At 74.4% G+C, this 42,552-nt stretch carries 34 protein-coding genes; 26 read left to right on the top strand and 8 right to left on the bottom strand.

What is annotated here, in order from left to right; genetic code table 11:
* Window positions 1-140: 140 nt before the first annotated feature.
* Window positions 141-1,304 carry a polyamine ABC transporter substrate-binding protein gene (locus IE305_RS31610; RefSeq protein ID WP_190133282.1) on the top strand — a complete coding sequence of 388 codons (1,164 nt, stop codon included), beginning with the start codon at window positions 141-143 and terminating at the stop codon, window positions 1,302-1,304.
* 31 nt (window positions 1,305-1,335) lie between these two features.
* Here the strand turns inward: IE305_RS31610 and IE305_RS31605 are convergent, their stop codons facing one another.
* Together IE305_RS31605 and IE305_RS31600 are read right to left on the bottom strand one after the other, a co-directional pair.
* Window positions 1,336-2,079, bottom strand: coding sequence for a glycerophosphodiester phosphodiesterase (locus IE305_RS31605; protein ID WP_190133279.1), 744 nt, complete (start codon window positions 2,077-2,079; stop codon window positions 1,336-1,338).
* Between the two features lie 37 nt (window positions 2,080-2,116).
* Entirely contained in the window at window positions 2,117-3,139 is a 1,023-nt protein-coding gene (locus tag IE305_RS31600) for an adenosine deaminase (RefSeq protein ID WP_190133278.1), read from the bottom strand.
* Window positions 3,140-3,269: 130 nt separating this feature from the next.
* Between IE305_RS31600 and IE305_RS31595 the strand changes: the two genes are divergently transcribed.
* Window positions 3,270-3,953, top strand: coding sequence for a DUF4190 domain-containing protein (locus IE305_RS31595; RefSeq protein ID WP_190133277.1), 684 nt, complete (start codon window positions 3,270-3,272; stop codon window positions 3,951-3,953).
* Here IE305_RS31595 and ybiA read toward each other — a convergent pair.
* A complete protein-coding gene (gene ybiA / locus IE305_RS31590; protein ID WP_190133276.1) occupies window positions 3,943-4,533 on the bottom strand; it encodes a riboflavin biosynthesis intermediates N-glycosidase in 591 nt (196 codons plus the stop codon). The two genes, IE305_RS31595 and ybiA, sit on opposite strands and share 11 nt — an antisense overlap.
* A gap of 246 nt (window positions 4,534-4,779) precedes the next feature.
* Here ybiA and IE305_RS31585 point away from each other — a divergent pair, with 246 nt between their 5' ends.
* The 4 genes from IE305_RS31585 to IE305_RS31570 are packed head-to-tail and all read left to right on the top strand — an operon-like array spanning window position 4,780 to window position 9,111.
* Window positions 4,780-5,967 (top strand): ABC transporter ATP-binding protein, encoded by a 1,188-nt coding sequence (locus IE305_RS31585; protein WP_190133275.1) that lies wholly within the window; start codon window positions 4,780-4,782, stop codon window positions 5,965-5,967.
* Complete coding sequence (locus IE305_RS31580; protein ID WP_190133274.1) at window positions 5,964-6,896, top strand: ABC transporter permease; 933 nt, start codon at window positions 5,964-5,966, stop codon at window positions 6,894-6,896. Before IE305_RS31585 ends, IE305_RS31580 begins: the two co-directional genes overlap by 4 nt.
* On the top strand, window positions 6,893-7,693 hold the full coding sequence (locus IE305_RS31575; protein ID WP_190133273.1) for an ABC transporter permease: 801 nt from the start codon (window positions 6,893-6,895) through the stop codon (window positions 7,691-7,693). Before IE305_RS31580 ends, IE305_RS31575 begins: the two co-directional genes overlap by 4 nt.
* A gap of 5 nt (window positions 7,694-7,698) precedes the next feature.
* Window positions 7,699-9,111, top strand: coding sequence for an NAD(P)/FAD-dependent oxidoreductase (locus IE305_RS31570; RefSeq protein ID WP_229891796.1), 1,413 nt, complete (start codon window positions 7,699-7,701; stop codon window positions 9,109-9,111).
* A gap of 4 nt (window positions 9,112-9,115) precedes the next feature.
* Here the strand turns inward: IE305_RS31570 and IE305_RS31565 are convergent, their stop codons facing one another.
* Window positions 9,116-9,928, bottom strand: coding sequence for a phosphatase PAP2 family protein (locus IE305_RS31565; protein ID WP_190133272.1), 813 nt, complete (start codon window positions 9,926-9,928; stop codon window positions 9,116-9,118).
* Between the two features lie 145 nt (window positions 9,929-10,073).
* Entirely contained in the window at window positions 10,074-11,426 is a 1,353-nt protein-coding gene (gabT, locus tag IE305_RS31560) for a 4-aminobutyrate--2-oxoglutarate transaminase (RefSeq protein ID WP_190133271.1), read from the bottom strand.
* Between the two features lie 270 nt (window positions 11,427-11,696).
* Here gabT and IE305_RS31555 point away from each other — a divergent pair, with 270 nt between their 5' ends.
* From IE305_RS31555 to IE305_RS31505, 11 genes are all read left to right on the top strand, one after another.
* Window positions 11,697-14,192 carry an ATP/GTP-binding protein gene (locus tag IE305_RS31555; RefSeq protein ID WP_190133270.1) on the top strand — a complete coding sequence of 832 codons (2,496 nt, stop codon included), beginning with the start codon at window positions 11,697-11,699 and terminating at the stop codon, window positions 14,190-14,192.
* A 98-nt stretch (window positions 14,193-14,290) separates the two neighbouring features.
* On the top strand, window positions 14,291-15,886 hold the full coding sequence (locus IE305_RS31550) for a PucR family transcriptional regulator (protein ID WP_190133269.1): 1,596 nt from the start codon (window positions 14,291-14,293) through the stop codon (window positions 15,884-15,886).
* A 129-nt stretch (window positions 15,887-16,015) separates the two neighbouring features.
* Window positions 16,016-17,461, top strand: a complete 1,446-nt coding sequence (locus tag IE305_RS31545; protein ID WP_190133268.1) for an aldehyde dehydrogenase family protein — start codon at window positions 16,016-16,018, stop codon at window positions 17,459-17,461.
* 255 nt (window positions 17,462-17,716) lie between these two features.
* A complete protein-coding gene (locus tag IE305_RS31540; protein WP_229891794.1) occupies window positions 17,717-18,988 on the top strand; it encodes a sensor histidine kinase in 1,272 nt (423 codons plus the stop codon).
* Window positions 18,954-19,670, top strand: a complete 717-nt coding sequence (locus IE305_RS31535) for a response regulator (protein ID WP_190133267.1) — start codon at window positions 18,954-18,956, stop codon at window positions 19,668-19,670. The genes IE305_RS31540 and IE305_RS31535 overlap by 35 nt, the downstream gene beginning before the upstream one ends.
* Window positions 19,671-19,808: 138 nt before the next feature.
* Window positions 19,809-21,743 carry an acyl-CoA dehydrogenase family protein gene (locus tag IE305_RS31530; protein ID WP_190133266.1) on the top strand — a complete coding sequence of 645 codons (1,935 nt, stop codon included), beginning with the start codon at window positions 19,809-19,811 and terminating at the stop codon, window positions 21,741-21,743.
* A 97-nt stretch (window positions 21,744-21,840) separates the two neighbouring features.
* Window positions 21,841-23,115: a 1-deoxy-D-xylulose-5-phosphate reductoisomerase gene (gene dxr, locus IE305_RS31525; RefSeq protein ID WP_190133265.1), complete on the top strand. Its 1,275-nt coding sequence runs from the start codon at window positions 21,841-21,843 to the stop codon at window positions 23,113-23,115.
* Entirely contained in the window at window positions 23,112-24,413 is a 1,302-nt protein-coding gene (locus IE305_RS31520) for a M50 family metallopeptidase (protein ID WP_190133264.1), read from the top strand. Before dxr ends, IE305_RS31520 begins: the two co-directional genes overlap by 4 nt.
* 148 nt (window positions 24,414-24,561) lie before the next feature.
* Window positions 24,562-25,719, top strand: a complete 1,158-nt coding sequence (gene ispG / locus IE305_RS31515) for a flavodoxin-dependent (E)-4-hydroxy-3-methylbut-2-enyl-diphosphate synthase (RefSeq protein ID WP_190133263.1) — start codon at window positions 24,562-24,564, stop codon at window positions 25,717-25,719.
* A 177-nt stretch (window positions 25,720-25,896) separates the two neighbouring features.
* On the top strand, window positions 25,897-26,742 hold the full coding sequence (locus IE305_RS31510) for a GNAT family N-acetyltransferase (protein WP_190133262.1): 846 nt from the start codon (window positions 25,897-25,899) through the stop codon (window positions 26,740-26,742).
* A gap of 37 nt (window positions 26,743-26,779) precedes the next feature.
* Window positions 26,780-27,313 (top strand): GNAT family N-acetyltransferase, encoded by a 534-nt coding sequence (locus IE305_RS31505; protein WP_190133261.1) that lies wholly within the window; start codon window positions 26,780-26,782, stop codon window positions 27,311-27,313.
* 28 nt (window positions 27,314-27,341) lie between these two features.
* Here the strand turns inward: IE305_RS31505 and IE305_RS31500 are convergent, their stop codons facing one another.
* From IE305_RS31500 to IE305_RS31490, 3 genes are all read right to left on the bottom strand, one after another.
* The gene (locus IE305_RS31500; RefSeq protein WP_190133260.1) at window positions 27,342-28,274 is read right to left on the bottom strand and encodes an aminoglycoside phosphotransferase family protein; all 933 of its coding nucleotides are present in this window, start codon (window positions 28,272-28,274) and stop codon (window positions 27,342-27,344) included.
* A gap of 78 nt (window positions 28,275-28,352) precedes the next feature.
* On the bottom strand, window positions 28,353-28,805 hold the full coding sequence (locus IE305_RS31495; protein WP_190133259.1) for a ferritin-like domain-containing protein: 453 nt from the start codon (window positions 28,803-28,805) through the stop codon (window positions 28,353-28,355).
* A complete protein-coding gene (locus IE305_RS31490; RefSeq protein ID WP_190133258.1) occupies window positions 28,802-29,347 on the bottom strand; it encodes a hypothetical protein in 546 nt (181 codons plus the stop codon). Before IE305_RS31490 ends, IE305_RS31495 begins: the two co-directional genes overlap by 4 nt.
* A gap of 192 nt (window positions 29,348-29,539) precedes the next feature.
* On the opposite strand from IE305_RS31490, the gene rimP reads away from it, so the two are divergent.
* The 9 genes from rimP (at window position 29,540) to IE305_RS31445 (ending at window position 42,440) form a co-directional block, all read left to right on the top strand.
* Window positions 29,540-30,103: a ribosome maturation factor RimP gene (gene rimP / locus IE305_RS31485; protein WP_190133257.1), complete on the top strand. Its 564-nt coding sequence runs from the start codon at window positions 29,540-29,542 to the stop codon at window positions 30,101-30,103.
* Window positions 30,104-30,105: 2 nt separating this feature from the next.
* Window positions 30,106-31,104, top strand: a complete 999-nt coding sequence (nusA, locus tag IE305_RS31480) for a transcription termination factor NusA (RefSeq protein WP_190133256.1) — start codon at window positions 30,106-30,108, stop codon at window positions 31,102-31,104.
* A 314-nt stretch (window positions 31,105-31,418) separates the two neighbouring features.
* The gene (locus tag IE305_RS31475; RefSeq protein WP_190133255.1) at window positions 31,419-31,724 is read left to right on the top strand and encodes a YlxR family protein; all 306 of its coding nucleotides are present in this window, start codon (window positions 31,419-31,421) and stop codon (window positions 31,722-31,724) included.
* Between the two features lie 149 nt (window positions 31,725-31,873).
* Window positions 31,874-34,891: a translation initiation factor IF-2 gene (infB, locus tag IE305_RS31470; protein ID WP_190133254.1), complete on the top strand. Its 3,018-nt coding sequence runs from the start codon at window positions 31,874-31,876 to the stop codon at window positions 34,889-34,891.
* Window positions 34,892-35,096: 205 nt separating this feature from the next.
* A complete protein-coding gene (locus IE305_RS31465; protein WP_190133253.1) occupies window positions 35,097-35,393 on the top strand; it encodes a DUF503 domain-containing protein in 297 nt (98 codons plus the stop codon).
* 52 nt (window positions 35,394-35,445) lie between these two features.
* A complete protein-coding gene (rbfA, locus tag IE305_RS31460) occupies window positions 35,446-35,937 on the top strand; it encodes a 30S ribosome-binding factor RbfA (RefSeq protein ID WP_190133252.1) in 492 nt (163 codons plus the stop codon).
* Entirely contained in the window at window positions 35,937-36,839 is a 903-nt protein-coding gene (gene truB, locus IE305_RS31455; RefSeq protein WP_190133251.1) for a tRNA pseudouridine(55) synthase TruB, read from the top strand. Before rbfA ends, truB begins: the two co-directional genes overlap by 1 nt.
* 240 nt (window positions 36,840-37,079) lie before the next feature.
* The gene (locus IE305_RS31450) at window positions 37,080-41,420 is read left to right on the top strand and encodes a hypothetical protein (RefSeq protein ID WP_190133250.1); all 4,341 of its coding nucleotides are present in this window, start codon (window positions 37,080-37,082) and stop codon (window positions 41,418-41,420) included.
* A gap of 51 nt (window positions 41,421-41,471) precedes the next feature.
* Window positions 41,472-42,440, top strand: coding sequence for a bifunctional riboflavin kinase/FAD synthetase (locus IE305_RS31445; RefSeq protein WP_190133249.1), 969 nt, complete (start codon window positions 41,472-41,474; stop codon window positions 42,438-42,440).
* Window positions 42,441-42,552 lie beyond the last annotated feature (112 nt).

Below are 42,552 nucleotides of genomic sequence, written 5' to 3'. Positions count from 1 at the left end.
ACGTGATGACCTCGCTGGGCTGATCTCCCCCAGCTACCGCTGGGAGGTGCCCCCCGCGCCCCGGTATCATCGGCCGCCGTTCCCCGAACACCCCTCCGAGCGAGGCCGAGAGAAACCGAGAGAACCCGCCCGTGAAGCCCCTGTCCCGCCGTGCCCTGCTGCACGTCCTGGGCGCCGGCGCGGGGGCCGCGGCCCTCGCCGGCTGCGGAGTGCCGCCCGCGTACGTCGCGCCGGCGGACCGTGCCGCCACCGACCGCTCCGGCCGCGACAGGAGCCTGGTCTTCGCCAACTGGCCGCTCTACATCGACACGGACGACAAGGACCCGCAGAAACGTCCCACCCTGGACGGCTTCCAGCGGGAAACAGGCATCTCGGTGACCTACACCGAGGAGATCAACGACAACGACGAGTTCTTCGGCAAGATCAGCCCCGCCCTGATGAACCACCAGGACACCGGGCGCGACCTCATCGTCGTCAGCGACTGGATGGCCTCCCGCTACGTCCGCCTCGGCTGGGTCCAGCCGATGGACCGCGACCGGCAGCCCCACGTCGCCAAGGAACTCGACCCGCTGCTGCGCCGCCCGGCGTTCGACCCCGGCCGCCTGCACACCGTGCCCTGGCAGTCCGGCATCACCGGCATCGCCTACAACCGGCGCAAGCTCGGCCGCGAGATCCGCCGCACCGCCGACCTGTGGCACGACGACCTGCGCGGCCGCGTCACCCTGCTCTCCGGCATGGACGAAGCCTTCTGCATGCTCATGCAGGGGAACGGCGCCGACGTCACCCGCTGGACCGCCGACGACTTCCACACCATGACCGAGCAGCTGCGCGGCCTCGTCCGCCGGCGCCACATCCGCCGCTTCACCGGCAACGACTACATCAAGGACCTCTCCTCGGGCGACGTGCTCGCCTGCCAGGCGTACTCCGGCGACATCATCCAGCTCCAGGCCGACAACCCCGACATCGCGTTCGTCGTCCCCGAGGAGGGCGCCGAGCTGTGGGCCGAGAGCCTGATGATCCCCGACCTCGCCCGGCACAAGGCCAACGCCGAGCAGCTGATCGACCACTACTACCGGCCCGAGACCGCCGCCCGGCTCGCCGCCTCCGTCAACTACGTCTGCCCGGTCCCGGCCGCCCGGCACGTGCTGGCCGACTCCAAGGACAAGGAGGAGGCCGAGCTCGCGGAGAACCCGCTGATCTTCCCCAGCGACGACATGCGCCGCCGGCTCGCCACCGCCCGCGACATCTCCGCCAAGGAACGGCCGGCCTTCGCCAAGGAGTGGAACGAGATCGTCGGCCTGTAGGGCCCGGGGGCGCGGGTCCTGCCCCGTCCGGTCAGGCCGGCAGCAGGGCCCGCAGTGCGCCGATGCGGTTGGTGGTGATGGCGTCCACGCCCGCCGTCAGCAGCCGGCGCATCGTCCGGCGCGTGTCCGCCGTCCACGCCGACACCTTCAGCCCCGCCGCGTGGTCCCGCGCCACCAGTTCCGGCGTCACCAGCCCGAAGCGGTAGTTCAGCCAGTGCGGCCGCACCGCCGCCAGCAGCGCCGGCCGGGGCGGCGCCAGCGTCGTCCACGTCAGCGCGATCTCCGCGTCCGGGTCCGCCCGGCGCACCGCGAGCATCGCCGCCGGCCCGCCGCAGTAGTACACGTGGCCGCGCGCCCCGCCCGCCGCCACCTCCTCGACCGCGGCCGGCACCACCGCCGGATCGGGCAGGTCGACGAAGAGCCGCGCCCCGCCGGCCGGGCCCGCCGCCGTCACCTCGGCCAGTGCCTCCCGCAGCGTGGGCACCCCGCCGCCGGTCGCCTCCCGCACCTCGTCCGCCGTCAGCGACGTCAGCGCCCGGTCCACGCCCCACAGCCGGCGCAGCGTCGCGTCGTGCAGCAGCACGGGCACCCCGTCCCGCGCCGGCCGCACGTCCACCTCCACCGCGCCCGCCCCGGCGCGCAGCGCCGAACGGACCGAGGGCAGCGTGTTCTCCCGGTGGACGTACGGGTCGCCGCGGTGGGCGACGGGCGTGCAGCGGACGGGGACGGGCACGGGGATCGGGCGTCCGGCGGGCCCGGCGATCCGGTCGGTCATGGCCCTCATGGTGGCAGCGGCCCCGGCCCGGGCGGCCTCAGCCGCGCCAGTTCGCGGTGTACGCGTCGATCTCCGCCCGCAGCGCGTTCTTGCCCGCGTCGTCGAGGAACGAGGCGTCGACCGCGTTGCGGGCGAGCGCCGCCACGCCCTGCGCGTCGAGGTCCAGCAGCCGCGCCGCGACCGCGTACTCGGTGTTGAGGTCGGTGCCGAACATGGGCGGGTCGTCGCTGTTGACCGTCACCAGGACGCCCGCCGCGACCATCTCCCGCACCGGGTGCTGCTCCAGGTCGGTCACCGCGCGGGTGGCCAGGTTGGAGGTGGGGCAGACCTCCAGCGGGATGCGGTGCTCGGCCAGGTGCTCCAGCAGCCGCGGGTCCTGCGTGCAGCTGGTGCCGTGGCCGATGCGCTCGGCGCGCAGCTCGGTCAGCGCGTCCCAGATCGTCTGCGGGCCGGTGGTCTCGCCGGCGTGCGGCACGCTGTGCAGGCCCGCGGCGATCGCCCGGTCGAAGTACGGCTTGAACTGCGGCCGCGGCACCCCGATCTCCGGCCCGCCCAGGCCGAAGGAGACCAGGCCGTCCGGCTTGAGCTCGCACGCGATGCGCGCGGTCTCCTCGGCGGCCGCCAGGCCCGCCTCGCCGGGGATGTCGAAGCACCAGCGCAGCACCACGCCCAGCTCCGACTCGGCCGCCTTGCGGGCGTCCTCGATCGCCTCGACGAACGCGACGTCGGGGATGCCGCGCTTCGTCGAGCTGTAGGGCGTGACGGTCAGCTCGGCGTAGCGGATGTTCTGCCGGGCCATGTCGCGCGCGACCTCGTACGTCAGCAGGCGCACGTCCTCGGCGTCGCGGATCAGGTCGACCACCGACAGGTAGACCTCGATGAAGTGCGCGAAGTCCCGGAAGGTGAAGAAGTCCGCGAGCGCCTCGGGGTCGGTGGGGACGGGGGAGTCGGGGTGCCGCGCGGCCAGTTCGGCGACGATGCGCGGGGAGGCTGAGCCCACGTGGTGGACGTGCAGCTCCGCCTTGGGGAGCCCAGCGATGAACGAGTCGAGGACGGACATGCGTCGCCTCCACGGCCGGGGAAACAGGTCGCCGGTCATCGTATGACGGCCTGTCGCACCTGCCGACGGGCGGGATCCACCCCGGTGGGGCAGGGCTTAGCATGACGAAGCCACCGACCGGGGAGGGCCAGTGTCCGACGAGGACCCCGACCAGCACGTCGCGCCGCCGGAGCCGCCCGCCGCGCCCGCCGCCGGCCCCGCGCCGCCGGAGCCGCCCCCCGTCGCGCAGCAGCCCCCCGCGGCCCCGCAGCCCCAGCCGTACCCCTGGGCCCCGCCCCCGCCCCCGTCCTCGAAGGGGGTGCCGCCCGTTCCGCCCGTACCGCTCGCGCCCACGGGCCCCGGCACGCCCAGCGCGTACGTGGACCCGTACCCGGTGGGCCCGTACGGGCAGGCGGGGCCGGGCCCCTACGGGCCGACCGGGTACGGCACCGGGGTTCCCGGCTGGGCGGTGGCCGGCCCGCAGGCCGGGGCGGGCAACGGCCTGGGCGTGGCCGCGCTCGTGCTCGGCATCGTCGGCGTGGTCGCCTCGGTGACGGTGGTGCTCGGGGTCGTCCTGGGCGTCCTGGCGATCGTCTTCGGCGCCACCGGGCGCGCCAAGGCGCGCGGCGGCGAGGCCACCAATGGCGGCCAGGCGCTGGCCGGCCTGGTCCTGGGGGTCGTCGCCGTGGTCCTCTCGGCGCTGATGTTCGTGCTGGTGATGACCATGGACGACCGGCGGGGCGCCGTGCCCGACGACGACCCGGAGCCGACCTACGCCGCGGTGGCGGCCGGCCCGCCGGTGCCGCTCCCCGGCGCCGGGGGCCTCAGCCGCTGACGTTCCGCAGCCGCTGACGGGCCTCCATCAGCGCGAATCCCAGCAGGTTGAGGCCCTGCCAGCGGGCCGGGTCCTGGGCCCGCTCGTCGTCGGCCGCCAGGCCGATGCCCCAGACGCGGTCCAGCGGGCTCGCCTCGACCAGCACCCGGTCGCCCGTGCCCAGCAGGTAGTCGCGGAGCTCGGGGTGGTGGCCGAACTTGTGCACGCTGCCCTCGACGACGAGCGCGAAGCGGTGCCGGCGCCAGACCTCGTCGTCGAAGCCGCGCACCGTCCGGCCGATGTCCTTGGCCTGCTTGGGGTGGCCGGCGGCCAGCACCCGTTCCTCCGCCTCCGCGTCGCCGAACAGGCGGGCCTTGCCCGCCATCATCCAGTGCTCCGCCGTCGCGTAGACCTTGCCGTCGGCCGGGAACGGCGCGGGCCACCACTGGCTGAAGCAGCCCGGCCCCACGCTGCCGTCCCGGCGGGGCCGGTGGCCCCAGAAGAAGACGTACTTGCGGCGCGTTCCCGCGGCGAGGTCCGCCGTGAGCTCCGCCACCGTCCGCGGCCCGTCCGCGGCATGTCCCGGCACCTCGGTGACCATGGGTTCCCTCCCCCGTGCAGTGCTGTGTCGAAAGGATCAGTCTGCACGCACCGATTCCGTCGCCCAAACCATTAATGGCTACGGAATCCCTTGTTGCGGCACGGGGAGTCTGCGAGGATCGGCAACCATTCCGGTTCCAGCCGTGGCGGGGCCGGGGACGTCGTGGCACGCCCGTGTCCGATCGACCCGCCGCCGTATGTCACTGTTACGTGCTCTGTCCTCACGAACACCCCCCTGGACCGAACCATGACGGATACCGCCACGACCGGCACCGCCGTGCGCCTCACCGGCCTCAGCAAGAGCTACGGCGCCTTCACCGCCGTGCACCCGCTGGACCTCGCCGTGCCCGCCGGCTCCTTCTTCGCCCTGCTGGGCGCCTCCGGCTGCGGCAAGACCACCACGCTGCGCATGATCGCCGGCCTGGAGGAGCCCACCAGCGGCACCGTCGAGCTCGCCGGACGCGACGTCACCGCCCTGCCGGCGTACAAGCGGCCCGTCAACACCGTGTTCCAGAGCTATGCCCTCTTCCCCCACCTCGACGTCCACGAGAACGTCGCCTTCGGGCTGCGCCGCCGCGGCGTGAAGTCGGTCCGCAAGCAGGTCGACGAGATGCTCGACCTCGTGCAGCTGGGCGACCTCGCCCGCCGCCACCCGCAGCAGCTCTCCGGCGGCCAGCAGCAGCGCGTGGCCGTCGCCCGCGCCCTCATCAACCACCCCGACGTCCTCCTCCTCGACGAGCCGCTCGGCGCCCTCGACCTCAAGCTGCGCCGCCAGATGCAGCTGGAGCTCAAGCGCATCCAGACCGAGGTCGGCATCACCTTCGTGCACGTCACCCACGACCAGGAGGAGGCCATGACCATGGCCGACACGGTGGCCGTCATGAACGCCGGGCGCGTGGAGCAGCTGGGCGCCCCCGCGGACCTCTACGAGACCCCCCGCACCACCTTCGTCGCCAACTTCCTGGGCACCTCCAACATCCTGCGCACCGACGTCCTCGACGCCTCCGGCACCGACCTCGTGCTGCAGGCCGCGGACACCAAACTCGGCCTGCCCGCGACACGATGTACCGCCCCCGCCCGGGCGGGCGAGAAACTCCTGCTCGGAATACGGCCCGAGAAGGTCGCGCTCACCCACGCCGACGACGCCGCCACCGTCGCCGACGGCCGCAACCGCGTCCGCGGCCGCATCGTGCAGGCCGGCTTCACCGGCGTGTCCACCCAGTACGTCGTCGACAGCCCCGTGGCCCCGGGCACCGGTCTGTCCGTCTACGTCCAGAACGTCGAGCGCGACGCGCGCCTCGTCCCCGGCGCCGAGGTCGTCCTGCACTGGAACCCCGGCCACGGCTTCGGCCTGGACGCCGCCCAGGACATCGAGGCCGGCACCGAGGCGACCGGCGACACCGCCGGCACGACGGTGGGGGAGGGCGCCGGATGACGACCGCACCCGTCACCGACGAGCCTCCCGCGGCCCGCACCGCCACCCGGCTCACCCGCTCCGGCCGCTCCCGGCGCGTACCCCTCTGGCTCCTGCTCCCCGGCATGCTGTGGCTGCTGGTGTTCTTCGCGGCGCCGCTCGTCTACCAGGCGTCGACCTCCCTGCAGACCGGCTCGCTGGAGGAAGGTTTCCGCGTCACCTGGCACTTCGCCACCTACGCCGACGCGCTGGAGCAGTACTACCCGCAGTTCCTGCGCTCCGTCGGCTACGCCACCGCCGCCACCGTGCTCTGCCTGGTTCTCGGCTACCCGCTGGCCTACCTCATCGCCCTCCGCGCCGGCCGCTGGCGCAACCTGCTGATGGTGCTGGTCATCGCCCCGTTCTTCACCAGCTTCCTGATCCGCACCCTGGCCTGGAAGACGATCCTGTCCGACGGCGGCTACGTCGTCTCCGCCCTGCGCTCCCTGCACGTCCTCGGCCTCACCGACGCGCTCGGCATCACCGAGGGCCACCGGGTGCTGGCCACCCCGCTCGCCGTCGTCTGCGGCCTGACCTACAACTTCCTGCCGTTCATGATCCTGCCGCTGTACACCTCGCTCGAACGCATCGACGGCCGGGTCCTGGAGGCCGCCGGCGACCTGTACGCCCGCCCGCTGACCACCTTCCGCAAGGTGACGCTGCCGCTGTCCATGCCGGGCGTGGTGGCCGGGACGCTGCTCACCTTCATCCCCGCCGCCGGCGACTACATCAACGCCGAGCTGCTGGGCTCCGCCGACCAGAAGATGATCGGCAACGTCATCCAGTCGGAGTTCCTGCGCGTCCTCGACTACCCGACCGCGGCGGCCCTGTCCTTCATCCTCATGGCCGCGATCCTCGCGCTCGTCACCGTCTACCTCCGCAAGGCCGGCACCGAGGAGGTCACCGGATGACCCGCGCGACCCGCTGGCTGCGCCGCAACCTCGTCGTGCTCGCGGGGCTGGGCACGCTCGCCTACCTGCTGCTGCCCAACCTCGTCGTCACCGTCTTCTCCTTCAACAAGCCCAACGGCCGCTTCAACTACGCCTGGCAGCGGTTCTCCACCGACGCCTGGACCGACCCCTGCGGCGTCGCCGGCCTGTGCGGCTCGCTCTCCCTCAGCCTGGAGATCGCCGCCTGGTCCACGCTGGGCGCCACCGTCCTGGGCACCGCCGTCGCGTTCGCCCTGGCCCGCCACCGCTTCCGCGGCCGCGCCTCCGCCTCCACGCTGGTGTTCCTGCCGATGGCGATGCCCGAGGTCGTCATGGCGGCCTCGCTGGCCACCCTCTTCCTCAACATGGGCGTCAGCTTCGGCTTCTGGACCATCCTCATCGCCCACATCACCTTCTGCCTCAGCTTCGTGATCACCGCGGTGAAGGCGCGCGTGGCGAGCATGGACCCCCGCCTGGAACAGGCCGCCCAGGACCTCTACGCCACCCCGCTGCAGACCTTCCGCAGGGTCACGCTGCCCATCGCCGCCCCCGGCATCGCCGCCGGCGCGCTGCTGTCCTTCGCCCTGTCCTTCGACGACTTCGTGATCACCAACTTCAACGCGGGCTCGACCGTGACCTTCCCCATGTACGTCTGGGGAGCGGCGCAGCGGGGCACGCCCGTCCAGATCAATGTCATCGGAACGGCGATGTTCGCCGTCGCCGTGCTGTGCGTCCTCGTCGGTCGCCTGACGACCGGGAGACGCCGAAGAAGGAGCTGAGACCCATGGCCACCCGTGCCATGAACCCTGCCCGAGCACTCTCCGACGCATCCCCCCGCCCCTACTGGCTCGACGACCCCGCCCGGCCCCCGGCGTGCCCCGCGCTCGTCGGCGACGACCACTGCGACCTGCTCGTCGTCGGCGGCGGCTACTCCGGTCTGTGGACCGCGCTGCTCGCCAAGGAGCGCGACCCCGGCCGGGACGTCGTCCTGATCGAGGCGCAGGAGGCCGGCTGGGCCGCCTCCGGCCGCAACGGCGGCTTCTGCGCCGCCTCGCTCACCCACGGCTGGGCCAACGGCGCCGCCCGCTGGCCCGCCGAGCTCACCGCCCTGGAGGACCTCGGCCGGCGCAACCTGGACGCCATCGGCGCCACGGTCGCCCGGTACGGCATCGACTGCGACTTCGAGCGCACCGGCGAGATCGACGTGGCCACCGCGCCGCACCAGGTCCACGAACTGAGGGAGGCCGCCGACAAGGCGGCCTCCCTCGGCGTTTCCGGCCACGAGTTCCTCGACCGCGACGCCGTACGCGCCGAGGTCGCCTCGCCGACGTTCCTGGCCGGCCTGTGGAACCGCACCGGCGTGGCCATGGTGCACCCCGCCCGGCTCGCCTGGGGCCTCAAACGCGCCTGCCTCCGCCTGGGCGTCCGCATCCACGAGCACACCCCCGGCAGCGACCTGACCGCGCGCCGCGGCGGCGTCGCCGTCCGCACCCCGTACGGCCGCGTCCTGGCCCGCCGCGCGGCGCTGGCCACCAACGCCTTCCCGCCGCTCGTGCGGCGCCTGCGCTCGTACGTCGCACCCGTCTACGACTACGCGCTGATGACCGAGCCGCTCACCGCCGGGCAGCTGGCCTCGGTCGGCTGGCGCCGCCGGCAGGGCCTCAGCGACAGCGCCAACCACTTCCACTACTTCCGGCTGACCGCCGACAACCGGGTCCTGTGGGGCGGCTACGACATCGTCTACCGCTACGGCGGCGGCGTGCGCGCCGAGTACGACCACCACCCCGCCACGTACCGGCGCCTGGCCGGGCACTTCTTCCGCTGCTTCCCCCAGCTGGAGGGCGTCCGCTTCACCCACACGTGGGGCGGTGCCATCGACACCTGCTCCCGCTTCTCGGCGTTCTTCGGCACGGCCCAGCGCGGCCGCGTCGCCTACGCGCTGGGCTACACCGGCCTGGGGGTGGGCGCCTCCCGGTTCGGCGCGGAGGTGATGCTGGACCTGCTGGCCGGCCGGTCCACGGAGCGCACCCGGCTGGAGATGGTGCGCAGCAAGCCGCTGCCGTTCCCGCCCGAGCCGGTGCGGTCGCTGGGCATCGGCATCACGCAGTGGGCGATGACGCGGGCCGACGAGAACGGCGGCCGGCGCAACCTGTGGCTCCGGGCGCTGGACCGGGTGGGGCTCGGCTTCGACAGCTGACGGCCTATCGGCCGGCGGGGCGGGTGAGGCGCGCCAGGCACCCCAGCAGCGCGCCGCACAGCAGCCACGACCCCAGCACGTCCAGCGGCCAGTGGTAGCCGCACCGTACGAGTCCCAGCGCCACCGCGCCGTTCAGCACGCCGTACGCGGCGAGCGCGGGCCACCGGCGGCGCCACCGGGACAGCAGCAGCACCGCCCCGTAGGCCACCGCGGCCGTCGCCGCGTGGCCCGAGGGGAAGAAGCCGTCGTGCGGGCCGCCCGCCATCGCGGGCGGCCCCGGGCGGGCGACGAGGAGCTTGAGGGGCACCACCAGCGCGGGCACCACCGCCATCGCCAGGGCGGCGGCCAGCGCAGGGCGCCAGGGCCGGGGTGTGCCGCGCCGCCGGGCGCGCCACCACGACCAGGCGGCGGCCGCCGCCAGCACCGGCAGCGCCACCGTCGTGCTGCCCAGGTCGGCCAGGGCGCCGGCGACGCCGCGCGGCAGCGCGGACCAGGCGGCGACCGCGTGGCCGAGGCGCTCGTCGAGGGCGCGCAGGGGGCCGTGGGTGACGACCTGCCAGGCGAGGAACGCGAAACAGAGCAGGGGGAGAAGGAGAAACGCCGGCGGCCCCGGAACAGGGGGGAGGGTTCCGGGGCCGCCGTTCCGGCCGGTGTGCCGCGCTTCCCGGGGGGTGTGGGACGGGCGGCCGCCCGATCGGTGAAGACGCCCGGAGCCAGGGGCTCCGGGGATGTGCGCGAAGGCACGGCCGGACCGGCACTGGGGAGGCACCGGCACGGCGTCGTCCGCAGTCCCCTGCGGACGGGGTGTTTCACTCATCTGAAGAAACCGTACGGCAGGTACGCGGGCCACGACAGCCGTGCACCGGTTTCCCCACCCGCCCCGCACAGGTTCTTCACCGGGACGGGCGGGCGGGGACTGCGGACGGGCGGACCCGTTCGGATCCGCACGGACCCGGACCGCCTCAGATCTGCGCGAACGCGGCCTCGATGATGTCCAGGCCCTCGTTCAGCAGGTCCTCGCCGATGACCAGCGGCGGCAGGAAGCGCAGCACGTTGCCGTAGGTGCCGCAGGTGAGGACGACCAGGCCCTCGGCGTGGCAGGCCTTGGCCAGCGCGCCGGCGGCCTCCGGGTTCGGCTCCTTGGTGGCCGGGTCCTTGACCAGCTCGATCGCGATCATCGCGCCGCGGCCCCGGATGTCGCCGATGATGCCGAACTTCTCCTGCATGGCGGCGAGGCGGCCCTTCATGACCTCCTCGATGCGCTTGGCCTTGGCGTTGAGGTCCAGCTCGCGCATGGTCTCGATGGCGCCGAGCGCACCGGCGCAGGCCACCGGGTTGCCGCCGTAGGTGCCGCCCAGGCCGCCGGCGTGCGCGGCGTCCATGATCTCGGCGCGGCCGGTGACGGCGGCCAGCGGCAGACCGCCGGCGATGCCCTTGGCGGTGGTGATGAGGTCCGGGACGACGCCCTCGTCCTCGCAGGCGAACCACTGGCCGGTGCGGCAGAAGCCGGACTGGATCTCGTCGGCGACGAAGACGATGCCGTTGTCCTTGGCGAACTGCGCGATCGCCGGCAGGAAGCCCTTGGCCGGCTCGATGAAGCCGCCCTCGCCGAGCACCGGCTCGATGATGACCGCCGCGACGTTCTCCGCACCGACCTGCTTGGTGATCATGTCGATGGCCGCGGCGGCCGCCTCGGCGCCGCAGTTCTCCGGGCCGGTGGGCCAGCGGTAGCCGTAGGCCACGGGGGCGCGGTAGACCTCGGGGGCGAACGGGCCGAAGCCGTGCTTGTACGGCATGTTCTTCGCCGTCAGCGCCATCGTGAGGTTGGTGCGGCCGTGGTAGCCGTGGTCGAAGACGACGACGGCCTGGCGCTTGGTGTACGCACGGGCGATCTTGACGGCGTTCTCGACGGCCTCGGCGCCCGAGTTGAACAGCGCGGACTTCTTGGCGTGGTCGCCCGGCGTCAGCTCGGCGAGCTGCTCGCAGACCTCCACGTAGCCCTCGTAGGGCGTGACCATGAAGCAGGTGTGGGTGAAGTCCGCCAGCTGGGCGGTGGCGCGCCGCACCACGGCCTCGGCGCTCGCGCCGACCGACGTCACGGCGATGCCGGAGCCGAAGTCGATCAGGCGGTTGCCGTCGACGTCCTCGATGATGCCGCCGCCCACGCGGGTGGTGAACACCGGCAGCACCGAGCCCACGCCGCCGGCGACCGCGGCGGTCCGGCGGGCCTGGAGCTCCAGCGACTTGGGGCCGGGGATCGCGGTGACGACGCGGCGCTCCTGCGGCAGGGACGCGCCTCCGGTCTGTACGGTCATCGATAGCTCCAGGTGGGGAAGTCGGGCCGTCCGGTGCGGGAGCCCCGGAAACACTGCGGCAATGCTGCGACGTGTCGCAGGCTAGGGCGGCCGGGCCGCGCCGGGCATGTTCCGTTCGGGAGTAGTGCGCCGGGCCCCTTGTCCGTACCGGACATGGCGTCCCTACCGGACACGGCGTCCTGCCCGGGGGCGGTGCGGCCACTAGATTGAGCGCGGCGCAGTTCGTCAGGCATACGGGCCGGCACCGGCCGGTGGGGGCAGAGGGCAGCGATGGCAACCGAGGACACCTACGGGGACGCGTACGGCGGCGGGCAGGGCGACCGGTTCCGGCAGGGCACGGTCCCCAGGGACGCACCGCCGCCGCCCCGGCGGCCGCCCGGCCCGCCCCCGGCCGCGCCCGGCGGCGCGGCCCCCACGGAGTCCCCCTTCGTCGCGTGGCTCCGCGCCCCCCGGCTCTCCCCGCAGCCCGGCGTGTGGGCCTACGAGCACCGGCCCCGGCCCGCGCAGGAGCCCGGCCGCGTGCCCGGCCGGCAGCTGGTCGGCGGCGCGCTCATCGCCTTCCTCTGCGGCTGGCTGCTGTGGTCGCTGCTGTGGAACGGCTACCTGGGCCCCTACTGGCGGTGGCCGCTCAAAGCCGTCATCCCCGACGACTGGGACGTCAACACGCCCGAGTGGTACGAGGCGTCGTGGGTCTACTACGCGCTCGTCGTCGCCATCCTGGCCACCGTCTTCGGCCGCATCGGGCGCTGGCCCGAGCTGTGGCGCCGCTACGGCACCCCCGTGCTGCGCCGGCTCACCGCGCCCCCGCGGCGCCTCGTCGCCCGGTTCGCGCCGGGCCTGCTGCCGCCCGCGCAACCCGAGCAGATCCCCACCGACAAGCTGATGCTGCGGGCCGGCTCCGCCCTGGCCGGGGCCGTCGTGCTGTGGCTGCTGTGCTGGAACGGTGTCCTGAGCACGGCCTGGCTGTGGCCGCTGTACCAGTTCATGCCCGACTCCTGGCGCGGATCGATCGCCTCCCTCTCGTACGCCGCCTACACCTACTACCTGCTGTTCACCGTCGTCCTGCTGCGCGTCGCCTCCCGCATCGGGCTGTGGAAGGAGGCCCGCCGCCGGTGGAGCGGCGAGCCCGCCGGCCGGCCCGAGGACGGCGCCGGGCCGCGCGCCCGCCTGGCGCCCGCCGCACCCCCCGCCGACCCCGCCGACTGGCCCGGGCTGCGTGCCGCCGGCGCCCACGACGCCGCCGACCGGCTCGCCGCCGAGGCCCGCGCCGGCCTCATGAACGACGTCGACTACGCGCGCCTCGACCGCGCCTGGCAGACCGTGCAGGCCCGGCCCTCCCGTCTCGCCGCGTTCACCGACACCGTGCTGCGGCACGGCGCCGCCGCCTGCGCCCACCCCTCCGGCGCCCGCGACCTGCCCGAGCGCCTCGCCCGGCACGACCTCGTCACCCGCCAGGTCCGGCTCGGCCGGGCCGCCGACGACGAGCGCAACCCGTACGCGCTGCGCGGCGCCGGCTGCGCCCTGGACCCCGCGGTGCTGGGCACCTCCCTGCTGGCCGTCGGCCCGCCCGGCTGCGGCAAGACCGGCCGCCTGGTGCGGCCCGTGCTGGAGTCGCTGTGCCTCCAGGCGCTGGCCGGGCGCGCCGCCGTCGTCGCGGTGGGCGCCGCAGGGGCCGGGCTCGCGCCGGACGAGGCGTTCGACGTCGTCGTCGGCATCGGCCGCCCCGACTCCGCGTACGACCTCGACCTCTACGGCGGCACCGACGACCCCGACGAGGCCGCCGCGATCCTCGCCGAGGGGCTCGTCGGCGACCTCGCCGCCGCCCTGCCCGGCGGCGACAGCCGGCGCGCCGCCACCGCCCTCGCCCAGCTGCTCGGCCCCTACCGCGCCGTCCACGGCCGCTTCCCGCCCGTACCGGAGCTGCGCGAGCTCCTCGACGGCGCGCCGGAGGCCGTGGACCGGCTGCGCTCGGCGCTGGCCGCCTCGGGGCAGGACGCGCTCGTCCGCGAGCTCGACGCGCGGCAGCGGCAGGCCCAGCGCCCCGGTGACGCCGGGCCCGTGCTCGCCGACCGGCTCGCGCTGCTGGACCGGCCCGCGTTCGCGCGCTTCTTCGGCACCGACGACCCCGACCGCACGTTCTCGCTGCGCGCTCTGGAGCACCCGCTGCGGGTCCGCGTCGACCTGCCCGAACGCGGCCACGCCGAGGCGTCCCGGCTGCTGGCCCGGCTGGTCCTCGCCCAGTTCACCGAGTGCGCCACCGCCCGCGCCGACCGGTCGCTGTTCGCCTGCCTCGTCCTGGACGACGCCACCCACACCGTCACCCCGGAGACCGTGCGCGGCCTGGCCCGGCTGCGGTCGGCCAACGCCGGCGCCGTCCTCACCCTGCGCACCCTCGACGACGTGCCCGAGGCGCTGCGCAGCGCCCTGCTGGGCGCCGTCGGCTGCCGGATGGCGTTCTCCGGCGTCACCACCTGGGACGGCGCGCGCTTCGCCGAAGTGTGGGGCAAGGAATGGGTGGAGACCCGCGACGTCACCGACCGGCAGGTCATCGCCCACGAACCCCTCACCCGGGCGCTGCACGTGCTGCGGCAGGTGGTGACGGGGCGCGCGGTCACCACGCAGTCGGTGACCGTCCGCACCGTCGAGCGGGAGCGCTGGTCCGCGTCGGAGCTGGCGCACGCCGTGCCCGCGGGTCACGCGGTGCTGTCGGTGACGTCGGTGGCGGGGGAGACGGCGCCACCGGTGCTGGTCGACCTGACCGGGTGAGCGCGCTGCGTGCTGCTCCACGTGCTGCTCCACTGAGGCAGAATCGGACACAGCCGTTCCTACGGAACGGCACTGTTCCGCAGACCGCCGAAGGTGCCATGCCGCTCACCCTCTCCTCCCTCGTCCACCACTCCTCGCTCAAGCTGTCCGTGCTCGTGGGCGAGGACCGGCTGGACACGCCCGTCCGCTGGGCGCACGTGAGCGAGCTGGCCGACCCGGTGCCGTGGATGGACGGCGGCGAACTGCTGCTCATCACGGCCATGAAGATCGACGCCGAGGACCCCGACGAGATGCGCCGCTACGTGCGGCGGCTGGTCGGGGCGGGCGTCGTGGGCCTGGGCTTCGCCGTCGGCGTCACCTACGACCAGGTGCCGCCGGCGCTCGTCGACGCGGCGCGCGAGGCCGGGCTGCCGCTGCTGGAGGTGCCGCGCCGCACACCGTTCCTCGCCATCACCAAGGCCGTGTCGGCGGCCGTCGCCGCCGACCAGTACCGGGCCGTCACCGCCGGCTTCGAGGCCCAGCGCGAGCTGACACGGGCCGCGCTCGCGCCCGAGGGCCCCGCCGCGCTGGTCGCCCGGCTCGCCGCCCACCTCGGCGGCTGGGCCGCGCTGTACGACGCCTCCGGTGCCGTCGTCGCCGCCGCGCCCGACTGGGCCGCCCGCCGCGCCGCCCGGCTGAGCGCCGACGCGGCCCGGCTGCGTGAGCGGCCGGGCCTGGCCAGCGTCGTCCTCGGCCCCGGCGACGCCGACGAGGAGGGCGACCGCGTCGAGCTCCAGCCCCTGGGGCCCGCCCGGCGTGCCCGCGGTGTCCTCGCCGTCGGCACGGCCGCCCCGCTGGGCACGGCCGAGCGGTACGCCGTGAACTCCGCGGTCGCCCTGCTCACCCTCACCACCGAGCGCTCCCGCGCGCTCCAGGACGCCGAACAGCGCCTGGCCGCGGCGGTGCTGCGGATGCTGCTGGCCGGCGAGCCCGACCATGCGCGCGCGGTGGCCGGCGAGCTGTACGGGGGGCTGCTGGACGCGCCGTTCCGCGTCCTGGTCGCCGAGCCCGGGGGCGACGACGCGGACGTCCTGGGGGCGCTCGCCGACGCCGTGGAGAACGCGGCGAGCCGCGCCGCCGAACCCGTACTGCTGGTCCCCGCCGAGGACGGCCGGCGCCTCACCGTCCTCGCCCCGGACGGCGGCGCGGCGGTGGCGGCGTGCGGCGAGTACGCGCGCGCCGCCGAGGAGCGCCGCACGGCGCCCGGCCCCGGCGGCTGCGCCGTCGCCGTGGGCCTGTCCGGCCCCACCGGCCCCGGTGCCGCGGCGGCCGCCTGCCGCCAGGCCGAACAGGCCCTGTCCGTCGCCCGGCGCCGCGGCCGCGCCCTGGTCGAGCACGAGGAGATGGCGGCCGGCTCGGTGCTGCCGCTGCTGGCCGACGACGCCGTGCGGGCCTTCGCCGACGGCACCCTGCGCGCGCTGTACGAGCACGACGCCACGGGCCGCGGCGACCTGGTGGCGTCCCTGCACGCCTGGCTCTCCCGCCACGGCCAGTGGGACGCCGCCGCCGCCGACCTGGGCGTCCACCGCCACACCCTGCGCTACCGCATGCGCCGCGTGGAGGAGATCCTCGGCCGCTCCCTGGACGACCCGGACGCCCGTATGGAGCTGTGGCTGGCCCTCAAGGCGACGTCGGGCCCGCCCGCCCGCGACTGAGGGCCTGTCCACGGCGGAGCGGCCGGCCGGCCCCCTACTCCATCCTGGCCAAAGGAGACCGGGCCGGCCGGCCCCTACGGTGGGGAACCGTTCGACCATCCGCACCCCCAATCCCCCGGAAGGGACACCGTGACTGCTCCCCACGCGTTCTGGCTGGCCGGCCGCGAGGCCACCGGCGAGGAGACCTTCGACGTCACGAACTCCTGGGACGGCCGTCTCGTCGGCACCGTGAGCGTGCCCACCGAGGCGCAGGTCGAGGAGGCCGTGGCCGCCGCGCACGCCGTGCGGGACACCTTCGCGGCCACCCCCGCGCACGTCCGGGCCGCGGCCCTCGACCACGTGTCGCGCCGCCTCGCCGAGCGCACCGAGGAGATCGCCCAGCTGATCTCCGCCGAGAACGGCAAGCCCATCAAGTGGGCACGCGGCGAGGTCGGCCGTGCCGTCTCCGTGTTCCGCTTCGCCGCCGAGGAGGCCCGCCGCTTCAACGCCGGCGAGGCCCAGCGCCTGGACACCGACGCCGGCGGCACCGGCCGCCTCGCGCTGACCCGCCGCTTCCCGCGCGGCACCGTCCTCGGCATCGCGCCCTTCAACTTCCCGCTGAACCTCAGCGCCCACAAGGTGGCCCCGGCCATCGCCGTCGGCACCCCGATCATCCTCAAGCCCGCCCCGGCCACCCCGATCTCCTCGCTGATCCTCGGCGAGCTGCTCGCGGAGACCGACCTGCCGGCCGGCTCGTGGAGCGTCCTGCCGGTGCCCAACGACCGCATGCCCGCCCTCGTCCAGGACGAGCGGCTGCCGGTCATCTCCTTCACCGGCTCCGGCCCCGTCGGCTGGTCGATCCTCGACTCCGTGCCGCGCAAGCACGTCACCCTGGAGCTCGGCGGCAACGGCGCCGCCGTCGTCCTCGCCGACTGGTCCTCCGAGGCCGACCTGGACTGGGCGGCGCAGCGCATCGCCACCTTCTCCAACTACCAGGGCGGCCAGTCCTGCATCTCCGTGCAGCGCGTCATCGCCGACGCCTCGGTGTACGACCGCCTGCTGCCGAAGGTCGTCGCCGCCGTCGAGGCGCAGGTGACCGGCGACCCGTCCGACGCCACCACCGACGTCGGCCCGCTGGTCAGCGAGGACGCCGCGAAGCGCGTCGAGTCCTGGGTCGACGAGGCCGTCGCGGCCGGCGCGAAGCTGCTGACCGGCGGCAAGCGCGAGGGCGCCACCTACGCCCCGACCGTGCTCGCCGACGTCCCCGCCGGCGTCACCATCGCCTGCGAGGAGGTCTTCGGCCCCGTCCTGACGATCACCAAGGCGGATGGCGAGGAGGCGGCGTTCGCCGCCGTCAACGACTCCCCGTACGGCCTCCAGGCCGGCGTCTTCACGCACGACCTGCAGACCGCCTTCCGTGCCCACCGCGCCCTGGAGGTCGGCGGCGTCGTCATCGGCGACGTGCCCTCGTACCGCGCCGACCAGATGCCGTACGGCGGCGCCAAGCAGTCCGGCGTCGGCCGCGAGGGCGTCCGCTGGGCCATGGACGACTACACGTACGAGCGCGTCCTCGTCATGACGGGCCTCGACCTGTAAGAGAGGCCCTACGGGCAAACAGTGGGCTCCGGCACCCTGGTTCCGGAGCCCACTGCCATTCCCCCGTGTTCCCCCGTGCCCACGACGCTACGCCCCGCCGCCGCACCCGGGCGTCCCGTACGGGGTGGAACTCCGCCGTCAACTCCTGCAGCAGGCCCGCGCCCCCGTCTCCACCCGGCGCGGTAGGGGAACGGCTTCCGCATCGCCTCCCCGAGAACGATGACCGGCCCCGCTGCGCGCGGTTACGCTGCGGCGATGTGGTCGGTCCGGGTGCTGGAACGGCGCATGGCGACGTGGCCCAAGGCCGCGCTCGACGTGCCGTTGGCGGTGGCTTTCACGATCGTCGCGCTGCTGCTGGCCCGCGAACGCCCGCCCGAGGGCTGGTGGTGGGCCCGCCCCGACGCCCTCGGCTACGCGCTGATCTGCGCCGTCAACCTCACCGTGGCCGCCCGCCGGCTCGCCCCCCGCCTGGTCTTCGCCGCCGCCACCGCCCTGTGGCTGGTGTACATCGCCGCCGGCTTCTGGCCGGTCGTCAACAGCGGCGCCCTCATGCTGGCCTTCTACACCGTGGCCGCGACCTGCCGCACCGCCGACGCCGCCGTCTGCGGCGCCACGTTCGCCGCCGTATGGATCACCGGCGCCCTCCTCTCCCGCAGCAACGGCCTCGCCACCGCCACCGGCCAGGCCCTCGTCGTCCCGTTCCTCCTGTGGAAGTTCGGCGACACCGCCCGCCAGCTGGCCGCCCGCAACCGCACCCTGTCCGAGCTGACCGTCCAGCTGCGCCGCGAACGCGAGGAGAACGCGCGCCGCGCCGTCGCCGAGGAACGCGTCCGCATCGCCCGCGAACTCCACGACGTCGTCGCCCACCACATGTCCGTCATCTCCGTGCAGGCCGGCCTCGCCCAGTACGTCTTCACCACCGACCGGGACACCGCGCACGACGCGCTGGGCACCATCTCCGCCGCCAGCGGCGAGGCCCTGGAGGAGCTGCGCCGCCTCCTGGCCGTCCTGCGCGTGGGCCCCGAGGGCGTCGGCGAGAGCCCCGGCGACCAGCCGTACCGGCCCACCCCCGGCCTCGACCGGCTGGCGGAGACCGCCGACCGCGTGCGCGCCGCCGGTGTCGCCGTGGAGCTCCGCGTCGTGGGGGAGCGGCGGCCCCTGCCGCAAGGGCCCGACCTGTGCGCGTACCGCGTCGTGCAGGAGGCCCTGACCAACGTCATCAAGCACGCCCGGAGCGCCCGCGCCACCGTCCGCGTGGAATACCTGCCACGGCAGCTGCGGGTGAGCGTCACCGACGACGGCGTGGGCAACGTTCCGGCCAACCCCGGGCCACCGGGCGGCCACGGGTTGATCGGCATGCGGGAACGCGCCAGGATCTACGGGGGGACCCTGGCCGCCGGGCCGCGCGCCGGGGGCGGTTTCGAGGTACGGCTCACCCTCCCCCTCCAGCCGGTGCCACAGGGCCGAAGAACGGGCGGGGACGGACGCGGCGATGACCGACAGCGCGGAGAAGACCACGAGCCCTGACATCAGGGTGCTCGTCGTCGACGACCAGATCCTCATCCGCGCCGGCGTCGCCGCCCTGCTGCGCGCCGCGCCCGGCATGACGGTCGTCGCCGAGGCCGCCGACGGCGAGGAGGCCGTCGCGCTGGCCGCCGCACACCGGCCCGACGTGGTCCTCATGGACATCCGCATGCCCGGCCTGAGCGGCATCGCCGCCACCGAGCGCATCCTCCGGGAGGCCGCCGACCCGCCGCCCCGGGTGCTGGTGCTGACCACCTTCGACCTCGACGAGTACGTCTACGCCGCCCTGCGCGCCGGTGCCGCCGGCTTCCTCCTCAAGGACGCCGGGCCGCAGCGCCTGCTCGCCGCCGTCACCGCCGTCGCCGGCGGCGACACCCTCTTCGCCCCCTCCGTCACCCGCCGCCTCATCGAGGCGTTCACCCGGCAGCCCCCCGGGCCCGCCGGGCCCACCACCGACGGGCCCGGCGCGCTGGAGGGCCTCACCGGGCGCGAGACGGAGGTGCTGCGCCTCACCGGGCGCGGCCTGTCGAACGGGGAGATCGCCGGGGAACTCGTCATCAGCGAGGCCACGGTCAAGACCCACCTCAACCGCGCCATGGCCAAGCTGGGCCTGTGCAGCCGCGCCCAGGCCGTCGTCGTCGCCTACGAGAGCGGCCTGGTCACCCCCGGCTCGGCGGCCGGCTGACCCCCGCCGGCGGGGTGCCGGCGGATCCGTGCACGGGGGCTGGTAGAGGCCGTGGGGATCGGGTAGGTACATACGGATGAGTAGCACCGGTCGGTAGTCGACCGGGACATCCCCCGACTTACAGCGGTGAGGTGCCACATGACCGCACCATCCGTACGACCGGTCTCCGAGCGCGAGGCGCGCCAGGTGGCGGAGGCGGCCCGCGAGCAGGACTGGAAGAAGCCCAGCTTCGCCAAGGAGCTCTTCCTCGGCCGCTTCCGGCTCGACCTGATCCACCCCCACCCGGTGCCCGCGCCCGAGGACGTGCGGCGCGGCGAGGAGTTCCTCGCCAAGCTGCGCGACTTCTGCGAGACCCGCATCGACAGCGCCCGCATCGAGCGCGAGGCCCGCATCCCGGACGAGACGGTGAACGGGCTCAAGGAGCTCGGCGCCCTCGGCATGAAGATCGACACCAAGTACGGGGGCCTGGGCCTGACCCAGGTCTACTACAACAAGGCCCTCACCCTCGTCGGCTCCGTCAGCCCCGTCGTCGGCGCGCTGCTCTCGGCACACCAGTCGATCGGCGTGCCCCAGCCGCTGAAACTGTTCGGCACCGAGGAGCAGAAGGAGACGTTCCTGCCGCGCTGCGCGCGCACCGACATCTCCGCGTTCCTCCTCACCGAGCCGGACGTGGGCTCCGACCCGGCCCGGCTGGCCACCACCGCCGTGCCCGACGGCGACGACTACGTCCTCGACGGCGTCAAGCTGTGGACCACCAACGGCGTCGTCGCCGACCTGCTCGTCGTCATGGCCCGGGTGCCGAAGTCCGAGGGCCACCGCGGCGGCATCACCGCCTTCGTCGTCGAGGCGGCCGCCGAGGGCGTCACCGTCGAGCGGCGCAACGCCTTCATGGGGCTGCGCGGCATCGAGAACGGCGTCACCCGCTTCCACCAGGTGCGTGTGCCCGCCACCCACCGCATCGGGCCCGAGGGCGCCGGCCTGAAGATCGCCCTGACCACCCTCAACACCGGCCGCCTGTCCATCCCCGCCATGTGCGTCTCGCTGGGCAAGTGGTCGCTGAAGACCGCCCGCGAATGGTCGGCCGCGCGCGAGCAGTGGGGCAAACCCATCGCCAAGCACGAGGCGGTCGGCTCCAAGATCTCCTACATCGCGGCCACCACCTTCGCCCTGGAGGCCATCCTCGACCTGTCGAGCCAGATGGCCGACGAGAACCGCAACGACATCCGCATCGAGGCCGCCCTCGCCAAGCTCTACGCCAGCGAGACGGCCTGGCTGATGGCCGACGAGCTGGTGCAGATCCGCGGCGGCCGGGGCTACGAGACCGCCGACTCGCTCGCCGCCCGCGGCGAGAAGCCCGTCCCCGCCGAGCAGATGCTGCGCGACGCGCGCATCAACCGCATCTTCGAGGGCTCCACCGAGATCATGCACCTGCTCATCGCCCGCGAGGCCGTCGACGCCCACCTCTCCGTGGCCGGCGACCTCATCGACCCCGACAAGTCGCTCGGCGACAAGGCCCGCGCCGGCGTCCGGGCCGGCGGCTTCTACGCCCGCTGGCTGCCCAAACTCGTGGCCGGCCCCGGACAGCTGCCGCGCACCTACGCCGAGTTCCACCCGCCCGGCCACCGCGACCTGTCCGGCCACCTGCGCTACGTCGAGCGGTCCGCGCGCCGCCTGGCCCGCTCCACCTTCTACGCCATGTCGCGCTGGCAGGGCCGGATGGAGACCAAGCAGGGCTTCCTCGGCCGGATCGTGGACATCGGCGCCGAGCTGTTCGCCATGAGCGCCGCCTGTGTGCGCGCCGAGCACCTGCGGCTCCGCGACGACCACGGCACCCAGGCGTACCAGCTCGCCGACGCCTTCTGCCGGCAGTCCCGGATCCGCGTCGAGGAGCTCTTCCGGCGGCTGTGGAGCAACACCGACGATCTGGACCGCAAGGTCGTCGGCGGCGTCCTGTCCGGCGCCTACGAGTGGCTGGAGAGCGGCATTCTCGACCCCAGCGGCGACGGCCCCTGGATCGCCGACGCCACGCCCGGCCCGTCCAAGGCCGACAACGTCCACCGGCCCGTCCGCTGACCCACCGGGCCGCCGCACTGCCGCCGCGCGGGGTACGCCGTCCGTACCGCCGGGACGCCCTGTCGGGCGCGACCGGCGGTACGGCCACAATAGGAGGATGACGGACTGCCTCGCTGACCCGCACCTGCGCTACTCCGCCGCCACGCACCCCGGCGGCGGGCCGCGCGAGATCGTGATCCTCGGCTCGACCGGCTCGATCGGCACCCAGGCCATCGACCTCGTGCTGGCCAACCCCGACCGGTTCACGGTCACGGCCCTGTCGGCCGCGGGCGGCCGGGTGGACCTCCTGGCCGAGCAGGCACACCGGCTGGACGTGCGCACGGTCGCGGTCGCGCGGGCCGACAAGGAGGCGGAGCTGCGCGAGGCGCTGGCCGCGCGCTACGGCACGCGGCCGCTGCCCGAGGTCCTCGCCGGGCCGGAGGCGGCCACCGAGCTGGCCCGCAGCCGGTGCCACACCGTCCTCAACGGCATCACCGGCTCCATCGGCCTGGCCCCGACGCTCGCCGCCCTGGAGGCCGGCCGCACCCTGGCCCTGGCCAACAAGGAGTCGCTGATCGTCGGCGGCCCGCTGGTGAAGGCGGTCGCCAAGCCCGGCCAGATCATCCCCGTCGACTCCGAGCACGCCGCGATCTTCCAGGCCCTGCTGGGCGGCACCCGCGCCGAGATCCGCAAGCTCGTCGTCACCGCCTCCGGCGGCCCCTTCCGCGGCCGCACCAAGGCCGAGCTGGCCTCCGTCACCCCGCAGGACGCGCTGGCGCACCCCACCTGGTCCATGGGCCCGGTGATCACGGTCAACTCCGCCACCCTGGTCAACAAGGGCCTGGAGGTCATCGAGGCGCACCTGCTCTACGACATCCCCTTCGAGCGCATCGAGGTCGTCGTCCACCCGCAGTCGTACGTCCACTCGATGGTGGAGTTCACCGACGGCTCCACGCTCGCCCAGGCCACCCCGCCGGACATGCGCGGCCCCATCGCCATCGGCCTGGGCTGGCCCGACCGGGTGCCGGACGCGGCCCCCGCCTTCGACTGGTCGAAGGCGTCAACCTGGGAGTTCTTCCCGCTGGACGACGAGGCGTTCCCGTCCGTGGGGCTCGCCCGGCACGTGGGCGCGCTCGGCGGGACGGCACCGGCGGTGTTCAACGCGGCCAACGAGGAGTGCGTCGACGCGTTCCTCAGCGGGCAGCTGCCGTTCAATGGGATCGTGGACACCGTCGCCGAGGTGGTGGCGGAACACGGAACCCCCGCCTCGGGAACCCGCCTGAGTGTCCCGGACGTCCTGCAGGCGGAGACCTGGGCACGCGCCCGGGCCCGCGAACTGGCGGCCCGGGCGGCCGCCCGCAGCACGCACGCGACCTCGGAGGCCCGCGCATGACGACACTGATGACCGTCCTCGGGATAGTCGTCTTCGTGGTGGGCCTGCTCTTCTCCATCGCCTGGCACGAGCTCGGCCACCTCTCCACCGCCAAGCTCTTCGGCATCCGCGTGCCCCAGTACATGGTCGGCTTCGGCCCCACCCTGTGGTCCCGGCGCAAGGGCGAGACCGAGTACGGCGTCAAGGCCGTCCCGCTCGGTGGTTACATCCGCATGATCGGCATGTTCCCGCCGGGCGAGGACGGCCGGATCAGCGCCCGCTCCACGTCCCCGTGGCGCGGCATGATCGAGGACGCCCGCTCCGCGGCGTACGAGGAGCTCCGGCCCGGCGACGAGACGCGCATGTTCTACACGCGCAAGCCGTGGAAGCGCGTGATCGTCATGTTCGCCGGCCCGTTCATGAACCTGGTGCTGGCCGTCGTGATCTTCCTCGGCGTGATGATGTCGTTCGGCGTCAACACGCAGACGACCACCGTCTCGGCCGTCTCCGACTGCGTCGTCTCCGCCAGCTCGCCCACCGACAAGTGCCCCAAGGGCGCCAAGGACTCCCCGGCCAAGGCCGCGGGCCTCCAGCCCAAGGACCGCATCGTCGCCTTCAACGGCCACCGCGTGAGCGACTGGGGCACCCTCCAGAAGGACATCCGCGCCACCACCGGGCACGCCACGCTGACCGTCGTCCGCGACGGCCACGAGAAGACCCTCGACGCGCAGCTCATCACCAACCAGGTGCAGAAGTACGACAGCAAGGGCGCCCCCATCAAGGGCCAGTACGTCACCGCGGGCTTCCTGGGCTTCACGCCCGCCAGCGGCGTCGTACGGCAGTCCTTCGGCCAGTCCGTCGACCGGATGGGCGACATGGTCGAGTCCGGCGTCGAGTCCCTGATCGCCCTTCCGGGCAAGATCCCCGACCTGTGGAACGCGGCCTTCGACGGCGCCGAGCGGAAGGCCGACTCGCCCATGGGCGTCGTCGGCGCGGCCCGCGTCGGCGGCGAGGTCTTCAACCTCGACATCCCGCCGTCCCAGCAGATCGCCACCATGCTGTTCCTGGTCGCAGGCTTCAACCTGTCCCTGTTCCTGTTCAACATGCTCCCGCTGCTGCCGCTGGACGGCGGCCACATCGCGGGCGCGCTGTGGGAGTCGGTGCGCCGGGGCCTCGCCCGGGTGTTCCGCCGCCCCGACCCGGGCCCGTTCGACGTCGCCAAGCTCATGCCGGTGGCCTACGTGGTGGCGGGCATCTTCATCTGCTTCACGCTGCTGGTCCTCATCGCGGACGTGGTGAACCCCGTACGCCTCACCTAGCATCCGGCCGCCGCCGCGGCCCCGGCGCCCCACGGCGCGGGGCCACGGCGGCGGAGCGATGTGCTCCGCCACGACCCGGTGCCGTAACCTCGGAACCGGAGCCCGCCGATCTCGGGACCACGATTCAGACCTTGGGGTTACTCGCCAGATGACTGCGATTTCGCTGGGAATGCCGTCCGTTCCGACCAAGCTCGCCGAGCGCCGGGTGAGCCGGAAGATCCAGGTCGGCTCGGTTGCCGTGGGTGGCGACGCGCCGGTGTCGGTGCAGTCGATGACGACGACGCGTACCTCGGACATCGGTGCGACGCTCCAGCAGATCGCGGAGCTGACGGCGTCGGGCTGCCAGATCGTGCGCGTGGCGTGCCCGACGCAGGACGACGCCGACGCGCTGCCCATCATCGCGAAGAAGTCGCAGATCCCGGTGATCGCGGACATCCACTTCCAGCCGAAGTACGTGTTCGCGGCGATCGACGCGGGCTGTGCGGCGGTGCGGGTGAACCCGGGCAACATCAAGCAGTTCGACGACAAGGTCAAGGAGATCGCCAAGGCGGCCTCCGACGCCGGCACCCCCATCCGGATCGGCGTGAACGCCGGCTCGCTGGACCGGCGGCTGCTGCAGAAGTACGGCAAGGCCACCCCGGAGGCGCTGGTGGAGTCGGCGCTGTGGGAGGCGTCGCTGTTCGAGGAGCACGGTTTCCGTGACATCAAGATCTCGGTCAAGCACAACGACCCGGTCGTGATGATCAATGCCTACCGTCAGCTGGCGGCGCAGTGCGATTACCCGCTGCATCTGGGTGTGACGGAGGCGGGGCCGGCGTTCCAGGGCACGGTGAAGTCGGCGGTGGCGTTCGGTGCGCTGCTGAGCGAGGGCATCGGTGACACGATCCGGGTGTCGCTGTCGGCGCCGCCGGCGGAGGAGATCAAGGTCGGTATCCAGATCCTGGAGTCGCTGGGCCTGCGCCAGCGCCGGCTGGAGATCGTCTCGTGCCCGTCCTGTGGTCGTGCGCAGGTGGATGTGTACAAGCTGGCGGACGAGGTGACCGCGGGTCTGGAGGGCATGGAGGTGCCCCTGCGCGTCGCCGTCATGGGCTGTGTCGTCAACGGTCCCGGCGAGGCCCGTGAGGCCGACCTGGGTGTGGCGTCCGGCAATGGCAAGGGCCAGATCTTCGTCAAGGGCGAGGTCATCAAGACCGTGCCCGAATCCAAGATCGTCGAGACCCTCATCGAAGAGGCCATGAAGCTCGCCGAGCAGATGGAGAAGGACGGCGTCGCCTCCGGCACGCCCACCGTCGTCGCCGCCGAGTAACCACCCGGAACGCGCCCCGGAACACCCCGGGGACGCCCCCGGAACACGCCCGCCCGCGCCCCGCCCGGCCACCGGAACCGATCCGGCCACCGGGCGGTGCCCGGCGGCCCCGGGAGGTACAGTGCCAGGACCCGATCCCCTGGCCTGCGGCCCCGCCACGGTGAGGCAAACCGACACGTGCTGACGACGACCACCACCAAGGTCCTGGACCCCGGCGACCTCGAGGCCGCCCTCGCCGTCCTGGACCGCGACCCGGTCGCCAACGCCTTCGTCGCCGCCCGCGTCCAGGTGGCCGGCCTCGACCCCTGGCGCCTCGGCGGCGAGATGTGGGGCTGGTACGCCGGCGGCCGCCTGGAGTCCCTCTGCTACGCCGGCGCCAACCTCGTCCCCATCTGCGCCGGCCCCGAGGCCGTCCGCGCCTTCGCCGACCGCGCCCGCCGCTCCGGCCGCCGCTGCTCCTCCATCGTCGGCCCCGCCGAACCCACCGCCGCCCTCTGGTCCCTGCTCGCCCCGCACTGGGGCCCCGCCCGCGAGGTCCGCGCCCACCAGCCCCTCATGGTCACCCGCAGCATGCCCTCCGGCGTCGAGCCCGACCCCCTCGTGCGCCGCGTCCGCCGCGACGAGATGGACCTGATCCTGCCGGCCTGCGTCGCCATGTTCACCGAGGAGGTCGGCGTCTCCCCGCTCGCCGGCGACGGCGGCCTGCTCTACCAGGCCCGCGTCGCCGAGCTCGTCGGCTCCGGCCGCTCCTTCGCCCGCGTCGAGGACGGCCGCGTCGTCTTCAAGGCCGAGATCGGCGCCGCCACCCACCGCGCCTGCCAGATCCAGGGCGTCTGGGTCGCCCCCGAGCACCGCGGCCGCGGCCTGTCCGTCACCGGCATGGCCGCCGTCCTGCGCTACGCCCTCACCGAGGTCGCGCCCGTCGTCAGCCTCTACGTCAACGACTACAACGCGCCCGCCCGCGCCGCCTACCGGCGGGTGGGCTTCCAGGAGGTCGGCGCGTTCATGAGCGTCCTGTTCTGACACCGTCCCCGGCCGGCCAGCGGGTAGCCTCGCCCGCATGGATGACATCTCGGTCGGCCCGCTCGACCTCGCCGCCCGGGTCGACGAGGCCCTGGCCGTGCAGGCGGTCGCGTTCGGGCTGACGCCCGAGGAGGTCGGCGTCCGCCGCCACATCGTGCTGCGCCACCTGACCTGCCCCGGCGCCCGCGCCCTCGGCGCGACGACCCCCACCGGCCGGCTGGTCGGCTTCGTCTACGGGATGCCCAACGACCGCGGCCACTGGTGGTCCACCGTCGTCGAGCCGCACCTGCGCGCCAACGGCTTCGAGCACTGGCTGGACGACTCCTTCGTCATCACCGAGCTCCACGTCCACCCCGGCTTCCAGAACCGGCGCATCGGCCGCACCCTCATCACGGCCCTCACCGCCACGGCCACCGAGCCCCGCTCGATCCTCTCCGCCGTCGACCGCGAGTCCCCCGCCCGCGCCCTCTACCGCAAGCTCGGCTACCGCGACCTCGCCCGCAACGTCATGTTCCCGAGCGCGCCGTACCCGTACGCCGTGATGGGCGCGCCGCTGCCACTGGCGCAATAAGGCGCGGAGCTCCTACGGCGAGCAGCCCCTACAGCAGCCCCGCGAACTCCAGCAGCAGCTCGCCCCGCCGGGGCAGGCCCGCCGCCAGGGCGTGCACGCCCGCCTCGGCCGTGCGGAACAGCGTCCAGCCCCGCAGCCGGTCCGCGTCCACCTCCAGCGAGTCCGCCAGCCGCGCGACGCGCCGCCGCGCCGCCGCAGCGGCACCCGGCGACGCCATCAGCGTGTCCAGCCGGTCGCGCACCAGCCAGGCCAGGTCGTACGCGCGCTCGCCGGCCAGCGGGCGCGGCCCCACCGCCAGCCACGGCGCCCGCTCGCCCGCCAGGACGGTGCCCTCCTCGTACTCGCCGTGCAGCAGCACCGGCGGCTCGGGGACCTCGGCGGTCAGCGCCTCGCGCAGCTCCAGCGCCTCCTCGGTCACGGCCCGCGCGTCGGCCGCCCACGGCTGCCCCGCCCACTCCCGGAGCCGCCCGGCCAGCACCGCCGTGTGCTCCGCGACGGTGGGGAAGGGATGGCCCTCGGCCGGCGGCACCCACAGGCGCTGCACCGTCGCCGCCGCCTCCAGCTGCGCCTTGGGCTCCGCCAGCGACCGCAGGCTGATGCCGCCGTGCAGCCGCTCCAGCAGCAGCGCGCCCGCCTCCGCGTCGACCCGCAGCGGGCGCACCGCGCCCAGGCCGTTCCAGTGCGCCAGCGCCGCGTGCTCCAGGGCGGTCGTCGTGCCGGGCGGCGCCAGTTTGAGGGCCGCCGGGGTGCCGTCGGCCGTGCGGACGAGCACCATCAAGCTGGCGCGGCCGCCCGGCAGTTGTACCCGTTCGGGTGTCAGGTCCCAGCGGGCCAGGCACTCGTGCGTGTGGTCCGGGAGCGCGTCGAGCCACGCGCGCTGCGCGGGGCCGAAGGACGGGTCCGAGGCCAGGGTCCTCGCCAGCCGCCGCGGCGGTTCGAGGAGGTCGTGCGTGCCGGCCATCTTCCGTGGACCGTCCTTCCGTCTCGTACGCCGTCTCGTGCGCCGTCTCGTGTTGCGATTCCCGCGCGTCCGGGAAGCTCAGGCCCGGTCGGGGAGCCCAGGGAAGGCTACGCTGCCGCCGCTCCACCGCACCGCGCGCACTGCGGCCTCGCGCAGCCCCGCCGCCGCCTCCGCCCGCAGACCGCCGTCCGAGGCCCCCACCAGGTCGGCATAGACGGCGGCGAGCCGCCGCTCCAGCTCCGCCGCCAGCCGCACCGCGGCCGCCGCGTCCGAGACCGGGAACGGCAGCGCGTACGCGGCCGCCGCGGCCTCCGGCTCGCCGCCCAGGTCACGGACCGCGCGGGTCAGCGCGTCCCGGCGCGCGCGGTGCGCGTCGTACGCCTCCTGCGCCTCGCCGGTGCGCGCGTCGTCGGCGCGCGCGCCCACGACCCCGTAGCCGTAGACAGTGGCGTGCTCGGCGGCGAGCGCCGCCTGCGCCGCGGCCAGGACGGCCCGGCGGTCCGACGGGGCCCGGCGGGGGACGGCCGTCATGCCTCACCTCCGGTGAGCAGGTACGCGTGGGCCGCACCGGCCGCCGCGACCGACGCCAGGAGCCGGGCCAGCTGTGGAGTGGCGGAGGCCAGGGCCGCGGTGCGCGCCTCGGCGGTGCGCCGCTCGGCGTCGGCGAGCGCGGCCAGCGCCGCCTTCGGGTCGCCGGGCACCGACGGGCCGCCGGACGGCGTGGGGGAGGGGGCCTCGGGGGAGGGGGACGCCGGGGAGGCCGCCTGTGGGCGGAAGGCCGCCGTGTGACGGGCGACCTCCTCGCGCAGGGGCGCGAGCCGCGGCGCGAGGTCCGGGTGGGCGGCGAGCGTGGCGTCGTACCACCGCAGCAGCTCCGCCGACGCGAGGGCCTGCCGCTCCCGGGCGCGGCGTTCGTCCCCGGCCGCCCGCGTGTCGCCGCGCCCGCCGGAGGAACAACCCGTCAGCACCGGGGCGCCGGCGGCGAGCAGGCCGGCCGCGCCGCCGGCCAGTACGCTGCGTCTGCGCGGGCCCGGCGCTGGTCCGGCGGCCCGCGTCGTCGTCGTGAGCGGCACGTTCCTCTTCTCGCCACGGTCTCGCCGCGGTTCTCGCCGCGGTCTCGGTGATCAGCCCGGCCGAGCGTACCGGCGGGCGCCCCGCCGGCCGGGCACCGGGCACCGAATCGTCAGCCGGCTGCCGGAACGGATAGGCTTTGACCTGACACGCGACTTTCCCACAACAGCACACGCGGCCGAGGAGTCACCCGGATGAGCACCACCCAGAGCGAGCGGCTGCGCGAGCTGCTGGCCCCTCTCGTGAGCGCGCGGGAGCTGGACCTGGAAGAGGTCGAGGTGACGCCGGCCGGAAAGCGGCGTGTGCTGCGCGTCGTGGTGGACTCCGACGCGGGCGTTCAGCTGGACACCTGCGCGGACCTCAGCCGCGACGTCTCCGCCCTCCTCGACGAGACCGACGTCATGGGCGGGGCCCCCTACGTTCTCGAGGTCACCTCGCCCGGCGCCGACCGGCCGCTGACCCAGCACCGTCACTACGTCCGGGCCACCGGGCGCCTGGTGCGGTTCCAGCTGTCCGCGGGCGGCGAGCTCGTCGCCCGGATCGTCTCCGTCGACGACGAGGGGCTGGACCTCGAGGTCCCCGGCGTGAAGGGCCGCAAGGCCACCTCCCGGCGGCTGGCCTTCGCGGAGATCGCGAAGGCACGTGTGGAGATCGAGTTCAACCGCAAGGCCGGCGCACCGGCCGAAGACGAAGCCGTAGAAGAAGCCGTAGACGAGTCCGACGAGATTCAGTCCCACGAGATTCAGGAGGAGGCGTAGCCGTGGACATCGACATGAGTGCCCTGCGGGGTCTGGTCCGGGAGAAGGAGATCTCCTTCGACCTGCTGGTCGAAGCGATCGAGTCGGCCCTCCTCATCGCCTACCACCGCACCGAGGGCAGCCGGAAGCGCGCCCGGGTGGAGCTGGACCGGAAGACCGGTCATGTGACGGTGTGGGCCAAGGAGGACCCGCAGGACGTCCCCGAGGGCCAGGAGGCCCGCGAGTTCGACGACACGCCGTCCGGCTTCGGCCGGATCGCCGCGACCACCGCCAAGCAGGTCATCCTCCAGCGTCTGCGCGACGCCGAGGACGAGATCACTTTCGGTGAGTTCGCCGGCCGCGAGGGCGACGTCGTCGCGGGCGTCGTGCAGCAGGGCAAGGACCCGAAGAACGTCCTGGTCGACATCGGGAAGCTGGAGGCCATCCTGCCGGTGCAGGAGCAGGTCCCCGGCGAGGAGTACAAGCACGGCACCCGCCTGCGCACCTACGTGGTGCGGGTCGCCAAGGGCGTGCGCGGCCCGTCCGTGACGCTCTCGCGCACCCACCCCAACCTGGTGAAGAAGCTCTTCGCCATGGAGGTGCCGGAGATCGCGGACGGTTCGGTGGAGATCGCCGCCATCGCCCGTGAGGCCGGTCACCGCACCAAGATCGCCGTCCGGTCGACCCGTTCCGGCCTCAACGCCAAGGGCGCCTGCATCGGCCCGATGGGCGGCCGGGTGCGCGCGGTCATGGCCGAGCTGAACGGCGAGAAGATCGACATCGTGGACTGGTCGGACGACCCCGCCGAGCTGGTGGCCCACGCTCTGTCCCCCGCCCGGGTGAGCAAGGTCGAGATCGTCGACCTGGCGGCCCGCTCGGCGCGGGTGACCGTGCCCGACTACCAGCTCTCCCTCGCCATCGGCAAGGAGGGGCAGAACGCCCGGCTCGCGGCCAGGCTGACCGGCTGGCGGATCGACATCCGCCCGGACACCGAGCAGCAGCCCGCCGGCCAGGCCGGCTGAGCCGCACGCGTACGGCGCACCGGGCGGCGTATCGGAGCGGCGGGGGGCGCGTACAGGCGCCCCAGCGCCCGCCCCGAGCCGCCACCCGGCCCGCCGACTGCGGTGGTCGGTCGCCGGCCACCACCGGAACGCTGCCGGAACGCCGCCGGAACAACGACGGCACATCGGCAGAAAACCGATGGAACCCCTGGCCCCGGGACCCGCAGAATGGTGTTCCGGGGCCGCTGTCAGCAGGCCGATCATGGCCGAAACGTATACGCGCACGACCTGTGCCCCGAAGGGGTGAGGTCCGTGTGGGGAGGTAGACTTAATCAGTGTCTGGCCGGACGCATGCCCGCGCATGCCCTGAGCGCACCTGTGTGGGGTGCCGGGAGCGAGCGGCCAAGGGCGAACTGCTGCGCACCGTGGTGATCGAGGACGCCTGCGTCCCCGACCCTCGCGGTACGCTGCCCGGCCGGGGTGCATCCGTGCATCCCACACTGGTCTGCCTCGATCTGGCGGTACGCCGCCGGGCGTTCCCCAGGGCCCTCCGGGTCCAGGGACCGCTCGACACCGCGGAACTGCGCCGGTTCGTCGAGCGGATCGACGAGCACCGCCGGCACGGCCGGGCAACACCGTAAGAAGAGAACGGCACGGGTGACCGTGCGGTCAGGTACCTCGCGAGTCGGAAGTAGGTCGAGATTGCGATGAGCACTCGATGAGTACGCGATGAGTACGCCCATGAAGTAGCGACGGTCCGGTGGACACCCCGGACCCAGAATGGAGCGAAGTGGCTAAGGTCCGGGTATACGAACTCGCCAAGGAGTTCGGAGTAGAGAGCAAGGTCGTCATGGCCAAGCTCCAAGAACTTGGTGAATTCGTCCGTTCGGCGTCCTCGACCATCGAGGCGCCGGTCGTCCGCAAGCTGACCGACGCTTTGCAGGGTTCCGGTGGCGGCACCGGTAAGACCGCTGCGAAGCCCGCGGCGCCGCGCAAGGCTGCGCCGCCGAAGCCGGGTGCCCCCACTCCGGGCGCCCAGGCACGTCCCGCCGCCCCGGCCCCCAAGCCGGCCGCGGCCCCCACCCCCAAGCCCGGCACCCCCGCGGGTGCCGCGCCCACCCCCGGCCCGCGTCCGGCCCCGAAGCCCGGCCCGGCGGCCCCCGCCAAGCCGGCCCCGGTCGCCCCCGCGCAGCCGGAGTTCCAGGCCCCGCCGGCGCCCGCCGCGGCGGCCAAGCCCGCCGGCGCCCCCGGCCCGCGCCCCGGCGCCCGTCCGGGCCCCGCCGGTCAGCAGCGTGACGGCGGCCGTGGCCAGCGTCCCGGCCAGGGCCAGGCGGCCCCGCGTCCGGGTGGCCGTCCGGCCGGTCCCCGTCCGGGCAACAACCCCTTCACCTCCGGTGGCTCCACGGGCATGGCCCGTCCGCAGGCCCCGCGTCCGCAGGCGCCCCGGCCCCAGGCCGGCCCCGGTGGCCCGCGTCCGCAGGCTCCCGGTGGCGGCCCGCGTCCGCAGGGTCAGGGCGGTCCCCGTCCGACCCCCGGTTCCATGCCGCGTCCGCAGGCTCCCGGTGGCGCTCCGCGTCCCGGTGCCCCCGCGGGCAACCGCCCGAACCCGGGCATGATGCCGCAGCGTCCGGCTGCCGGCCCGCGTCCGGGCCCCGGCGGTGCCGGTCGTCCCGGTGGCGCCGGTCGTCCCGGTGGCGGCGGCGGTCGTCCCGGCTTCGCCGGCCGTCCGGCCGGTCCGGGTGGCGGCGGTCGTCCGGGTGGCGGCGGCGGTTTCGCCGGCCGTCCCGGTGGCGGTGGCCCCGGTGCCGGCGGTGGCGGCGGCTTCGGCGGTCGTCCCGGTGGCTTCGGTGGTCGTCCCGGTGGGCCGGGTGCCCGTGGCGGCACGCAGGGCGCCTTCGGCCGTCCCGGCGGTCCGGCGCGTCGTGGCCGCAAGTCGAAGCGGCAGCGTCGCCAGGAGTACGAGGCCATGCAGGCCCCGTCGGTCGGCGGCGTGATGCTGCCGCGCGGCAACGGCGAGACCATTCGCCTGTCGCGTGGTGCGTCGCTCACCGACTTCGCGGAGAAGATCAACGCCAACCCGGCGTCGCTCGTCGCCGTGATGATGAACCTCGGCGAGATGGTCACCGCGACGCAGTCCGTCTCCGACGAGACGCTGCAGCTCCTCGGTGACGAGATGAACTACCAGGTTCAGATCGTCAGCCCGGAGGAGGAGGACCGCGAGCTGCTCGAGTCCTTCGACATCGAGTTCGGCGAGAACGAGGGCGGCGAGGAGTTCCTCGTCGCGCGTCCGCCGGTGGTCACGGTCATGGGTCACGTCGACCACGGCAAGACCCGCCTGCTCGACGCCATCCGCAAGACCAACGTGGTCGCGGGCGAGGCCGGTGGCATCACCCAGCACATCGGTGCCTACCAGGTCTCCACCGAGGTCAACGAGGAAGAGCGCCGGATCACCTTCATCGACACCCCGGGTCACGAGGCGTTCACCGCCATGCGTGCCCGTGGTGCGAAGTCGACCGACATCGCCATCCTGGTGGTGGCGGCGAACGACGGCGTCATGCCGCAGACGGTCGAGGCGCTCAACCACGCCAAGGCGGCCGAGGTCCCGATCGTCGTCGCGGTCAACAAGATCGACGTCGAGGGTGCGGACCCGACCAAGGTGCGCGGTCAGCTGACCGAGTACGGCCTGGTGGCCGAGGAGTACGGCGGCGACACGATGTTCGTCGACATCTCCGCCAAGCAGGGCCTGAACATCGACAAGCTGCTCGAGGCCGTCGTCCTCACCGCGGACGCCGCCCTCGACCTGCGGGCCAACCCCGAGCAGGACGCCCAGGGCATCGCGATCGAGGCCCACCTCGACCGCGGCCGCGGCGCCGTGGCCACCGTCCTCGTCCAGCGCGGTACCCTCCGCGTCGGCGACACGATGGTCGTGGGCGACGCCTACGGCCGCGTGCGGGCCATGCTCGACGACAAGGGCCAGACGCTGGACGAGGCGGGTCCGTCGACCCCGGTCCTCGTCATGGGTCTGACCAACGTCCCGGGCGCGGGCGACAGCTTCCTCGTCGTCGACGAGGACCGCACCGCCCGCCAGATCGCCGAGAAGCGCGCTGCGCGCGAGCGCAACGCCGCCTTCGCCAAGCGCACCCGCAGGGTGTCCCTCGAGGACCTCGACAAGGTGCTCAAGGCCGGCGAGGTCCAGCAGCTCAACCTCATCATCAAGGGCGACGCGTCCGGTTCCGTCGAGGCCCTGGAGTCCTCCCTGCTCCAGCTCGACGTGGGCGAGGAGGTCGACATCCGGGTGCTGCACCGCGGCGTCGGTGCGGTCACGGAGACCGACATCAACCTGGCGTCCGGCTCCGACGCGATCGTCATCGGCTTCAACGTCCGCGCCGAGGGCCGTGCCACGCAGATGGCCGAGCGCGAGGGCGTCGACGTCCGGTACTACTCGGTCATCTACCAGGCGATCGAGGAGATCGAGGCGGCCCTGAAGGGCATGCTGAAGCCGGAGTACGAGGAGGTCGAGCTCGGCACGGCGGAGATCCGCGAGGTCTTCCGTTCGTCCAAGCTGGGCAACATCGCGGGTGTGCTCATCCGCTCCGGCGAGGTCAAGCGCAACACCAAGGCGCGCCTCATCCGCGACGGCAAGGTCATCGCGGAGAACCTCACCATCGAGGGCCTGCGTCGCTTCAAGGACGACGTCACCGAGATCCGCGAGGGTTACGAGGGTGGTATCAACCTCGGCAACTTCAACGACATCAAGGTCGACGACGTCATCGCGACGTACGAGATGCGGGAGAAGCCGCGCGTGTGATGCGTGCAGCTGATCGCACATAGTGCAGCACGCGCGGAGCGCGTTCCACCCGGGGTGGTGGTCGGGCGACGGGCGGGCCGGGGCCGGTCGGCGGATCATATTTCCGTCGATCGGCCCCGGCCGTTGCGTGTACGGTTTCGGGGCGGGCCCGTGCACAAGGCGCGGGACCGATGAGGCCTCCCGGGTGGGCGAACACCCGTACCGCATGTATGTAGGGACGCTGTCCTTCGACCTGCTTCTCGGCGACGTCCGGTCGCTGAAGGAGAAGCGCTCCGTCGTCCGCCCGATCATCGCCGAGCTACAACGCAAGTACGCGGTCAGCGCGGCCGAGGTCGGGGAGCAGGACCTGTACCGCAGGGCCACCCTGGGAGTGGCGGCGGTCTCCGGGGACGCGGGGCACCTCACGGACATACTGGACCGCTGCGAGCGCCTGGTCGCCGCACGGCCCGAAGTGGAGCTGCTGGCAGTACGCCGGCGGTTCCACGGCGAGCACGACGACTGACCGTCGTGGGCGCCACGAGCACCATGCTGGAAGACGAGAAGGAGACGGACCAGTGGCCGACAACGCGCGGGCGAAGAGGCTGGCGGACCTCATCCGCGAGGTCATCGCCGAGAAGCTGCAGCGCGGAATCAAGGACCCGCGGCTCGGCTCGCACGTGACCATCACCGACACCCGGGTCACGGGCGATCTGCGGGAGGCGACGGTCTTCTACACCGTCTACGGCGACGACGAGGACCGCGCCAGTGCCGCGGCGGGCCTGGAGAGCGCCAAGGGCATCCTGCGCTCGGAGGTCGGGCGCGCGGCGGGGACGAAGTTCACGCCGACCCTGACCTTCGTCGCGGACGCGCTGCCGGAGAACGCCCGGACCATCGAGGACCTCCTCGACCGGGCGCGGGCCTCGGACGCCCAGGTGCGCCAGGCGTCGTCCGGCGCCACGTACGCCGGTGACGCCGACCCGTACCGCAAGCCGGCGGACGAGGCCGACGAGAGCGGCGAGACCGGCGAGGCCGGCGGGGCTGCGGACGGCAAGGGCACCACCGCCTGATGAAGCACGCGACCACCACGCCGGACGGCTTGATCGTCGTCGACAAGCCGGCCGGCTTCACCTCGCACGACGTCGTCGCCAAGATGCGGGGCATCGCCCGCACCCGGCGCGTCGGCCACGCGGGGACGCTGGACCCGATGGCGACCGGCGTGCTCGTCCTGGGCGTCGAGAAGGCCACCAAGCTCCTCGGCCACCTCGCGCTGACGGAGAAGGAGTACGTCGCCACCATCCGGCTCGGCCAGAACACCGTGACGGACGACGCGGAGGGCGAGGTCACCTCGTCCGCCGACGCCTCCGCCGTCACGCGCGAGGCGATCGACGCGGGCGTGGCGAAGCTGACCGGGGACATCATGCAGGTGCCCTCCAAGGTCAGCGCGATCAAGATAGACGGCAAGCGCTCGTACAAGCGGGCGCGCGAGGGCGAGGACTTCGAGATCCCCGCCCGTCCCGTCACGGTCTCCTCGTTCGTCGTGCACGCCGTGCACCCGGCCGAGGCCGCGGACGGCACGCCCGTGCAGGACGTGCTGGTCTCCGTCGTCTGCTCGTCGGGCACCTACGTCCGGGCGCTCGCCCGCGACCTGGGCGCCGACACGGGCGTCGGCGGCCACCTCACGGCGCTGCGCCGCACCCGCGTCGGCCCGTACGGCATCGCCGAGGCCCGGACGCTCGACCAGCTCCAGGAGGAGCTGACCGTGATGCCCATCGGGCAGGCCGCGGCCGCCGCGTTCCGCCGCTGGGACGTGAACGCCGAGCAGGCCCGGCTCCTCGGGCACGGCGTCCGGCTCCGGCTGCCGCTGCTGGACGGCTCGGGCCCGATCGCCGTCTTCGGGCCGGACGGCACCTTCCTGGCCCTGGTCGAGGACCAGGGCGGCAAGGCGAAGAGCCTGGCGGTCTTCGCGTAAGGCGCGCAGGGGCTGCCGGCCCCACCGTGGGACGGGGAGCGCGTCATTCCGCGCGGTCCCCGCCCCACGATCCCCCTCCCACTGGTCTCTATCCATCCGGGACGGATGATTCACCCCAACGGGCAGGCGCTCGGAGTGAACCAGGGGGGTGGAAGGGGGCGCGTTCACGCTGTGGCCTGGTTCGCCGATCACCGGCTGCCTACCGTCGTGGGAACGAGCACGGCGGGGAGGTTCGACGGGATGAACGGTCGGCGGGCCGACGCGGAGGAATCGCTGGTACGCATCCGCGACCTCGCCGGGCGGGCGCGGGGCACGGGGTTCCTCGCCGACGACCGCGGCACTCTGGTCACCAGCCACGAGGCCGTGGACGGCCTGGCCCGCCTGGTGCTGCACGCCGCGGGCGAGCTGACCTGCGTGGTCGGCGCCGAGAACGTCGTGGCCCTGCCCGAGTGCAACCTCGCTCTGGTCCGCACCGAGGGCCTGGCCGTGCCACCGCTGCCCGTGGCCGCCGCCGAGCACGTCCCCGGCGGCACCCCGGTACGGCTGCACGCCGGCCGCTGGTACGCCGCCCGCATCATGGGCGACGTCCCCGTCACGTACACCGCCACCGACCGCTTCCACCTGCTGGGCGCCGCCCTGGAGCTGTCGCTGTCCGGGCGGTCCGGGCTGCGGCTGGGCGAGGAGGCCACCGGCGGGCCCGTCCTCGACCCCCGTACGGGAGCCGTGGTCGCCGTCCTCGGTACCGCGCTCCAGGCCGACCGTCGCGCCGCCGGCTTCGCCATCCCGCTGCGCGCCGCCGCCCTCGCCACACCCGGCGGCCCCCTCGCCGACCTGCTCGACCGCAACTCAGCGACCGTCCCCGCCTTCGGCGCCGACCTCAACCTCGCCGGCGCGCTCCAGCTCACCGCCACCTCCCTGGGCTCCGTGGTCACCCCCCGCTCCTGGCGCGACCCCGTGGAGCGGCCGGAGATCGAGCTGGAGTTCGCCCGCTTCCTCGACCCGGGCCCCGGCGGCCGCGACCAGGCCCGCGGCGGCCGGCCCTTCGTCCTCGGCCTCGTCGGCGACCCCGGCACCGGCCGCACCACCGCCCTCGGCGCCCTCGCCGGGCGCCGCTCCCGCGGCACCGAACCCGCCCCCACCCTCTGGCTGCGCGGCGCCGACCTCCAGGCCGGCGACGAGAGCGTGCGCGACGCCATCGCCCGCGCCCTGGCCGCCGCCGGCCGCATCGTCACCGCCTCCGCCGGGCCCGGCGGCACCCACGGCGACACCTCCGCGGCCACCCCCGAGGCCGTCGCCGAGCTCGCCCGCCGCATGGGCCGCCCCCTGCTCGTCCTCCTCGACGGCCCCGAGGAGATGCCGCCCGTCCTCGCCCACGCCCTGCCCGAGTGGACGGCCGCCACCGCCGCCTGGCTCTCCGCCGGCGGCTCCCGCCTGATCGTCGCCTGCCGCCCCGAACACTGGGAGACCGCCGGCGTCCTCTTCCCCGACGAGGCCCTGCACCGCCCCGGCCCGCTGTGCGCCGCGCCCGCCACCTCCCGGCCGCGCGCCCTGCCGCCCTGCTGCCGGCTGCCCGCCCTCACCCCTGCACAGGCCGCCGAGGTCCGCGCCTCCTACGGCATCCCGCACGGCGCCCTCGACCCCGCCGACGCCGGCCACCCCCTCGCCCTGCGCCTCCTCGCCGAGGTGCGGGCCGCCCTCCCCGGCGGCGCCGGCGCCGGGGACGGCGGGTCCGGCGACGGCGGCGACGAGCCGCCGCCCGACCGCTGGGACGTCTTCTCCGCCCACCTCGACCTGGTCTGCCTCCGCATCGCCGTCCGGCTCGCCGCCGCCCGCCGGCCACCGCTGCGCGGCGCCCCCGTGCGCCGGCTCGCCGCCCGCGTCTCCGGGCAGGTCCACGAGGCCGCCCGGCGCTGCCTGGGCCCCGGCCAGGGCGAGCTGGAGCGCGAGGCGTTCGAGGAGCTGTTCCCCTGGCGCACCGGCTGGGCCTCCGCCGTGCTCACCGAGGGCCTCCTCGTCCCCGCCGGCTCCGGCTACCGCTTCGCCCACGAGGAGTTCGCCGACTGGCTCCAGGGCACCCACCTCGACCTCGACGCCGCCCTGCACGCCCTCGTCCACCGCTGGTACCAGCCCGACGGCCCGCCCGCCGAGGCCGCGGTCCGGCTGCCCTCCCGCACCGGCGGCGGCCCCGTGCCCGCGCCCGAGGGCCACGTACCGCCGCCGCCCGGCGCCAAGGGCCGGCGCAAGCGCGGGTCCGCGCAGGCCGAGCCGCCCCGGCCCCTGCCCGTACCGCGGCACCGCATCGGCCCGGTCCTCCAGGCCCTGCTGCTGCTCGCCCGCCGCTCCGGACCGACCGAGCTCTCCCGCCGGCTCAGCGCCCTCGTCCACGCCGTGGAGACCCTTGCCGTGCGTGCCGCCGAGGCCGAGGCCAAGGAGAAGGGCGCCGGTCGGGTCCTCGACGACGCCTCCTGGTGGGCCTCCCACCTGCTCGGCGAAGCCCTGCTCCGGGTGCCCGACGCCACCCCGTACATGGGCGTGCTGCGGCTCCTCGCGGAGCGCGTCACCGCCCGCGCCACGGCCGTCGGCGGCTTCGACAGCCAGGCCACGGCCACGCTGGGCGGCCTGGCCCAGTACGGGCCCTGGTTCTGGCTCCGGCTGCCGCTCGGCCTCGACGACCGGCTGGAGCTGCTGCGGCTGCTGATCCCGGCCGACGGCCCGCCGCCGGGGGCGGAGCGGGAGAACGCGGCGCTGCCGGAGGGGGCGCGGGGCGACGCAGTGGGGGCCGTCGGGGCGGGTCCGGGGGCGGCCCTTGGGGCCGGCGGGTCCGGGGCGTCTGCCGTGTCGGCTGCGGTGCCGGCGCAGTCCCGGCGTGAGGAGGGCGCGGCGGGCCCCGGCGGCGCCCCCAGACCCGTACCCCTCCAGGTGCGCGGGGACGAGGGCGGGCACGGGCAGCAGCCGGTCCACGCCGTCGAGGACGTCCAGGACGTTGCGGAGGCCGAGGCGTCCGTGGCCACCGGGGAACCCGGCCGCCCGCGCGTGCCCGGCCGGCCGCGGGGCTCCGGCGGCCTGCCCGAACCGGCCGCGTCCCCCGCCGCGTCCCCCGCCGAGGTGGCCGGCCCGTCCGGCGCCGTCGCCCGCGAACGGCGGGAAGGGGAGCGCGAGGGGGCGCGCGAAGAGGACGAAGCGCCCCCGGTGCCGCCGCACACCGACCGGTTCCTCACCGCCGCCGCGGCCCTGCTCGTCCAGGACCCCTGCGGTGCGCAGCCCGGCCTGTGCCGCTGGTTCTCCGACGAGCGCCACCTCCAGATCAAGCCCCGCGGCACGCGCGTCCGGCCCACCGTCGCCACCGCCGCCCAGGCGCTCCTGCACACCCACCGCCGGCGCGCCCTCGACGACCTCTGCGAGGCCCTCGTCGACGCCGGCCACCCCCGCGCCGACGAACTCCTCACCGCGCTCGCCGAGGACGAACCCTCCGCCCTCTGCCGCGCCGTCGACCGCTGGGCGCACGACGACCGCGCCGAGCGCCACGTCGCCGCGGCCGCGTACGCCCTGCTCACCGCCCCGCACGTCACCACCGAGGCCGACCGCGAGCTGCTGCGCTACGCCGCGCTCGCCCTGCTCGACCGGCCGGCCGCCCGCGCGCTGCACGGCAGCGCCCTCGCCCTCCTCGTCGGCGACCCCGAGACCCGTCCCACGTACCTCACGCGCGCCCTGGCCCGCTTCGCCGAGGGCGACCCGCACCTGCCGCCCCGCGTCCTCGTCCCGGCCCTGGCCAGCCACCCCGACCCCGTCTTCGCCGCCTTCCGGGCCCGGCTGTACGAACCGGGCGACCGCCCCGGCGACGTCCTGCGCGCCCTCGCCGAGGTCTCCGCGCCCACCCTGGCCCGCCGCGTCTCCTCCCTCGTCCGCGAGCACGTCGACCACCGCCCCGAGGGCGCCGAGAACGCCGCCGCCTTCGTCGACCGCCGCCTGGAGGACGGCCCCACCGCCCGTGCCGTCGTCCTGCCCCTCGTCGTGGACCTGCTGCGCACCGGGCCCGCGCCCGTCCGCCGTGCCCTCGCCCCCGTCCTCGCCGGGCCGGGCACGCCGCGGTCCCGGCCGCTCCGCCAGGAGCTGCTGGAGGTGCTCATGGAGCGCGAGGAGTACGGGCCGTACGACCACGACGTCACCGTCCTCGACGCGCTGCTGCGCTCGGTGGCCGCCGGCGCCGCCGAGCGCACCGAGGCCCGTACCCGTGACCTCGTGCACCGCACGGGCCTGCTGATGGCCCGCACCCCGGAGGGCGCCGCCTGCTTCGACCGGCGGCTGACCCAGCTCGCGCGGGAGATCCCGGTCTTCGGCGACCAGGTGCGGGGCTGGCTGAAATCGGCCCCCGCCCAGTGGGCCGTGGTCGTCGGCCCCAGCGCCCGCATCCGCCTGACCGCGGGCCGCGAGAAGGGAGGTGGGGGAGAGGAACGGACGGAGGAACGGACGGACGGGGCGGAATCAGACGGTCCGGGGGACGGCCGTACGCACGGCCCGTCGGACGTGACCGGCAGTACACCGGCCGATGCAGGACGTCGGCAACCGGCATGGCACTCTTAGACCTGCGCAATCAGACAGACAAAGGTTCGGGTACGGCGAGGAGCGGGCAGAGTGCAGCGCTGGCGTGGCTTGGAGGACATTCCCCAGGACTGGGGACGCAGCGTCGTCACCATCGGCTCGTACGACGGCGTGCACCGGGGGCACCAGCTGCTCGTCGGCCGCGTGGTCGAGCGGGCGCGCGAGCTCGGCGTGCCGTCGGTCGTGGTGACGTTCGACCCGCACCCCAGCGAGGTCGTACGGCCGGGCAGCCACCCCCCGCTGCTGGCGCCGCACCACCGGCGGGCGGAACTGATGGCGGAGCTGGGCGTGGACGCGGTGCTGATCCTGCCGTTCACCACCGAGTTCTCGAAGCTGTCGCCGGCCGACTTCGTGGTGAAGGTGCTGGTCGACAAGTTGCACGCGAAGCTGGTGGTCGAGGGCCCCAACTTCCGCTTCGGCCACCGCGCCGCGGGTGACGTGGAGTTCCTGAAGGAGCTGGGCGGCACGTACGACTACGACGTCGAGGTCGTCGACCTGTACGTCGGGGGCACGGTGGGCGACGGCGCGCCGTTCTCGTCGACGCTGGCGCGCCGCCTGGTCGCCGAGGGCGACGTCACGGGCGCCATGGAGGTGCTCGGCCGGCCGCACCGCGTCGAGGGCGTCGTGGTGCGGGGCGCGCAGCGCGGCCGCGAGCTGGGCTTCCCCACGGCCAACGTGGAGACGCTGCCGCACACGGCGATCCCGGCCGACGGCGTGTACGCGGGCTGGCTCACGGTGGGCGGCGAGGCCATGCCGGCGGCCATCTCGGTGGGCACGAACGTGCAGTTCGACGCCACCGAGCGGACGGTCGAGGCGTACGCCATCGACCGGGTCGGGCTGGACCTGTACGGCATGCACGCCGCGGTGGACTTCCTGGCGTACCTGCGCGGCATGGAGAAGTTCGAGACGATCGACGCGCTGCTGGAGCGCATGGCGGACGACGTGCGCCGGGCGCGGGAGCTGGTGGCGGCACACGAGAAGGCGGCGCCGGTGGCGGGCTGAGAGGCCTGTCGCCACGCGGCACGTGGCATAGGGGAAGGGCCCCGGAGCAAGCGGCGGTTTCTAACGGTCGTCGCAACACGTGGTCGGTTGTCTAGGGCGCGAGCAGTTTAGA

This window comes from Streptomyces mashuensis, assembly GCF_014654785.1.
GTDB classification, from domain to species: Bacteria; Actinomycetota; Actinomycetes; order Streptomycetales; family Streptomycetaceae; genus Streptomyces; species Streptomyces mashuensis.
Note: the sequence above shows the minus strand (reverse complement) of the source record. Positions and strands in the feature narration are given on the sequence as shown.

Bases quoted from the DNA above. Each gene is read 5' to 3' on its own strand.
- IE305_RS31500 (WP_190133260.1), bottom strand. From the start codon at position 28,274: ATGGCCGGCACGCACGACCTCCTCGAACCGCCGCGGCGGCTGGCGAGG.
- IE305_RS31465 (WP_190133253.1), top strand. From the start codon at position 35,097: ATGTATGTAGGGACGCTGTCCTTCGACCTGCTTCTCGGCGACGTCCGG.
- IE305_RS31535 (WP_190133267.1), top strand. From the start codon at position 18,954: ATGACCGACAGCGCGGAGAAGACCACGAGCCCTGACATCAGGGTGCTC.
- IE305_RS31575 (WP_190133273.1), top strand. From the start codon at position 6,893: ATGACCCGCGCGACCCGCTGGCTGCGCCGCAACCTCGTCGTGCTCGCG.
- IE305_RS31540 (WP_229891794.1), top strand. From the start codon at position 17,717: ATGTGGTCGGTCCGGGTGCTGGAACGGCGCATGGCGACGTGGCCCAAG.
- IE305_RS31605 (WP_190133279.1), bottom strand. From the start codon at position 2,079: ATGACCGACCGGATCGCCGGGCCCGCCGGACGCCCGATCCCCGTGCCC.
- IE305_RS31580 (WP_190133274.1), top strand. From the start codon at position 5,964: ATGACGACCGCACCCGTCACCGACGAGCCTCCCGCGGCCCGCACCGCC.
- ybiA (WP_190133276.1), bottom strand. From the start codon at position 4,533: ATGGTCACCGAGGTGCCGGGACATGCCGCGGACGGGCCGCGGACGGTG.
- ispG (WP_190133263.1), top strand. From the start codon at position 24,562: ATGACTGCGATTTCGCTGGGAATGCCGTCCGTTCCGACCAAGCTCGCC.
- gabT (WP_190133271.1), bottom strand. From the start codon at position 11,426: ATGACCGTACAGACCGGAGGCGCGTCCCTGCCGCAGGAGCGCCGCGTC.
- IE305_RS31505 (WP_190133261.1), top strand. From the start codon at position 26,780: ATGGATGACATCTCGGTCGGCCCGCTCGACCTCGCCGCCCGGGTCGAC.
- truB (WP_190133251.1), top strand. From the start codon at position 35,937: ATGAAGCACGCGACCACCACGCCGGACGGCTTGATCGTCGTCGACAAG.
- IE305_RS31600 (WP_190133278.1), bottom strand. From the start codon at position 3,139: ATGTCCGTCCTCGACTCGTTCATCGCTGGGCTCCCCAAGGCGGAGCTG.
- IE305_RS31555 (WP_190133270.1), top strand. From the start codon at position 11,697: ATGGCAACCGAGGACACCTACGGGGACGCGTACGGCGGCGGGCAGGGC.
- dxr (WP_190133265.1), top strand. From the start codon at position 21,841: ATGACGGACTGCCTCGCTGACCCGCACCTGCGCTACTCCGCCGCCACG.
- IE305_RS31530 (WP_190133266.1), top strand. From the start codon at position 19,809: ATGACCGCACCATCCGTACGACCGGTCTCCGAGCGCGAGGCGCGCCAG.
- IE305_RS31585 (WP_190133275.1), top strand. From the start codon at position 4,780: ATGACGGATACCGCCACGACCGGCACCGCCGTGCGCCTCACCGGCCTC.
- IE305_RS31550 (WP_190133269.1), top strand. From the start codon at position 14,291: ATGCCGCTCACCCTCTCCTCCCTCGTCCACCACTCCTCGCTCAAGCTG.
- rimP (WP_190133257.1), top strand. From the start codon at position 29,540: ATGAGCACCACCCAGAGCGAGCGGCTGCGCGAGCTGCTGGCCCCTCTC.
- IE305_RS31520 (WP_190133264.1), top strand. From the start codon at position 23,112: ATGACGACACTGATGACCGTCCTCGGGATAGTCGTCTTCGTGGTGGGC.
- IE305_RS31495 (WP_190133259.1), bottom strand. From the start codon at position 28,805: ATGACGGCCGTCCCCCGCCGGGCCCCGTCGGACCGCCGGGCCGTCCTG.
- IE305_RS31565 (WP_190133272.1), bottom strand. From the start codon at position 9,928: ATGAGTGAAACACCCCGTCCGCAGGGGACTGCGGACGACGCCGTGCCG.
- IE305_RS31570 (WP_229891796.1), top strand. From the start codon at position 7,699: ATGGCCACCCGTGCCATGAACCCTGCCCGAGCACTCTCCGACGCATCC.
- IE305_RS31450 (WP_190133250.1), top strand. From the start codon at position 37,080: ATGAACGGTCGGCGGGCCGACGCGGAGGAATCGCTGGTACGCATCCGC.